This window comes from Pseudomonas sp. TWP3-1 (genome assembly GCF_049896625.1).
GTDB lineage: Bacteria > Pseudomonadota > Gammaproteobacteria > Pseudomonadales > Pseudomonadaceae > Aquipseudomonas.
Genome location: NZ_JAFCUQ010000014.1, coordinates 56,413 through 114,083, shown reverse-complemented (window position 1 = coordinate 114,083; position 57,671 = coordinate 56,413). Strand labels below are relative to the sequence as shown.

Here is a 57,671-nt window from a genome sequence, read left to right as displayed (position 1 = left end):
TGGCACCAGTGCCATGTTGGGGCTGGCGAAGAACCAGCTCAGCAGCACCGACTATTCGCAACTTGCCAAAGAAGTGCCGGGCATCGACAAGCTGTCGGGTGGTGGCGGTAATCTTGCGGCGTTGAGCGGGCTGCTCGGTTCTTCGGGCAAGTCCGCCGGGCTGGAAAACGCTCTGGGCAACGTCAAGGACACCAATGACCTGAACAGTGCCTTCAGCGCGCTGGGCATGGACAGCGGAATGATCGGCCAGTTTGCCCCGGTGATCCTGCAATACCTCGGTCAGCAGGGCGTTGGCGGTACGCTGTTGCAAAGCCTCGGCAGCATCTGGGGCACTGGCACTGGCAGTTGATTCAGAGGCGCTCGCCTAGTAATTCGGTAATGCGCTGATCTTTGAGGGTCCAGAGCTGGTTGACCCAGTTCTGGACCTGCTTGCGAAACTGCGGATCATTTTCGTAATCGCCCTGCCACAGCGCCGGGTCCAGCTCGCGGGTCTGGATGTCGATGATCACTCGGGGCACTGCGCCGCTGATCAAGTCCCAGAATCCCGGAATGTTTTGCTGTGGATAAACCACTGTTACGTCGAGAACAGCGTCCAACTGCTCACCCAGCGCTGCCAATACGAACGCCACGCCACCTGCCTTGGGCTTGAGCAAATATTTGAATGGCGACTGCTGCTGAGCGCTTTTCGCTGCGGTGTAGCGCGTACCTTCCAGATAATTCACCACCGTCACTGGCTGACGCTTGAACAGCTCGCAAGCGGCTTTGGTGATCTGCAGATCCTTGCCGGCCAGCTGCGGGTGTTTCGCCAGAAACGCCTTGCTGTAGCGCTTCATGAACGGGTAGTCCAGCGCCCACCAGGCCAGCCCGAGAAACGGCACCCAGATCAGTTCTTTCTTGAGGAAGAACTTGAAGAACGGCGTGCGCCGGTTGAGGGTCTGGATCAGCGCCGGAATGTCGACCCACGACTGATGGTTGCTGATTACCAGATACGAGGTGTCGCCACGCAGATCGTCGCCGCCGCGAATGTCCCATTGGGTCGGGATGCACAGGCGGAAAATCAGCTTGTCGATTTCTGCCCAGGTCTCGGCAATCCACATCACCGCGCCGGAGGCGTAATCACGCCAGCGGCCGGGGGCGAGCAGTTTGAGCAGGGCGAATACCAGCAACGGCCCGATCAGGATCAGGGTGTTGAGCAGCAGTAAAAAGGTGACAAAACAGCCGGTGAGCAGGCGGCGCATAAGCAACTCTTTGAAATCGGATGGCGCGCCATGATAAGCAGCTTCAGGCGACAGGCCAAATCGGCGCTGACGAATGTTTCACCTTTGCACAGCTATTCTTGGCGGAACGCCATTCACCTGTGGCGAGGGAGCTTGCTCCCGCTGGGCTGCGCAGCGGCCCCTGATCCATTTACAACAGTGCAACGCGAATTCAGGTTTTACGACGACTGCGTCGCCGAGCGGGAGCAAGCTCCCTCGCCACAAAGGTTAGCTGTGAACCAACTATCGTGTTTTTTCGCGGTCTAGAATTCGGCGCCGAGCCCACTCTCTCAGGAAGCCCCTTACGTGAAATCCCTCTTTGCACTGCTTGCCCTGGTGACCCTGCCGGTCATGGCCGCCGAGCCGACGCTATACGGTCGTTACGAATACATCGCGCTGCCGGAAATCGGCGGTGAAGTGCTCAAGGCGAAAATGGACACCGGCGCACTGACCGCCTCGCTGTCGGCCAAGGATATCGAGACCTTCACCCGCGATGGCGAAGACTGGGTGCGGTTCCGCCTGGCCACCAAGGATGCGAGCAACAAGGTCTACGAACACAAAGTCGCGCGGATCAGCAAGATCAAGAGCCGCTCCGACGAGGACGATGAAGAGCGCGACAGCGCCGATCCTGCCAAGCGTCCGGTGGTCGATCTGGAGCTGTGTCTGGGCAACGTCAAGCGTACGGTTGAGGTCAATCTGACCGACCGCAGCCACTTCAACTATCCATTGCTGATCGGTGCCAAGGCCTTGCGTGAGTTTGACGCAGCAGTCAATCCGGCCCGTCGTTATACCGCCGATAAGCCGGACTGCTAAGTGGTCTCATTGACGTAACGCCGGGCTTGGGGCACCGTTCGCGCACTTAACCACGGGCTCGGACGCCATGCCGCATATCCTGATTGTCGAAGACGAAGCGGCGATTGCCGACACGCTGATTTTTGCCTTGCAGGGCGAGGGCTTTACCACGACGTGGGTGAGCCTCGGCGCGGCGGCGCTGGAGCATCAGCGCCAGACCCCGGCCGACCTGATCATCCTCGACATCGGCCTGCCGGATATCAGCGGTTTCGAAACCTGCAAACAGCTGCGGCGCTTCAGCGAAGTGCCGGTGCTGTTTCTCAGCGCGCGGGATGCCGAGATCGACCGCGTGGTCGGTCTGGAGATCGGCGCTGACGACTATGTGGTCAAACCGTTCAGCCCTCGCGAAGTTGCGGCGCGGGTTCGCGCGATTCTCAAACGCATGGCGCCGCGAGCGCTGGCCGAAACGTCATCAGCGCTGTTTCGCATCGACGCCGAGCGGGTGCAAATCAGCTATCGCGGGCAGGTATTGACCCTGACCCGGCATGAATTCCGTCTGCTGCAATGCCTGCTCGAACAGCCAGAGCGGGTGTTCAGCCGCGAACAATTGCTCGATGCATTGGGCGTGGCGGCGGATGCCGGGTACGAGCGCAGCATCGACAGCCACATCAAAAGCCTGCGCGCCAAGCTGCGGTTGGTGCGCGCCGAAGCCGAGCCGATCCAGACCCATCGTGGCCTCGGTTACAGCTACAGTCCGGGGCACAGCTGATGTCGCTCGGGCTGCGGATTTTCCTCGTTTACGTGCTGTTCATCGGCCTGACTGGCTACTTTGTGCTCAACACGGTGATGGAAGAAATCCGCCCCGGCGTGCGACAGTCCACCGAAGAAACCCTGGTCGACACCGCCAACCTGATGGCGGAAATCCTGCGTGACGATTTCAAGGCCGGCACCCTCAGCGCGAACCGCTGGCCGCAGTTACTGCGCGCGTATGGCGAGCGCCAGCCACAGGCGACGATCTGGGGCTTGCCGAAAAATCAGGTCAATCACCGCATCTACGTCACCGACGCCAAGGGCCGCGTGGTGCTGGATTCCAGCGGCGTCGCAGTCGGTCAGGACTATTCGAAGTGGAACGACGTCTACCTGACTTTGCGTGGCGAGTACGGCGCACGTTCCAGTCGCAGCGATCCCGACGACCCGAATTCCTCGGTGATGCACGTCGGCGCGCCGATTCGTGACAACGGCCAGATCATCGGCGTGGTGACGGTGGCCAAACCCAACAGCTCGCTGCAGCCCTACGTTGATCGCACCGAACGGCGTTTGCTGGCGTATGGCGCCGGGCTGATCGGCCTCGGTTTGTTGTTCGGCGCGTTGCTTTCATGGTGGCTGAGCCGGGCGCTGCACCGGTTGACCGGTTACGCCCAAGCCGTCAGCGAGGGTCGCCGGGTCGAGGTGCCGCACTATCGCGGCGGGGAACTGGAGCAGCTCGCGACAGCGGTTGAGCAGATGCGCACGCAGCTCGAAGGCAAGGCTTACGTCGAGCGCTACGTGCACACGCTGACCCACGAGTTGAAAAGTCCGCTGGCGGCGATTCGCGGTGCGGCAGAGCTGTTGCACAGTGAAATGCCGCTCGCTCAGCGCCAGCGCTTTGTCGGCAACATCGACAGCGAAAGTGTGCGGATGCAGCAGTTGATCGAGCGACTGTTGAATCTGGCGCAAGTCGAGCAACGTCAAGGGCTGGAAGAGCGCGTCGCGGTGCCGTTGATGGTGCTGGTTGATGAGCTGTTGCAGGCGCAGATGGCGCGGATTGAAAGCAAGCAGTTGCGGGTGGAGCAGAATATTTCCACGGATCTGCTGCTGATCGGCGAGCCGTTCCTGCTGCGTCAGGCGCTGGGTAATCTGCTGGAGAACGCGCTGGATTTTACCCCGGCTCAAGGCTTGCTGCGCTTCTGTGCCGAGCGGGTTGGTGAGCAGATCGAGTTGCGGTTGTTCAACCAAGCGGCGGCGATTCCTGATTACGCCTTGCCGCGTCTGAGCGAACGCTTCTACTCGCTACCGCGTCCCGACAGTGGCCGTAAGAGCACAGGGCTTGGTCTGAACTTCGTCGAAGAAGTGGTCAAGTTGCACGGTGGTTCGATGCGCATCGGCAATGTCGAGGGTGGCGTTGAAGTGATATTGCGCTTGCCCTGAGACCGAGGCGCGGCCATCGCGGGCAAGCCACGCTCCCACAGGGAAATGTGCCGCTCCACACAATCTCCATGTTTCCCCCATAAAACTCCCACATACGCCGCACAGACTCGCCCCATCGAAACAGGGAGAGTCCCATGAACAAAAGTCTGACGATAAAACTCGGGGCCATTGCCCTGCTGATTCTGCTGTTGCTGGTGCCGTTGCTGATGATCGACGGTGTCATTGATGAACGCCAGCAACTGCGCGATGGGGTGCTTGAAGACATTGCCCGCAGTTCCAGCTACAGCCAGCAGGTGAGCGGGCCGGTGATGGTGGTGCCGTATCGCAAAGTGGTGCGGACCTGGAAAATCAAAGAAAAAACCGACAAGCGTTACCAGGAGATCAGCGAGGAGCGCGGGCGTCTGTACTTCTTGCCGGAGCGCTTCGAACTGGATGGCAAGGTGCAGACCGAACTGCGCGCACGTGGTATCTACGAGGCTCGGCTGTTCCATGCCGACACCCGCATCAACGGGCATTTCTCGCTGCCGGCGCAATTGGGCATCAAGGAAGATTTTGCCGATTACCAGTTCGACGCGCCGTTTCTCGCGGTCAGCATCAGCGACATTCGCGGGATCGAAAACGCCCTGAAACTCGAAGTGGATAGTCAGCGCCTGGACTTCGTGCCGGGTACTCAGGTGGCCTGGCTCGGCGAAGGTGTGCGGGTAATGTTGCCGGCGCTGGACACCAGCAAAGCTACGCAACTGCCGTTCGGTTTTGATTTGCGCCTGCAAGGGACCGGCACATTGCAGGTGCTGCCGGTGGGCAAGACCAGCAGCGTGAACCTTGAAGCCAATTGGCCGCACCCAAGTTTTGTCGGCAACTTTCTGCCGGCCAAGCGTGAGATTACCGATCGGGGTTTCAGCGCCAATTGGCAGACCTCGTTCTTCTCCACCAACCTGCAAGAAGCGATGAACCGCTGCGTGGCGGGAGACTGTGATGCATTCAATGGCCGTAGCTTTGGTGTGAGCTTCATCGATCCGGTGGATCAGTATCTGAAGAGCGACCGCGCGATCAAATATGCGTTGCTGTTCATCGTCCTGACGTTCGCCGGTTTCTTCCTCTTTGAGGTGCTGAAAAGCCTCGCGGTGCACCCGGTGCAATATGCGCTGGTGGGCGTGGCGCTGGCGTTCTTCTATCTGCTGCTGTTGTCGCTGTCGGAACACATCGGTTTCGGCCCGGCGTATTTGCTGTCGGCGAGTGGTTGTGTGTTGTTGATCGGGTTCTATGTCTGCCACGTGCTGCACAGCGTGCGCCGCGGTTTGAGTTTTTCGGCGGGGCTGGCGGCGTTGTATGGTCTGCTCTACGGCTTGTTGAGTGCCGAGGATTACGCGCTGTTGATGGGCTCGCTGCTGCTGTTCGGGTTGCTGGGTGTGTTCATGGTGCTGACGCGCAAACTTGACTGGTACGGGATCGGGCAGAAGCCGGCCGAGCAGTTGGAGTTTGATATTGGAGCGGTGCAATGAGCCGGGTAGGGCTGCGCGAGGATCGGCGAGAGGTTGAGGTGTTGGTGACGCTGATTTTTTCGGTGTTACCGGCGGAACCGAGGTGGTGCCATCGCCAGCAGGCTGGCTCCCACAGGGAGACGCGTTCCAATGTGGGAGCCGGCTTGCCAGCGATGAGGCCCGAACAGCCGACCTAGACCTTGGGCATTGTCGCAATCATCGAAGGCCGCTGGCTCACTTCAAAGAACCAGTTGGCCAGATTCGGGTTGGCCTCGCGCCAACCCAGATCCGGAAAGCGCAGATCCAGATAACCCAGCGCACAGGCCACACTGATTGCCGCGACGTCGAAATGGCTAGTCAGTTCGGCAATCGCATCGTGCTCAAGCAGGGCGAGGGCGCGGCGGATCTTCTCGCGCTGGGCTTCCAGCCATTCGTCCCAGTGCTTTTCCGGGGCGCGCAGGACTTGTTCGTAACGCACTATCACCGAAGCGTCCATGATCCCGTCGGCCATCGACGCCAGAGTCAGGCGCCGCCAGCGCGCCGAGCCTTCGCGCGGTATCAGCGGATTGCCGACATGCTGGTGGTCGAGGTAATCGAGGATGACCCGGCTGTCATGGATGACATTGCCGTCGGCCAGGCGCAGGGCCGGGATCTTGCCCAGCGGGTTGTCCTGATTCAGCGACGCGACCGGGCTGACCGGGCTGAGCACGCAGTCCTGCAGGGCGACGCGATCCTGCTGGCCGGTCTCGTGCAACATCACTACGACTTTGCGCACGAATGGCGAGAGGGTGTTGTGGTACAGGGTCATGCTGGGGGCGGACATGGGCATTCCTCGGCAGTCATCAAAGTGCTGGGGCTTAGGCTAGTCAGAAGCTGCATGGCTGGCGAGGGATTTGATGATGACTTTGAGATCGCCATCGCGGGCAAGCCACGCTCCCACAGGGATCGAGTCGGCCAGCATCTTTGTGCACAACCCGGTACCTGTGGGAGCGTGGCTTGCCCGCGATGAGGCCCATCCAGACAATACAAATCTCAGCGCCGCTGCAACAAACCGCGCAACGCGATGGCTGTCGGGACGCCGAGTCCAACCCAGCTCAACCCATCCCAGAGCCCGTCGCCCAACAGCGCCGCAAACAACCCCGCCGCACTCAGCAGTGCAATCACCAGCGGCGTGCTGAAAACTTTCCAGAAACTCGACTGACGCGGCTTCATGCACGAGCCTCCGCCGTTTCCAGCACAGGCTTGGCCGCTCTGCGCCGCACTACCCACAAATACACGCCGCTACCCAAAACGATGATGGTCAGCACATCCAGCGTGGCCCAGAGGATTTTCATCGGCATGCCGCCGTAATCACCGAAATGTAGCGGCTGCGACATGCCCATCGCGTCCATGTACCACGGCCGCTCCGCCACCGCGGTGACCTTGAGCGTGCTGGCGTCGATCAGCACCGGCGTCAGCAAGTGCGAGGTCAGGTGCGTGCCGCCCTTCATGAACACCGAGTAATGGTGTTCGCTGGAAAAGCGTGTGCCGGGGAAAGCGATAAAGTCCGGCTTCATGCCGGGTGCGACTTCGCCGGCGATCTCCAACACACGGGTGGCTGGCGCCAGATGCGTCAATGGCGGTACATCGCGGTAGGGCGCAATCAAGGTATTCAACGCATCGTTGCGCCATGCAGCGATCAACAAATCGGCGCAGGCGCTGATTACTCCCGTGACGCCGACCACCAGTGCCCAAGTCAGTGTTACTACACCAATCAGGTTATGCAGGTCGAGCCAGCGCAGGCGGGTGGATTTGTCCTGGCGCACGGTACCGAACTTCAAGCGGCGCATGAACGGCAAGTACAGCACCGTCCCCGACACAATCGCGATCACAAACAGCAAACCCATGAATGCCAGCAACAACTTGCCCGGCAGCCCGGCGAACATGTCCACGTGCAGACGCAGGATGAAAAGCATCAGCCCGCCATTGGCCGAAGGCATTTCCAGCGCTTCACCGGTACGCGCATCGAGCATGAAGGTGTGCGACGAGTTCGGTTCGGTGCCGGCGGTTTTCGCCATGATCGTCAGGACGGCGTTCGGCTCGTCGTCTTCGAAGCCGAAATACTGTACGACGTCGCCAGGGCGATATTTTTCCGCTGCCTCGACCAGTTGCGCCAGATTCAGATGCGGCGTATCGGCCGGCATCTCGCGCAACTCCGGCGCATCACCGAGCAAATGCTCGATCTCGTGATGGAAGATCAGCGGCAGACCGGTCAATGCCAGCAGCAGCAAAAACACGGTGCAGATCAGGCTGGTCCAGGTGTGGATGAACGACCAGCGACGGATTGTTTTACTTTTCATTTCATGACCTTCAAAAACACCAAAGCCGTCCACGGAGGACGGCCAGGTGACGATGCGTATTTCAGCTCAGTCGCTTACCACTTGTACGTGGCGCTGGCGACGACACTGCGCGTGTCGCCGTAGTAGCAGTAGAAGCTGTCGCAGGTGGAAATGTATTCCTTGTCCAGCAGGTTGGTGGCGTTGAGTGCCAGCGACGCGCCTTTGAGGCTGTTGTCCAGACGGCCGAGGTCGTAATGCACGGCGGCGTCGAACACGGTGTAAGCGTCAGCCTTGCCCAGCCAGGTGTTGGCCTTGTCGCCGTAGGTGTTGCCGGTGTAACGCGCGCCGGCGCCGATGCCGAAGCCGTCGAGCACGCCGTTATGCCAGGTGTAATCGGCCCACAGCGAGGCTTGTTGATTGGGCATCAGTTGCAGGCGATTGCCCTTGTCGGTGCCTTTCTGCACTTCGGACTTGGCCAGGGTGTAGGCGGCAATGATCTTCAGGTTGTCGGTGACGTCGGACACCGCTTCCAGTTCCAGACCTTTGACTTTGACTTCGCCGGTCTGGCTGGTGATCGACACGCCGTTGACGAAGTTACTGACCGAGACGTTTTTCTGGGTCAGGTCATACACCGCAGCGCTCAGCAATGTTTTGCTGCCAGGTGGCTGGTACTTGATGCCCAATTCCCACTGCTTGCCTTCGGTTGGCTTGAGCGAGCCTGTGGAAGTGGCGTCAGCGCCGGTGGTTGGCTGGAACGACTCGGCGTACGACAGGTACGGCACGAAACCTGAGTCGAACACGTAGCTGAGCGCCGCGTTGCCGCTGAAGGCCTTGTCGCGCTCGGTGTTAGTTGCATCGCCCTTGTTGATGAATTGAGTGCTGGTGTGCACCCAGTCTTCCCGCCCGCCGAGGGTCAGACGCCATTGGTCGAGAGCCATCTGGTCCTGCACATACAGGCCAGTCTGGAAGGTCTTCTGGTTGTAATCGTAGAACGCGGTCGAGCGCGCCGGCCGCACGATTGGCTGGCCGTAGATCGGGTTGACTACGTTGGTGGTCAGGCCGTCGCCAAAGATCGAGGTGTAGTTGGTGTTGCTGCGCTGGTGGTCCAGCCCCAGCAACAAGGTGTGACGGATATCGCCTGTGGCGAAGTCGGCCTGGAAGTGGTTGTCGACCGCGAACTGGCTGATGTCTTCGTCGACGCTGGTGCTGGTGCGACCGACGTTGCCTTGGTCATCCACCTGGGTGAATGGATAGGAGCCTGGCGTCAGCGACTGGAACGACAGATCCGACTTGGTGTAACGCAGGTTCTGCTTGAACTGCCACGTATCGTTCAAACGATGTTCGAACGCATAGCCCAGCGCGTAGTAAGTACGGTCGTAGTATTCCCAGTCCGGATCACCGAGGTTTTTGTGGTGAGAAACCTTGCCGAACGGCATGTCGATCTTGGTGCCCTGCACCGGCAGGAACTGGCTGGTTATGCCGGTATCGTCGCGGGTGAACTGGCTCAGCAGAGTGAATTTGGTGTCTTCGTTGATGTTCCAGGTCAGGCTCGGCGCGATGTTGTAGCGCTTGTTGTCGACGTGGTCGACCTGAGTGCCGCTGTCACGCACTACGCCGCTGATACCGTAGAGAAACTGCCCGGCATCGTCGATCTTGCCGGTGCTGGCGAAGTTGATCTGGCGGTGGTTGTCGCTGCCGTATTGCAGCTGGATTTCACTGCTCTGCACGTCACTTGGACGGCGGCTGACCATGTCCAGCAAGCCGCCCGGCGGGGTCTGGCCGTACACCGACGAGGCCGGGCCACGCAGCAGGGCGAGGCGGTCGAGGTTCCAGGTTTCCTGTTTCGGGTTGGCGTACACGCCTTTGGGCAGCGGCAGGCCGTCGAGGAACTGGGTCGGTTCGAAGCCACGCACGCGCAGCCAGTCGGCGCGAGTATCGCTGCCGTAGCTGCTGGCGGTGATGCCCGGCATGTAGCGCACTGCATCGTCGAGGCTGTGTACGCCACGGTCTTCCATTTGCTGGCGGGTGGCGACCGAGATCGAACGCGGTGCTTCGACCAGCGCGGTGTCGGTCTTGCTGCCGGCGGCGGTGCGCGTGGCGGTGTAGCCTTCGACCGGGCTCCATGCGGTTTCAATGTTTTCTACGCCAATCACCGAAGTTTCCGGCAGCGCCATCACGCCGTCCGGCACGGCGACCAGGGTGTAAGTCCCGGCACTGCTTTGTTCCAGTTGCAGACCCGTGCCACGCAGAGCAGCGCGCAGGGCGCCGACGGCATCGTATTGGCCGTTGACCGCCGCCGAAGTCTTGCCAGCGGCCAGCGCCGGGTTCAGCGACAGCGCGAGGCCGCCCTGACTGGCGATCTGGTTCAACGTGGTCGACAGCGGAGCCGCCGGCAGGTTGTAGGCGCGCACGCTCGACGCCTGTTCAGCGGCGATCAGTTGGCTGCTGACCAGCGGGGTGCTGAAGGCAATGGCGACCGCCAGCAAACTGGGGCGCAACAAGGTGTCTAGCGAACGGGACATACGGCGGCTCCTGAATGGAAATATTTCTCAATTGCCTGTGTGCCGGATGAGAATCAAAAAGTGATAGGGGCTGGATGAAAATTATTTCCATTACCTGAAATCTATAACTGTGGTGAGGGAGCTTGCTCCCGCTAGAGCGCGAAGCGGTCCCCCGCAGTTATTCAATAAAATTGCATTGGCTGGTTTGCGGCGACTTCGTCACCGAGCGGGAGCAAGCTCCCTCGCCACAGGGATTGATCAGCTTCAGGGCTTAGTGTCGGCTTTGGCCACGGTCACCCACCATGGTGTGTGCCGTTCAATCTGTACCGGCAGAGTCGGGAGCAGGGCGCTCAGCGCTTTGTCGGTGTCGTGCAGCGGGAAGCTGCCGGTGATGCGCAGATCAGCCACTTCCGGCGCAATCCCCAGATGCCCGCGCCGATAGCGGCCGAGTTCGTGCACAAGGTCTTCCAGTCGTGCGTTGTCGACCACGAGCATGCCGCGCGTCCACGCGTCGGCGCCGGGATTGAGTGCCATGACCGACTCCAGGCCGTTGTTGCGGATCAGCACTTGCTGGCCTTCGCGCAGGATTTGCTCGTGCGGATTGGCTTGCGGATGCGCCGCCACTGCTGATTTCAAAACGCTCAGGCGCGTGCCGGCGTCTTCGCGTTTGACCAGGAATCGCGTACCCAGCGCGCGCATGCTGCCTTCGGCGGTTTCGACGATGAATGGCCGGGCATCGCCATGAGCGGTTTCGATGAGGATTTCACCTTCCTGCAACACGATCAGCCGTTGCTTGTCATCGAATCGCACGTCCACGGCGCTGTGGGTATTGAGGTTGAGTACGGTGCCGTCGGGCAGGCGTAGGGTGCGCTGCTCGCCAGTGGCGGTGCGCTGGTCGGCGAGCCAGTAATCCAGCGGCAGATAACGATCTCCGGCAAACAACGCCAGACCGATCACCGCGACCACACTGGCGACACCGTTGCCAATGGCCCGCACCCGCCGCCGAATACCTTCGCGCGATTGCAGCAATGCACTGCGCGCCGGGCCGTTGGCCACGCTGAAGCGTTGATCGAGCATGCCCAACTGACGCCAGGCGCGGGCATGTTCTTCATGCGCCGCGTGCCACTTGGCAAACTCCTCGCGCTCTAGCGGACTGCTCGAATCGAGGGTCAGCTGCCAGGCAATCGCTGCGTCCAGCACATGCGCCGGAACCGGTCTGGAGCTGGCCGGGGTCATGTCGGCTCGCCGTACAGGGCGATGTAGCACTGACGAATGCCTTGCGCCAGATACTGGCGCACGCGCGGCACTGACACGCCGAGCTTATCGGCGATCTCGGCATGGCTCAGGCCGTCGAGACGGTTATAAAGGAAAGCCGCGCGGGCCTTGGTCGACAGTTTGCCGAGCATACGGTCGATGGCTTTGAGGTCCTCGAGGATCAATTGCTGTTGTTCCACCGACGGCTGCTCGCCTTCGGGGATCAGCATCAGTTCGGTGAGATAAGCCTGTTCCAGCGCGGCGCGGCGGAAGTAATCGAACAGCAGACCTTTGGCGATCGCCACCAGAAAGGCCCGTGGTTCGCGCGGGGTGAGCAGTTGATCGCGGCCGAGCAGGCGCACGAAGGTGTCTTGGCTCAGGTCTTCGGCACGTTGCGGGCACGCCACGTTGCGCCGCAACCAGCCCAGCAGCCAGCCGCGATGGTCGCGATAAAGCGCACCGACGAGCTCACTGTGGGGGCTTGGGACTGACGACACCAGACGCACCGATTGGGAAATGTTAACCAACGAGAATTGTTCGCGATTCTGGCAGAGGTGGGAATGGTTAGCAATTGGCCACTGGTCGGGTGGTGCCCGAAGGCGGACCCTCACCCCAGCCCTCTCCCTCCGGGAGAGGGGGCCGACCGAGGTGTCTTGCGCTATACATCGACCTGAAAGGCCGAGGCGATTATGGATTCGGTAAAGAACGTTCAGGTCGACGTATTTCTGAAGCATCCCCCAATCGGCTCCCTCTACCTCTGGGCGGTCCGACGTTTCGGGAGGGTTGGGGTGAGGGTTTCTTTTGACCTAGAACGATGGCGCCTCACGCCGACGCTTCCACTGACTCAACCGCTGCTGCAACGCCAGCGTACTGAAAATCTGCTGCTGCCGAGCCCGATTAAACAGAATCAAAGCCAGTTCAGCCGTCGCCAGCGCATCCGCACTCGCGTTATGCCGCTCGAACACCTCAAGTTTGAACCACCCAATCCACTCATCCAGCCCCGCCTCACGAATCTGCGCCTGCGGACAAACCAGCGGGGCAATATCCGCCACATCCAGAAAAACCTGCTGCAACTTGTGCCCCAGATGTTCCTTCATTGCGCGCCCAAGCATGTGCTGATCAAACGGTGCATGAAACGCCAGCACCGGGCTGTCGCCGATAAACTCCAGCAACTCGACCAGCGCCTCTGCCGGTTCGCTGCCGGCAGCAATTGCATTCGGTCCCAACCCGTGGATCAACACACTCGGGCTGAGTTTCAACTCATGACATTGCAGGGTGCGTTCGAACTGCTGGCTGAAATCAATCGCCCCGTCCTCGATCACCACGGCGCCAATCGACAGCACGCGATCCTTGTTCAAATTCAGCCCGGTGGTTTCCAGATCGAGCACCACCCAGCGCTGTTCGCGCAGACTGCAATCGCTCAAGCCGCTGATCACTGGCAATTGCGTCAGTCGTTTTTGCAGGTCTTGCGCCACCACCGGGCCGGCCGGGCGCAGCCAGGAAAACAGGCTCACAGTTGATACCGCAAAGTAAGGCTGCTCTGCAGGCGTTGGGCCTGACGCAAAGATTCGCGCAGGATGCGTCGGTCCAGATGATTGAGGCTGTCGGGATCGACGCGGTTCGAGTACGGCAGGTTTTCCCGAGTCTGCAATTGATGTTGCTGCATACGCGTCTGCTGGATGAAGTGGTAAGCCTCTTCATACGCCGCGCCGTCGAGTTTTTCGATGACCTGTTTATCCACCAGTTGGCGGAAGCGTTCGAGGGTGTTGTTGGCGTCGATGCCGTTCGCCAGTGCGAGCAAGCGTGCGCCGTCGACAAACGGCGTCAGACCCTGCGTCTTCAGATCCATGGTGGCTTTATCGCCGTTCTTGCGCGTCAGCACGAACTCGCGGAAACGCCCAACCGGCGGGCGATTACGCAGCGCATTGTCGGCCATCATGCGTTGGAACAAACGGTTATCGCCGACCTGATCAAGAATGCCCCGGCGTAATTGCGCACAACCTTGCTCGTCACCCCAGACCACGCGCAGATCGAAATAGATGCTCGAGGCCAGCAAATTCTCCGGAGTCGCCTCGCGGATAAACGCCGCGAAACGTCGCGCCCATTCTGCACGCGACAGGCACAGTTCCGGGTTGCCGGCCATGACGTTGCCCTTGCAAAGAGTGAAGCCGCACAACGCCAGGCTCTGATTGATCTGCTGCGCGATTGGCAGCAGCTTGCCGCGAATCTCCGCGGCATGCGCCGCGTCGCGTGCTTCAAACAAAATGCCGTTGTCCTGATCGGTGTGCAGCGTTTGCTCGCGCCGGCCTTCGCTGCCGAAAACCAACCAACTGAATGCCACGCCGGGGTCGCCTTTTTCCGCGAGGGTCAGTTCGATCACGCGGCACACGGTGTGGTCGTTGAGCAGGGTGATGATGTGGGTGATCTGCGTCGAAGACGCGCCGTGCGCGAGCATGCGCTCGACCAGTTGGCCGATCTCGCCGCGCAGGGCCACCAATTGTTCAACCCGTTGCGCACTGCGAATGGTCCGTGCCAGATGCACCAGGTCAATCCGTTGCAGCGAGAACAGATCCCGCTCGGAGACCACGCCGCACAGGCGTTGATCCTTGACCAGGCACACATGCGCGATGTGCCGTTCGGTCATGGCAATCGCCGCGTCAAACGCGCTGTGATCCGGTGTCAGGTAGAACGGCGCATGGGTCATGTGGCGTTCAATCGGCTGGTTGAAATCGCCAACGCCTTCAGCCACCACATGCCGCAAATCGCGCAGAGTGAATATCCCCAGCGGCGCTTTATTCTCATCCACTGCGACAATGCTGCCGACCTGCTGCTCGTGCATCAGCTTCACTGCTTCACGCAGTGGCGTATCCGGGCTGCACGTCACGGGATGACGCATGGCCAATTCGCCGAGACGGGTGTTCAGCGAGTATTGAGTGCCGAGGGTTTCCACGGCTTTCTGCTGCACTTGCTGATTAACCTGATCGAGCAGGCTGCTGACCCCGCGCAGGGCGAAGTCGCGGAAGCTGTTGGACAGCGCGAACAGTTTGATGAACGCCAGTTTGTTCAGTTGCAGGCAGAACGTGTCTTCACCGGCAAGATGCTCAGTCCGAGTCGCACGTTCGCCAAGCAACGCAGCGAGCGGAAAGCATTCGCCGGTGGTGATCTCGAAAGTGGTTTCGTTTCCGCCCTTGGCGGTATGCGGACGTTCACCGACCACCCGGCCCTGTTTGACGATATAGAAGTGCTCGACCGGGCCGTCGGCGGGTTTGATGATGCTCTCGCCCTGGCCGTAGAAACGCATCTGGCATTGCTCCACCAGATAGGCGAGGTGGGCATGTTCCATCTGATTGAACGGCGGGAAGCGCTGGAGGAATTGCAAAGTGCCCTGAATGTTCTGCAATACCGCGGTTTTCCCTGCCTGTGTGAAGGCGTCCGCTTTACTCATAACCATTACCGCAGTCTTTTTCGAATTATTGTTGTCCGATCGTTGCAGCCATGGTCGGCCCCATCGAGCGGGGTGCCCATTGGACGTAAGTCTAGGTAGGGGGTACCGCCGGGTAGTTTTCGGAGATGCCCTACGCGCGCAGTCGGAAATTCTCCAGTTCAGCCCCTTGGAAAATTATCCGACGAAGTGCACATTGAAGCTCTGCTTAGCGATGTCTGACCACTGTGCTAGGGGATTGAATTGGTTATTTAGAGAACGCCATGTCCGACCACGATATTTTGAGCGACGCCGAGCGTGCTGCGCTCAGCGCCGTCATGCTGGAGCCCGACCTCCCGCCGCAGCGCGTCCTGATTGTCGATGATGATAAGGACGCCCGCGAGTTGCTGGCGGAGATTCTGGCGCTGGACGGTATTCGCTGCATGACGGCAGCCAGTGGCGAGACCGCGCTCAAGATGTTGGCCGAGAAGCCTTCAATCGGTTTGGTGATCACTGATTTGCGCATGGGCAATATTGGTGGGCTGGAGTTGGTTCGTGAAGTGCGTGAGTCGGTGCGGGCTGCGCTGCCGATCATCATTGTCTCGGGTGATGCGGACGTGAAGGACGCGATTGCGGCGATGCATTTGAGTGTGGTGGATTTTATGTTGAAGCCGATTGATACGGTGAAGTTGCTTGGCCTGGTCAAACATGAACTAGGGATTGAGCCTTAAGCCAAAGCCCCTCACCCCAGCCCTCTCCCGGAGGGAGAGGGGGCCGACCTAAGTGTCTGCAGAGTGACATCGACCTGAAATGTCGCGGGTGAATATAGATCTCAAACGCAATAGAGATTGGCTCCCTTTCCCCCCTCGCCCCCTTGGGGGAGAGGGCTGGGGTGAGGGGGTAAGATCTCAGCCACACCACAAATGCCAAACGCACACAAAAAAAGCCCTGATCCGCAAGATCAGGGCTTTTTCGTGTCCGGCATCAGCGCAAGTTACAAGCCGTTGGCAGCCTTGAACTCACGACGCCGACGGTGCAACACCGGCTCGGTGTACCCGTTCGGCTGCTTCGTACCTTCGACAACCAACTCGACCGCCGCCTGGAAGGCGATGTTGCTGTCGAAGTTCGGGGCCAGCGGACGGTACAGCGGGTCGTTGGCGTTCTGCCGATCGACCACCGGCGCCATGCGCTTGAGGCTTTCCATCACTTGCGCTTCGGTCACGATGCCGTGGCGCAGCCAGTTGGCGATGTGCTGGCTGGAGATACGCAGCGTTGCACGGTCTTCCATCAGGCCGATGTCGTTGATATCCGGCACCTTTGAGCAACCCACGCCTTGGTCGATCCAGCGCACCACGTAACCGAGAATACCCTGAGAGTTGTTGTCCAGTTCGTGCTTGATCTGCTCTGGCGTCCAGTTCGGGTTGACCGCCAGCGGAATGGTCAGGATGTCATCGACCGAAGCGCGTGCACGTTTGGCCAGTTCGGCCTGACGCGCGAATACGTCAACCTTGTGGTAATGCAGCGCATGCAGCGCGGCGGCGGTCGGCGATGGAACCCAGGCGGTGTTGGCGCCGGCCAATGGATGCGCGATTTTCTGTTCAAGCATCGCAGCCATCAGATCGGGCATGGCCCACATGCCTTTACCGATTTGCGCACGACCTTGCAGGCCAGTGCTCAGGCCGATATCGACGTTCCAGTTCTCATAGGCGCCGATCCACTTCTCCGCCTTCATGTCCGCCTTGCGCACCATCGGGCCGGCTTCCATGGAGGTGTGGATTTCGTCGCCGGTGCGGTCGAGGAAACCGGTGTTGATGAACACCACGCGCTCGCTGGCGGCCTGGATGCACGCCTTGAGGTTGACCGTGGTGCGGCGCTCCTCGTCCATGATCCCGACTTTCAGGGTGTTGCGCTTGAGGCCGAGCACGTCTTCGATGCGACCGAACAACTCGTTGGTGAACGCCGCTTCTTCCGGACCGTGCATTTTCGGTTTGACGATATAGACCGAGCCGGTACGGGTGTTCTTGCGTGAGGTGTTGCCGTTGAGGTTGTGCATGGCCGCGAGGCAAGTGATCAGACCGTCGAGAATGCCTTCCGGCACTTCGTTGCCGTGCTTGTCGAGGATCGCGTCGATGGTCATCAGATGACCAACGTTACGCACAAACAACAACGAACGGCCGTGCAGGGTCACTTCACTGCCATCGACGGCGGTATAAGTGCGGTCCGGGTTCATGGTGCGGGTGAAGGTCTGGCCGCCCTTGGATACGGATTCCGCCAGATCGCCCTTCATCAGGCCGAGCCAGTTGCGGTAGATCACCACTTTGTCGTCGGCATCGACGGCAGCCACGGAGTCTTCGCAGTCCATGATGGTAGTCAGCGCCGCTTCCATCAGGATGTCTTTGACGCCGGCAGCGTCGGTCTGGCCGACCGGGGTGCTGGCGTCGATCTGGATTTCGAAATGCAGGCCGTTGTTTTTCAGCAGGATCGCAATCGGGGCATTTACGTCGCCCTGGAAACCGATCAACTGAGCGTCGTTGCGCAGGCCGCTGTTGCTGCCGCCCTTAAGGGTTACAACCAGTTTGCCGTCAGCGATTTTGTAAGCGGTGGAATCAACGTGCGAGCCGGCAGCCAATGGCGCGGCTTCGTCGAGGAAGGCACGGGCGAAAGCGATGACTTTGTCGCCGCGAACCTTGTTGTAGCCTTTGCCCTTTTCCGCGCCACCGTCTTCGCTGATCGCGTCGGTGCCGTAGAGCGCGTCGTACAACGAACCCCAGCGGGCATTCGAAGCATTCAGGGCGAAGCGTGCATTCATTACCGGTACGACCAGTTGCGGGCCGGCAGTGCGGGCGATTTCGTCATCGACGTTCTGCGTGGTTGCCTGGAAATCAGCCGCTTCTGGCAGCAGATAACCGATCTCTTGCAGGAAGGCTTTGTAGGCCACGGCGTCGTGGGGTTGACCGGCACGGGATTCGTGCCAGCCGTCGACACGGGCCTGGAAGTCATCGCGTTTGGCGAGTAGGGCTTTGTTCTTTGGCGCCAGGTCGTGAATGACCTTGTCGGCACCTTCCCAGAATTTGTCGGCGGTGAGGCCGGTACCGGGAATGGCTTCGTTGTTCACGAAGTCGAACAGGACTTTGGCGACCTGCAGGCCACCGACTTGAACGTGTTCAGTCATTGCTTGCCTCACTCTGCTCAGCTATTGCGCTTTTCAGCTCTTCAATTTTGACAATGAAGCCTCTGGCCATTTAAACCACAAACCCCTCGACCAGTACATGCCATTGCTGGCGGCTGGGCTAGGTCCAATCAACGGCTTGAGGGCCTTCTGACGGGGCTTTCAGGGTTGCGAATGTGCCTTGGGCAGACATCGATCCGGCGTTATGTAGTGCTTGCTGCGGCATACTACATGATGAGTTGCGGTTGTGAAAATCAGACTAATAACGTCGTTCTGCGACCCCATGACGCATTGCGGTCACGGCGCGGAACGGGATGTTCTCAAAAAACCAATGGATTGTTCCAGTTAAATATAAAAAGTTGTACACGATTTGCGATTTCACGCGTCTGCGGCCGCGCGCCGAACGCTTGCCTATACTCATCCTTCTATAACAAAAGTCATGACAAGAGGGCTGCGCCATGGATCATCTCGTACTCACGGTCTTCGCTCCGGACAAGCCGGGGCAGGTCGAGCGCATCGCCCAATGCATCGCCGAACATGGCGGCAACTGGCTGGAGAGTCGCATGTCGCGGATGGCCGGGCAGTTCGCCGGGATTCTGCGGGTGGGCGTACCGGCGGAGGCTTACGACGAATTAGTCGATGCCTTACAAGCGCTGTCGGCGCATGGCATCCGCGTGCTGATTGCCGAGAGCGGCATCGAACAATCCTGCACCTGGAAACCGATCGCCATGGAGTTGGTGGGGAATGATCGTCCGGGAATTGTGCGCGATATCACCCGGCTGCTGAGTGAGCAGGGGGTCAATCTCGAAAGACTGGTGACCGAAGTGCGTCCCGCGCCGATGAGCAGCGAGCCGCTGTTCCACGCCGAGGCAATTCTGGCGGTGCCGCTGACGCTGTCGCTGGACGTGCTGCAAGCGCGCCTGGAAACCTTGGCCGATGATTTGATGGTGGAATTGGTGCTGCGCACCGAGGTTTAGCAAGGATCAGGTTATCCAGTTTTAACGTGCACCTGCCTGTGGATAACCTGTAGAGACTACCCGCCAGGCCATGTGCGCCGTGGCTTGGCGATGACTGATCAAAAAACCGCCAGCATTCAACGACTTGCGCACAATCGCCGGGGATCACGCTGTGGATAACCTTGGGGTGAAACGCTGCAAGCCACGAGAACCGTGGCTTGCGAAGGTTTGTGCATTTTTTGATCAGCTGCGGCGGCGCAAACTTATCCACGCATCGACGCTGTACACCGCGAGACCGGCCCAGATAAAGATGAATGCGACCAGTGTGCTGGACGACAAATGCTCATCGAACAGCAGCACGGCTTGCAGCAACACTAGGGTCGGCGCCAGGTATTGCAGGAAGCCGATGGTGGTGTAGGGCAGGTGCCGCGTTGCGGCGTTGAAGCACACCAGCGGCACGAGAGTCACCGGGCCGGCGGCGACCAGCCACCACGCTTCGGAGGTGGTCCAGAATTCAGCCTGCGCACTGGTGGCACTCGGGTTGAACAGCAACCACGCCACGGCAATCGGCACCAACATCCAGGTTTCGACGACTAACCCGGGCAACGCCTTGACCGGCGCCTGCTTGCGGATCAAACCGTAGAAACCAAAAGTCAGCGCCAGCACCAGCGACACCCACGGCAGACTGCCGACTTGCCACACTTGCTGCGCCACTCCAACCGCCGCCAGGCCTACCGCGATCCACTGCATCCGGCGCAGGCGTTCGCCGAGGATCAACATCCCCAGCAACACGTTGACCAGCGGATTGATGTAGTAACCGAGGCTCGCTTCGAGCATGCGCCCGTTGTTCACCGACCAGACGTAAGTCAGCCAGTTGGCCGCAATCAAGGTGCCGCTCAGCGCAAGAACAGCCAGACGTTGCGGGTTCTCTCGCAGCTCCCGCCACCACCCCGGATGCTTCCACACCATCAGCAACAACGCGCCAAACAGCGCCGACCAGAGTACGCGGTGGATGATTATTTCTACCGCCGGCACTTCGGCGATGGCTTTGAAATAGAGCGGGAACAGGCCCCAGATGATGTAGGCACTCAGGCCCAGAATGTACCCGCGACGCGGGTTGGCGGCTTGCATGCAGAATCCTTGCTTAGGCAACTAACAAAGCAGCGATTGTAAGGAGGTTGTATAGATGTGTCGTGTCAGAAAACAAAAAGATCGCAGCCTTCGGCAGCTCCTACAGGTTCAATGTAGGAGCTGCCGAAGGCTCGGGCCGCGTTCGGACGATCTTTTGATCTTGAAAATTAAAACAGTTTCAGCGGTTCTTCGTTGAGTGCCGAGAGTTGCTCACGCAACGCCAGCACCTGATCGCCCCAATAGCGTTCGGTACCAAACCACGGAAAGCTGTGCGGGAACGCCGGGTCATCCCAACGGCGCGCCAGCCACGCGCTGTAATGCATCAGACGCAACGCACGCAGCGGTTCGATCAACGCAAGTTCACGCGGGTCGAAGTCGTGAAATTCGTTGTAGCCATCCATCAATTCCGACAACTGTCCGAGACATTCCTGACGGTCGCCGGCGAGCATCATCCAGATGTCCTGCACGGCCGGACCCATCCGGCAGTCGTCGAGGTCGACGATGTGGAACATCTCGTCGCGGCACATCATGTTGCCGGGGTGGCAATCGCCGTGCATGCGGATGTTCTGGTGCGGGGTGTTGGCGTAGACGTCTTCGACGCGTTTGAGCAGGTCGCGGGCGACCGACTCGTAAGCCGGCAGCAGGCTCTTGGGGATGAAATTGCCTTCGAGCAAGGTGTTCAGCGAGGCATGCCCGAAGTTCTGCACGGCGAGCGCTTCGCGGTGTTCGAACGGACGCGTCGCGCCGACCGCGTGAATGCGCCCGAGCAACTGGCCGAGGCGATACAGCTGATCAAGATTGCCCGGCTCCGGCGCGCGGCCACCACGACGCGGAAACAGGGTGAAGCGAAAACCGGCGTGTTCGTGCAGGGTCTCGCCGTTGTGAATCAGCGGCGCCACTACCGGGATATCGACGTCGGCCAATTCGAAGGTGAACTTGTGTTCTTCCAGAATGGCGTCGGTGGTCCAGCGTTGTGGACGGTAGAACTTGGCGATCAGCGGTTCGGAGTCTTCGATGCCGACCTGGTAGACGCGGTTTTCGTAGCTGTTGAGCGCCAGAATGCGCGCGTCACTCAGGAAGCCAATGCTTTCAACGGCATCGAGCACGAGATCTGGGGTGAGGGTTTCAAACGGATGGGCCATGCTGACTCCTGCGCGCAGCAGGCTGCCGCGTCCGGCCCGGCATGGTAGCGCAGATGGCAGCAGCAGAGGTGGTTGGTGTCTGTACCAACGCTATCGCTGGCAAGCCAGCTCCCACAAGGTATCGCGCAAAAACCTGTGGGAGCTGCGGTGCGACGATTCGACTTGCCAGCGATGAGGACCGGTCAGGCGCCGACGATCCCGCCATCTTCACGGGAAATCGCCATCACCGAAGAGCGCGGCTTACCATTCGGCAGATGCTCCGGAAAGGTCGATCCACCGTTCTCCCCCGGATGCTGAATCCCGACAAACAGCGTTTTGTAATCCGGTGAGAAACTGATCCCGGTGACTTCACAACCCACCGGCCCGACCATGAACCGGCGAATCTCACCGGTCGCAGGATCCGCGCAGAGCATCTGGTTGTTGCCCATCCCGGCAAAGTCCCCGGCATTGCTCGAATCGCCGTCAGTCAGAATCCACAGACGCCCAGCCTTGTCGAAGCCCAAACCGTCCGGGCTGTTGAACATGTTCTGCGGCGTGATGTTTTTCGATCCGCCCTTCGGCGTACCGGCATGCACGCCCGGGTTACCCGCGACCACAAACAGATCCCAGGCAAACGTCTTCGACGCGTGATCGTCGCGGTCAGTGCGCCAGCGCAGGATCTGCCCGTAGACGTTTTTCTCGCGCGGGTTCGGGCCGCCGACCGGTTGGCCGTCTTCACCGCGCTTGGCGTTGTTGGTCAGGGTGCAATAAACCTGGCCGTCCTTCGGGCTGACCACGATCCACTCCGGGCGGTCCATGCGCGTGGCGCCCACCACACTGGCGGCGAGGCGCGCATGGATCAGCACTTCGCCCTGATCGGCGAAACCGCTGCTGGCGTCGATGCCGTTCTTGCCGTGGGTCAGTTCGATCCACTGGCCCTGGCCTTTCGGGTGATCGGGGTTGCTGTCGCCATTGTCGAACTTGGCCACGTACAGCGTGCCATGATCGAGCAGGTCGCGGTTGGCCTTGGCGTTGCGGTGGTTGATGCGGTCGCGGCTGATGAATTTGTAGATGAACTCGCCACGCTCGTCGTCGCCCATGTACACCACGGCGCGACCGTCGTCGGTCTCGGCCAGTGCGGCGTTTTCATGTTTGAAGCGGCCCAGCGCGGTGCGTTTGACCGGGGTCGATTGCGGATCGAACGGATCAATCTCGACCACCCAGCCGTGACGATTGAGTTCGTTGGGATTCTTGGCCATGTCGAAACGCGGATCATGCGGGTGCCAGTTGATCTCGCGGCTGGCGACCGAGACGCCGTAGCGTTTCTGCGCCGCGTCAAATTGCTGCTGGGCGTTGCTGCTGCCGAAGCAATCGGTGAAGTTCTCTTCGCAGGTCAGATAAGTGCCCCACGGCGTCTTGCCGTTGGCGCAGTTCTGGAACGTGCCGAGGACTTTCTTGCCGTGTTTGTCGGCGCTGGTTTTCATCAGATCGTGGCCGGCGGCCGGGCCACTGATGCGCAGCGGCGAGTTACCGTGGATGCGCCGGTTGTAGCGCGAGCCCTGCACGAATTGCCACTGGCCATTCCTGCGCTGTACTTCGATCACCGACACGCCTTCACAGGCCAGCGCCTTGCGTACGTCTTCGGCCGATTGCGGCATGCCGCCGTGCGGGTAGAGGTAGCGATAGTTGGTGTATTCGTTGTTGATCGCCATCAACGCGCGGTTTTTTTCGCCGGGGAATTCGAACAGGCTCATGCCGTCGTTGTTGTCGCCGAACTGCACTTCCTGTGCGGTCGCGGTGCCGTTGCCGCTCGGGTCGAACGCCGGGCCGTTCTTTTGCAGCGGTTGGCCCCAGCTGATCAGCACCGAAGATTTGTAGCCCTTGGGCAACGTGATGGTGTCAGTGGTGGCGGCCGCGATGCTGTCGAAACCCAGCAGACGGCTGTTGCCGGCGCTGACGCTGGCGGCCAGTACGCTACGGCTCAACAGGTTGCCACCGAGGAACATTGCGGCACCGCACAACGCGCCGGCGCTGATGAAACCGCGACGGCTGAGGCCGACCATTTTTTCCAGGTCAGTCGATTGGTTTTCTTCTAATAGGCTCACATCAGGCTCCCTGCATGGTTTTGGGTGCCACCTTAATGCGCGACGATGACGCTTTCGTTGCAGTGCGGTCAGAGCGGGGTGCCGAGCAGCACGTTGGAGGGTGAGAACTGCACCTGCACCGGTTGTTCGAGGTTCAGCCTGCGGGAGCGTAAATCCTGTGGTTCGGCCAGCGCACACAAGGTCTGGCCGTTGGGCAGGGCGATGCGCACTTCGCTCGGGCCGTCCTCGGCGTCGAGGATCGCTTCGATGCGCCCGATCAGGTGGTTATGGCCCGCGACGGGTGAGTCGTTGACCGCGTGCAGATCCAGCCACCCGGCCTTGATCAGCGCGACTACTTCGGTGCCCGTTTGCAGCTCCAGATGCACGGTGCTGTCGTGAGTGATCTGCGCGTCTATGCACAGACCTTCGGCCAGTTCCAGACGGATCAGATCGTTGCGGCCCTGAGTTTCAATCGCCACGACTTTGCCGTGGAGTTGGTTGCGCGCGCTGGTTCTGAGCATCAACCGTCCGAGCAAATCGAGGTCGCTGGCGTCTTCGGCGGCTTCCAGCACTTGCGCCTGCAACGCTTGCAGTTTCTGGTACAGGCGCAGCACGCGTTCGCCCTCAGCCGACAACCTCGCGCCACCGCCACCCTTGCCGCCGACCACACGCTCCACCAGCGGTTTTTGCGCGAGATTGTTCAGCTCATCAATGGCATCCCACGCAGCTTTGTAACTCAGACCGGCGCTTTTGGCGGCGCGGGTGATCGAGCCCTGTTCGGCGATGTGTTGCAGCAGGGCGATGCGCTGCGGGCGGCGGACGATGTGCTGGGACAACAAGGTGGGCAGGGACATGGCGGGTGCTTTGAACTCGGTTGATGGGGGAGGAAGTTGGCCGCTTGCGGCGCTTGAGTCAAGTCAGGCCAATTCACCGGGTTTGGGCGTGCGCGCCAGGCAATAGACGTCGACCCGCGCGGCACCCGCATCGCGCAACAGGCGAGCCAACGCTTGCGCAGTGGCGCCGGTGGTCAGTACGTCGTCGACCAAGGCGAAATGTCGACCCTGCACATTGGCGTCGGGCGTCAGGGTGAAGGCATTGCGCAGATTGAATTTTCGCGCCTTGGCGTTGAGATCTTGTTGAGCGCTGGTGTCGTGAATGCGCCGCAGAATGGTTTCGTCGCAGGGCAGATCGAGCTGTTGCCCGAGCCAGCGCGCGAGCATCGCTGCTTGATTGAAGCCACGTTGCCGCAAGCGCTTGGTCGCGAGTGGCACCGGCAGCAACGCATCCGGTCGGGGCAGGTCCTCTTCGAAGCGATGTTGCAGGAATTGCCCGAGAACTTCGGCGAGCAGGCGGCCAAACGGCCATTTGGCGTTGTGCTTGAAGCGCGTGATCAGACTGTCCACGGGAAAGCCATACATCCACGGCACAGCGACTTGCTCGAATGCTGGCGGATCTTTCAGGCAGCCGCCACAGGTCAGGCCGGACCCGGGCAGCGGCAGGGCGCAAGTGATGCATTGATCGCCAAGCCAGGGCAGCTCGGTTTCGCAGGCCATGCACAGCGGTGTATCCGCATCCGCGGCTTCATCGCACAACAAGCAGTGTTGTTTGTTTTTTAACCAGATGTAAACCGGATTCTCGCAGTGTGGTTGACAGCGCATCGCTCTTCCTTAAATATGCCGAACATCCGTGTCGTGCCTGTGGTTATTCCTTATCCACAGGCACTTGCCAAGCATAACCAAGGAATCGCCCATGAGCGCCAGCACCTCTGCCACCCTGCGTCACGACTGGTCTTTGGCCGAAGTCAAAGCACTCTTCGTGCAGCCATTCAACGACTTGCTGTTCCAGGCGCAGACCGTGCACCGCGCGCATTTCGACGCCAATCGCGTGCAGGTCTCGACCCTGTTGTCGATCAAAACCGGCGCCTGCCCGGAAGATTGCAAATATTGTCCGCAGTCCGGTCACTACAACACCGGGCTGGAAAAAGAAAAACTGATGGAAGTGCAGAAAGTCCTCGAAGAGGCTGCCCGCGCCAAGGCCATCGGCTCGACGCGTTTCTGCATGGGCGCGGCGTGGAAGCATCCGTCGGCCAAAGACATGCCGTACGTGCTGAAAATGGTCGAAGGCGTGAAAGCTCTCGGTCTGGAAACCTGCATGACTCTCGGCCGCCTCGATCAGGATCAGACCGAAGCGCTGGCCAAGGCCGGCCTCGATTACTACAACCACAACCTCGACACTTCGCCTGAGTTCTACGGCAGCATCATCACCACTCGTACTTACAGCGAGCGCCTGCAAACTCTGGCCTACGTACGTGAGTCGGGGATGAAGATCTGTTCCGGCGGGATTCTCGGCATGGGCGAGTCGCTGGATGACCGCGCCAATCTGCTGATCCAGTTGGCCAACCTGCCGGAGCATCCGGAATCGGTGCCGATCAACATGCTGGTGAAAGTCGCCGGCACGCCGCTGGAAAATGCCGAAGATGTCGATCCGTTCGACTTCATTCGCATGCTCGCCGTGGCCCGCATTCTCATGCCGCAGTCGCACGTGCGCCTGTCCGCCGGCCGTGAAGCGATGAACGAACAGATGCAGGCCTTGGCGTTCTTCGCCGGTGCCAACTCGATTTTCTACGGCGACAAACTGCTGACCACCGCCAACCCGCAGGCAGACAAGGACATGCAACTGTTTGCACGCTTGGGCATCCAGCCGGAAGCGCGCGAAGAACACGCCGATGAAGTGCATCAGGCCGCCATCGAGCAGGCGCTGGTGGAGCAGAAGAGCAGCGAGCAGTTCTATAACGCTGCGGTCTGAGGCCGGCATGTCTTTCGATCTCGCCGCACGCCTGACTGCCCGTCGTGCGGATAATCTTTATCGCCAACGACCGCTGCTTGAAAGCCCGCAAGGGCCGGAAGTGGTGGTCGATGGCCAGCCTTTGTTGGCGTTCTGCAACAACGATTACCTCGGCCTGGCCAATCACCCGCAAGTGATCGAAGCCTGGCGTGCCGGGGCTTCGAAGTGGGGCGTCGGTGGTGGCGCGTCGCATCTGGTGATCGGCCACAGTGGCCCGCATCACGCGCTGGAAGAAGCCTTGGCTGATCTCACCGGACGGCCACGTGCGTTGCTGTTCACCACCGGATACATGGCCAACCTCGGCGCGGTCACGGCGCTGGTCGGGCAGGGCGATACGGTGCTGGAAGATCGCCTGAATCACGCCTCGTTACTGGATGCCGGTTTGCTATCGGGAGCGCGTTTCAATCGTTATCTGCACAACGACGCCGAGAGTCTCGCCAAGCGTCTGGAGAAAGCTACCGGCAACACGCTGGTGGTCACCGACGGCGTGTTCAGCATGGACGGCGACCTTGCCGATTTACCAGCGCTGGCCCGCGAAGCCAAGGCCAAGGGCGCGTGGCTGATGGTCGATGACGCGCATGGCTTCGGACCGCTGGGGGCGAATGGCGGCGGCATCGTCGAGCATTTCGGTTTGAGTCAGAACGATGTGCCGGTGCTGGTCGGCACCCTCGGCAAAGCCTTCGGCACTGCTGGTGCGTTTGTCGCTGGCAGTGAAGAACTGATCGAAAGCCTGATCCAGTTCGCCCGCCCGTACATTTACACCACCAGTCAGCCACCGGCACTGGCCTGTGCGACGCTGAAAAGTCTGGAGCTGCTGCGCACTGAGCATTGGCGCCGTGAGCATTTGCAGGTTTTGATCCGCCAGTTCCGTCAGGGTGCCGAGCAGATTGGTCTGGAGCTGATGGACAGCTTCACGCCGATTCAGCCGATCATGATCGGCGATGCCGGGCGCGCCATGCGGCTGTCGCAGATGTTGCGAGAGCGCGGGCTGATGGTCACGGCGATTCGTCCACCGACGGTTCCGGCTGGCAGCGCACGTCTGCGTGTGACCCTGACCGCTGCCCACAGCGAGGCGCAGGTGCAGCTATTGTTGGATGGACTGGCCGATTGTTTTGCCCTGCTCAAATCGGAGCCCGACCATGCGTGATCGCCTGATTCTGCTGCCCGGCTGGGGCCTCGGGGTTTCGCCGCTGGAACCGCTGGCTGCTGCGTTGCGCGGGCTCGACGAGCATCTGAATGTCGAGATCGAGCCGTTGCCGGAGCTGGCGTCCAGCGACGTGGCGCAATGGCTCGACGAACTCGAAGAGCGGATCCCGCAGGACGTCTGGCTGGGTGGCTGGTCGCTGGGCGGCATGCTCGCGTCCGAACTGGCGGCACGCCGGGGCGAGCGCTGCTGCGGTTTGCTGACGCTGGCGAGCAATCCTTCGTTTGTTGCCCATGAACAGTGGTCGAGTGCGATGCCGGGCGAGACGTTCGATGCGTTTCTCGCCGGTTGCCAGGCCGATCCGAAAATGACCCTCAAGCGTTTCTCGCTGCTGTGCGCGCAAGGTGCAGCGGACTCGCGCGGGTTGTCGCGGCTGCTGCTCGGTGGGGCGCCGAATACCGCGCCGAGCGCGTTGATGGCCGGGCTGGAATTGCTCGCGCAAATCGACACGCGTGAAGCGTTGCAGGCGTTTCGCGGGCCGCAGTTGCATTTATTCGGTGGGCTGGATGCTTTGGTGCCGGCCGAGGCGGCGGGTGAGTTGTTCGCGTTTATTGCTGATATCGAGGTCGGTCTGATTGAACAGGCCAGCCATGCGTTTCTTCTGGAAGACCCGCATGGAGTGGCGGGTGCGATTCAGGCTTTTCTACATGAGAGTGGTAATGACTGATTTGTCTCTTGCTGCGCTGCCCGGCGGCTTGCCTGACAAGCGTCAGGTGGCGGCATCGTTTTCCCGTGCGGCGGCCAGTTACGACAGCGTTGCCGAGTTGCAGCGGGATGTTGGTGCGCAATTGCTCAATCGCTTGCCCGTGGATTTTGTCCCGTCGCGGTGGCTGGATCTGGGTTGCGGCACCGGGTATTTCACTCGCGCTTTGGCCGAGCGTTTCTTCGGCGATCAAGGCCTGGCGCTGGACATCGCCGAAGGCATGCTCAATCACGCGCGGCCACTGGGTGGTGCGACACACTTCATAGCTGGCGATGCCGAGCGTTTGCCGTTGCAGGATGCGACCTGCGATCTGATCTTCTCCAGCCTCGCGGTGCAGTGGTGCGCTGATTTCGAGTCGGTGCTCAGCGAAGCCTTTCGCGTGCTGAAACCGGGGGGGATTTTCGCGTTTGCTAGTCTGTGTGCAGGAACGCTGTACGAATTGCGCGATAGCTGGCGTGAGGTCGATGGCATGGTGCATGTAAACCGTTTCCGCGAGTTTGCCCGTTATCAGCAATTGTGCGCGACCAGTGGCTTGCGCACAGTGAGTCTGGAGAATCAGCCGCATGTGCTGCATTACCCGGACGTGCGCAGCCTGACGCATGAATTGAAGGCGTTAGGTGCGCACAATCTCAATCCGGGGCGGCCGGGCGGGTTGACCGGGCGGGCGCGGATTCTCGGGCTGGTCGAGGCTTACGAGCAGTTCCGCCAGCCAGCGGGATTGCCGGCGACTTATCAAGTGGTCTACGCCGTGTTGGAGAAACCGTTATGAGCGCAGCCTATTTCATCACCGGGACTGACACCGACGTCGGCAAGACCACCGTCGCTGCCGGCCTGTTGCACGCTGCGCGCTCGGCCGGGTTGAGCACGGCGGCGGGTAAACCGGTGGCGTCGGGTTGCGTCGTCACTCCGAAAGGGCTGCGCAACTCGGATGCGTTGGCCTTGCTGGCCGAGTGCTCGGTGCCGCTGACTTATCAACAGGTCAATCCGGTAGCGTTCGAACCGGCCATCGCGCCGCATCTGGCGGCGCGCGAGGCCGGTGTGGCGCTGACCGTGCAATCGTTGCTGGCGCCGATGCGCGAGATTCTGGCGCTGAATGCTGACTTCACGCTGATCGAAGGCGCGGGTGGTTGGCGGGTGCCGTTGGCCGACCAGGACAATCTGTCGGATCTGGCGATTGCGCTGCGATTGCCGGTGATTTTGGTGGTTGGCGTGCGGCTGGGGTGTATCAGCCATGCGTTGCTGACGGCCGAGGCGATCGCCCGTGACGGGCTGCAATTGGCCGGGTGGGTGGCGAATATCATCGATCCGAAGACTTCGCGGTTGGAGGAGAATCTGGCGACGCTGGCTGAGCGGATCCCCGCGCCGTGTCTGGGGCGGGTGCCGAAACTCAAGGCTGTCAGCGCAGAATCGGTTGCTGAGCATTTACAACTGGATCTGCTCGACTGATTTTGCCTATGGCAAGGCACTGTGCCATTAGTGTTTTTGACGGGTGTTTTTCTGGCGGCTCTGGTTCAATGGCCGTCATTGATCCTTCCCAAGGACGAGAGCTCTTATGGAAATCTCAGGTAACACAGCTTTTTATGCCGGTCTGAGCAGCATTCAGAGTGGACAGAACCGCGTCGATCAGGCTGCCAGCCAGATCGCCAACAATACAATTGAGCGTTCGGTCACCAGCCAGTCATCGGAGGTGCAGATCGATCGCTTGCGTGGTGTGGATCGCGCGCAGCAATCGGACCTCGCCAGCAGCGTGGTCGATATGGCTCTAGGCAAGATTCAAGCGGAGCTGGGCGTGAAAGTCGCCAAGGCATCCGACGAAGTGCTGGGTACGTTGATCGATACCTACGCCTGATTTTTTGTATCCCCGCATTGCCAGACGCCGCGATTATTCGCGGCGTTTTTCGTTGTAAGTCGTTATCCCTCAACTAATCTTTTTCTAGTCCTGTATGACTCGGTCGAGTGCATGGCGCGTGGCTGTGTCCGTCATTCACCGAGCGCGATGACGAACGGCAAAAGATCGATGCTTGACAAGATTTCGGCGTAAACGTATGTTTCAAACAACTGTTTGACCGTCACAACAAATCAATGCGGTCGTTCATTCCCGGTTACATCAGCAGAGGTTTATCGCTATGCCTGACTACAAGGCCCCCTTGCGTGATATTCGCTTCGTACGTGACGAACTGCTCGGCTACGAAGCGCACTATCAGAGCCTTCCGGCTTGCGCGGACGCAACTCCGGACATGGTTGACGCCATCCTCGAAGAAGGCGCCAAGTTTTGTGAACAGGTACTGGCTCCGCTGAACCGCGTGGGCGACATCGAAGGCTGCACCTGGAGCGAGTCCGGCGTGAAAACCCCGACTGGCTTCAAAGAGGCGTACAAGCAATTCGTCGAGGGCGGCTGGCCGAGCCTGGCGCATGACGTCGAGCACGGTGGTCAGGGTCTGCCTGAGTCGCTGGGTCTGGCGGTCAGTGAGATGGTTGGTGAAGCCAACTGGTCGTGGGGCATGTATCCAGGCCTGTCGCACGGCGCGATGAACACCATCTCCGAGCACGGCACCCCTGAGCAGCAAGAGGCCTATCTGACCAAACTGGTCTCCGGCGAATGGACCGGCACCATGTGCCTGACCGAACCGCACTGCGGCACCGACCTGGGCATGCTGCGCACCAAGGCCGAACCTCAGGCCGACGGTTCCTACAAAGTCTCCGGCACCAAGATCTTCATCTCGGCCGGCGAACACGACATGGCCGACAACATCGTCCACATCGTACTGGCCCGCCTGCCGGACGCTCCTGCCGGCACCAAAGGTATCTCGCTGTTCATCGTGCCGAAGTTCATGCCGAACGAAGATGGCACCGTCGGCGCACGCAATGCCGTGACCTGTGGCTCGCTCGAACACAAAATGGGCATCCACGGCAACGCCACTTGCGTGATGAACTTCGACGGCGCGACCGGTTATCTGATCGGCCCGGCGAACAAAGGTCTGAACTGCATGTTCACCTTTATGAACACCGCTCGTCTGGGTACCGCGCTGCAAGGTCTGGCCCACGCCGAAATCGGCTTCCAGGGTGGCCTGAAATACGCTCGCGACCGTCTGCAAATGCGTTCGTTGACTGGCCCGAAAGCGCCGGAAAAGGCTGCTGACCCGATCATCGTTCACCCAGACGTACGCCGTATGCTGTTGACCATGAAGGCATTCGCCGAAGGCAACCGTGCGATGGTGTACTTCACCGCCAAGCAGGTCGACATCGTCAAATACGGCGTGGACGAAGAAGAGAAGAAGAAAGCCGACGCACTGTTGGCCTTCATGACGCCAATCGCCAAAGCCTTCATGACTGAAGTCGGTTTCGAATCGGCTAACCACGGCGTGCAAATCTACGGCGGCCACGGCTTCATCGCCGAGTGGGGCATGGAGCAGAACGTTCGCGACAGCCGCATTTCGATGCTGTACGAAGGCACCACCGGCATCCAGGCACTCGACCTGCTCGGCCGTAAAGTACTGATGACCCAAGGCGAAGCTCTGAAAAGCTTCACCAAGATCGTCCACAAGTTCTGCCAGACCAACGAAGGCAACGAAGCTGTTCAAGAGTTCGTCACGCCGCTGGCTGCACTGAACAAAGAGTGGGGCGAGCTGACCATGAAGGTCGGTATGGCCGCCATGAAAGATCGCGAAGAAGTCGGCGCGGCCTCTGTGGATTACCTGATGTACTCCGGTTATGCCTGCCTGGCTTACTTCTGGGCTGACATGGCACGTCTGGCAGCCGAGAAACTGGCAGCGGGCACCGGCGACGCAGCGTTCTACACTGCCAAGCTGCAAACCGCGCGCTTCTACTTCCAGCGCATCCTGCCGCGTACCCGTACGCACGTGGCTACCATGCTGTCGGGCGCCAACAACCTGATGGACATGAAAGAAGAAGACTTCGCACTGGGCTACTAAGCCCCAGCGCAGTCGCTGAGAAACCGCTGCTTCCGAAAGGAGCAGCGGTTTTTTTATGCGCCCTGGATAGCGATTGGCCTCCACGCCAAATATTCCCTGATGAAACGCTAAGAAAAGTCGAATTCCTGCCGTTAAAGAGGCTGCGATGTGACCTGCGTCACATCCGATGTGCTTAACTGCTCAAAATGCAGGCACAATGCCATCTTTTGCCGGGTCGGAGCTTTACCCCTTGCCGCGTTCTTCCGCCGTACGTTTCAGTCATTTCCTACCCTCCCTGCTGTTGTTGCTCGCGGGGCTGGCGGCTGCGTACGTGAAAGACCTCAGCGTGTTTTTCACATCGCTGTTCAACGTGTTGCCGACCTTGGTGCTGTTACTCGGCGGTGCGTACTGCGCCGTTTACCGACGCCAGCGCGAACTGTTTCTGATGGTCACGGTGTACATCGCCTACTTCCTGCTCGACACCCAGACCGACTATTACCGCGACAACGGCAAGGTTCGTGAAGACGCCGCTGTGGTGTTCCACCTCGTCTGTCTGCTGCTGCCGCTGTTGTTCGGTCTGTTCGCGGCGTGGCAGGAGCGTACGCATCTGTTTCAGGACATGGTCGCGCGCTTCGCCGTGCTGCTGGCGTTCGGCAGTGTCGCGCTGGGGATTGAGCAAAGTTACCCACAGGCGCTACTGATGTGGCTCTCGGAGATTCGCTGGCCGGCGCTGCACGGCGCGTGGATGAGCCTGATTCAGCTGTCGTATCCTGTGTTCATCTCGGCATTCCTGTTGCTCGCCTGGCAGTACTGGCGCAATCCGCGTCCACTGCACGCCGCTCAGTTGGTCGGGTTGCTCGGCGTGTTCTGGATGCTGCCGAAGACCTTCATCTTGCCGTTCACCCTGAACATCATGTGCAGCCAGGTGATGCTGATGATTGCCGCAGCCGTCGCCCACGAAGCCTATCAAATGGCCTTCCGCGATGAGCTGACCGGCCTGCCGGGCCGTCGCGCGCTGAACGAACGCATGCAGCGGCTGGGTCGCAACTACGTGCTGGCGATGAGCGACGTCGATCACTTCAAGAAATTCAACGACACCCATGGCCACGATGTCGGTGACCAGGTGCTGCGACTGGTCGCCAGCAAGCTGTCGAAAATCAGCGGAGGCGGTAGGGCTTATCGCTATGGCGGTGAGGAATTCGCCTTGGTGTTCGCAGGCAAAACCCTCGAGGAGTGCATGCCGCATCTTGAAGTCATCCGCGAGTCGATCGCCTCCTACAGCATTCAACTGCGAAATCAGGAAAACCGGCCGAACGATGACCAGCAGGGGCGCCAGCGCCGCGCCGGTTCCGGCGCCTCCAGTGTGTCGGTGACGGTCAGTATCGGCGTCGCCGAACGGCTGGAGCAGCGCAACCCCGAGCAAGTCCTGAAATCTGCCGACGAAGCGCTCTACAGCGCCAAGGGTGCAGGGCGAAACTGCGTGGTCGCGTACGGTCAGAATCGCCGTGGCGCGGTGCGCATGGACAGCGCTGCGGGTTGAGTGATGACGGCGCATTCAGCGTCTGGAGAGTGATTGTGGGGCGCGGTGGCCGGCAGTAGGTTGGAGAAATCTGCTGACGGAGAAGCACCATGCCCGAGTACAAAGCCCCGCTGCGCGACATGCGTTTTCTGATCGACCACGTCTTCGACTTCCACGCCAACTACGCCGCCCTCGGCGCTCACGACGCCAGCCCGGACATGATCAACGCGATCCTCGACGAGGGCGCGAAGTTCTGTGAGAACGTTCTGGCCCCGCTCAATCGCAGTGGCGACGAAGAGGGCTGCCATTTCGACAATGGCGTGGTGACAACGCCTACAGGCTTCAAGCAGGCTTTCGCACAATATGTCGAAGGTGGCTGGCACGGTCTGGCGGCGGATCCGATGTATGGCGGCCAGGGGCTGCCGAGTTCGCTGGGATTGGTCATCAGCGAAATGATCGGCTCCAGTAATACCTCATGGGGCATGTATCCGGGCCTGACCCACGGCGCGATGTCGGCGATCCACGCCCACGGCACCGAGGAACAGAAAAACACTTACCTGAACAAGCTCACGGCCGGCGACTGGACCGGCACCATGTGCCTGACCGAAGCCCATTGCGGCACCGATCTGGGCATCATCAAAACCCGCGCCGTGCCGCAGGCTGACGGCAGTTACGCGATCTCCGGCAGCAAGATTTTCATTTCCGCCGGCGAACACGATCTGAGCGACAACATCATCCACTTGGTGTTGGCCAAACTGCCGGACGCGCCGGCGGGGACCAAAGGGATCTCGCTATTCATCGTGCCGAAATTCTTGCCAGATTCTGCCGGCGAGGCGGGTGAACGCAATGGCGTTTCCTGTGGCTCGATCGAACACAAAATGGGCATCAAGGCCTCGGCCACTTGCGTGCTCAACTTCGACGGCGCCAAGGGCTTTTTGATCGGCGAGCCGAACAAGGGCCTCAACTGCATGTTCACCATGATGAACCACGCGCGGCTCGGCACTGGCATGCAGGGTTTGTGTCTGGGCGAGGCGAGCTTTCAGGGTGCGATCAAATACGCCAACGACCGCTTGCAGATGCGCGCCCTGACTGGCGCTAAAGCCCCGGAAAAACCAGCCGACCCGATCATCGTCCACCCCGACGTGCGGCGCATGCTCCTCACCATGAAAGCCTTCAACGAAGGCAATCGCGCGCTGACCTACTTCACCGCGCAGCTGCTGGATGTCGCGCACTTGAGCCGCGACGCCGAGGCGCGGCAGGACGCCGAAGACCTGTTGGCGTTCCTCACGCCGATCTGCAAAGCGTTCATGACCGACACTGGCCTGGAAGTGACCAACCACGGCATGCAGGTGTTTGGCGGTCACGGTTTCATCCGCGAGTGGGGCATGGAGCAGTTGGTGCGTGACTGCCGGATCGCGCCGATCTACGAAGGCACCAACGGCATTCAGGCGCTGGATCTGCTCGGGCGCAAGGTACTCGGCAGTCAAGGGAAGTTGCTGCGCGGCTTTACCAAGATCGTGCACAAGTTTTGCGCCGCCAATGCCGCGCATGCGCAGTTGGGTGAGTTTGTCGCGCAGCTTGAAGGCCTGAATCAGCAGTGGGGCGAGCTGACCATGCAGATCGGTATGGCGGCCATAAAGAATCCGGATGAAGTGGGCGCCGCGTCGGTGGATTACTTGATGTACAGCGGCTACATCATCCTCGGCTATCTGTGGCTGCGCATGGCATTGGTGGCGCAGACGCAACTGGATGCGGGCGAGGGCGAGACGGATTACCTGCAGGGCAAATTGGCGACCTGCGAGTTCTATTTCAAGCGCTTGCTGCCGCGTACCACGGCGCATCGGGCGGCGATCGAGGCGGGGAGTGATTGTTTGATGAAATTGCCTGCAGAACTGTTCGCGCTGTAACGCGTTTCTGCTACCCATATTTAGCCCGCACACGCGGGCTTTTTGTTGGTGACTAAAAATAACAAATCAGTCACCGGTTGACCCTATGTGTCGCAAAAGTTGTTGAGGTACACTCCGGCTCAACGAAAACACATTCCCACGAATCACCGTTTAGATCCTGCGAGGTTTGCCATGGCTGACTACAAAGCGCCGCTGCGCGATATGCGCTTCGTCCTCAATGAAGTATTCGAAGTCGCCAAACTCTGGGCCGAACTGCCGGCACTGGCCGACACGGTCGATGCCGAGACCGTCGAAGCGATTCTCGAAGAGGCCGGCAAGGTCACCAGCAAAAGCATCGCACCGCTGAGCCGCGCAGCCGACGAAGAAGGCTGCCACTGGGCGGACGGTGCCGTCACCACTCCGGCCGGTTTCCCACAGGCTTATCAGACTTACGCTGAAGGCGGCTGGGTTGGCGTCGGTGGCGATCCTGAGTTCGGCGGTATGGGCATGCCCAAAGCCGTGTCGGCCCAGGTCGAAGAAATGGTCAACTCCGCCAGCCTGTCGTTCGGTCTGTACCCGATGCTGACTGCCGGCGCCTGCCTGTCGATCAACGCTCACGCCAGCGAAGAGCTCAAAGCCGCCTACTTGCCGAACATGTACGCCGGAGTCTGGGCCGGTTCGATGTGCCTGACCGAACCGCATGCCGGCACCGACCTGGGGATCATCCGCACCAAGGCCGAACCGCAGGCCGATGGTTCCTACAAGGTCAGCGGCACCAAGATCTTCATTACCGGTGGTGAACACGACCTGACCGAAAACATCATTCACCTGGTACTGGCCAAATTGCCGGACGCGCCGGCAGGGCCGAAAGGAATTTCGCTGTTCCTGGTGCCGAAGTTCATGGTCAATGCCGATGGCAGCCTGGGCGCGCGCAACCCGGCCAACTGCGGTTCGATCGAACACAAGATGGGCATCCAGGCGTCCGCAACCTGCGTGATGAACTTCGACGAAGCCGTGGGTTATCTGGTCGGCGAGCCGAACAAAGGCCTCAATGCCATGTTCACCATGATGAACTACGAGCGTCTGGGCGTCGGCATTCAAGGCCTGGCTACGGGCGAGCGCTCCTACCAGAACGCCGTCGAGTACGCGCGCGACCGTCTGCAAAGCCGTTCGCCGACCGGCGCGCAGAACAAGGACAAAGTCGCAGACCCGATCATCGTCCACCCGGACGTGCGCCGCATGCTGCTGACCATGAAAGCCTCGAACGAAGGCGGCCGTGCGTTCTCCACTTACGTGGCGATGCAACTCGACACTGCCAAGTTCAGCGAAGACGCGACCACGCGCAAACGTGCTGAAGATCTGGTGGCATTGCTCACGCCAGTAGCCAAGGCGTTCCTGACTGATCTGGGTCTGGAAACCACCGTTCTCGGTCAACAGATTTTCGGCGGCCACGGCTACATTCGCGAATGGGGTCAGGAGCAGTTGGTGCGTGACGTGCGCATCACCCAGATCTACGAAGGCACCAACGGCATTCAGGCGCTGGACCTGGTCGGGCGCAAGATCGTCGGTAGCGGCGGGGCGTTCTACAAGCTGTTCGCCGATGAGATCCGCCACTTCACCGCGACGGCGAACGCCGATCTGGGCGAATTCACCAAGCCGCTGAACGATGCTGTCGATACTCTCGACGAACTGACTTCGTGGCTGCTGGATCGGGCGAAGAGCAACCCGAACGAAATCGGCGCTGCCTCGGTCGAATATCTGCAAGCGTTCGGCTACGTTTCCTACGCCTACATGTGGGCACTGATGGCCAAAGCGTCGTTGGGCAAAGAAGCCCAGGACGATTTCTACGCCAGCAAACTCGGCACCGCGCGGTTCTATTTCGCCCGTTTGCTGCCGCGCATTCACTCGTTGAGCGCGTCGGTCAAGGCTGGCAGCGAGTCGCTGTTCCTGTTGGACGCTGCGCAGTTCTGACAATGTAACGTCATGTAAGCAATCTCTTACATGACGTGCTGCTGTTCTCCCATATGCGCGGATTGGATCCACAGCTAATCTACATTTCATGGACGTCGCGCAGGAAGCGCAAAGCAACAACACGGACACGTAGGATTCTGCCAGGGTGGCGGAGTGAAAGGGATGTCAGGGAAACAGTCTGCAAAGCCCCGTTTCGGCGGGGTTTTCTTTTGCCTGCAGAAAAGTACTCAGCTCAGGGGATCCGGCGGCGGCGCGACTTTCAGCGGCTTATTCTCACGCTGCAACACCTCTTCCAGCAACGTCCGCAGCAACGCTAACGGAGCCTGCTGACGCTGCACATCACGACACACCAGCCCGACTTTTAACGGCACGCGTGGTTCGCGCAGCGGCTTCCACAGCAGATCCTGATCGTCATATTCCATCTGCGAGCGCCCAGGCAGCACCGTCGCCAGTCGCATGTGCGGCAGGCTGTCGAGAATCCCCAGCATATTGTTCAGCTCGGCCTGCACCTGCGGACGTCGCCCGAGATTGGCCAGTTGCGCCTGCCAGATCTGCCGGATCTGAAATTCTTCCCCAAGCAACAGCATCGGCAACTCGGCGGCCTGCTTCATCGAGACCTTCTTGAACTCGCGCAACGGATGATCCGCCGGGATGACAAGCGTCAGTTCATCTTCGTACAACAGCACGCCATGCAGCCCCGGCTGGCGCGGCGGCAGATAACTGATGCCGATATCCAGCGAGCCGTTGAGTAAGCGACGTTCAATCTCAATCCCTGTCAGCTCGTAGATCTGCACCACCAGATGCGGCTGCGCCTTGCGCACTCGTTCAAGCATTTGCGGCACCAGGCTGGTGTGCACCGTTTGCAGGACGCCAATTGCCAGAGTGCGCAATGCCTGACCCTTGAAGTTGCCCAGCGCTTCTCGCGCCCGTTGCAACCCGTCGAGTAGCGGCACGGCGTGGTTGTACAAAGTGTGCGCGGCGAGCGTTGGCAGCAAGCGTTTGCTGCTGCGTTCGAACAGCGTGACGTCGAGGTTTTGCTCGAGCTGACGGATCTGCTGCGACAGCGCCGGTTGCGAGATCGACAGTCGTTCAGCGGCGCGGCCAACATGACCTTCTTCGTAGACCGCGACGAAATAACGCAGTTGTTTGAAATCCATAAGTAATACTTATCGAAAATGCTGGGAAATCGAAATGGCTCAGCGCCTTGTGTGGGCCTAGTCTAACCGCAATCACAGGGCTTACAGGGCCGGAAAGCGCGATGACCAGCGTTCGCTTCGACAGTGTTTACATAGGCAGTTCAAAAAACCTCAATCGAGGTTTTTTTCAATGAATCTGTTCAATTTACGGCGCCCGGTGCCGAGCCTCGATGACTTGGCATTAGTGGCTTCGGACGACAGCGAGAATTCGCAGCGCCTGATGCCCAGTGTCGAGCGGCCGCCACAAGTATTCGTACGTGGTCAGGGCTCGTGGCTTTGGGACAGCAATGACCGCGCTTATCTCGACTTCTCGCAGGCCGGTGGTGCCAACAGCCTCGGCCACAGTCCTTCAGCATTGGTCAAAGCCATCGCCAGTCAGGCGCAGGCGCTGATTAATCCGGGATTCAATCTGCACAATCGCGGCATGCTCAGCCTCAGTGAGCGCCTGTGCGCCAGCACCTCCAGTGATCAGGCTTATCTGCTCAACAGCGGCAGCGAAGCCTGTGAAGCGGCGATCAAACTGGCACGCAAGTGGGGGCAACTGCATCGCGGCGGCGCCTCGCGCATCATCGTCGCCAGACAAGGATGCCATGGTCGTAGTCTCGCCACGATTTCGGCGTCGGACAGTTCCAACCTGCACAACCGCTTCGCCCCGCTGTTGCCGGGTTTCGATCTGGTGCCGTTCAACGACTTGCCAGCGCTGCACGCTGCCCTCGATGCGCAGACCGTGGCGATCATGCTCGAGCCGATCCAGAGCGACGCCGGGGTGATACCAGCGACCGATCGTTACCTCAAAGGTGTAGAGCGCTTGTGTCGAGAGCTGGGAATTCTGCTGATTCTCGATGAAGTGCAAACCGGAATTGGTCGTTGCGGCACCTTACTTGCGGAACAATCCTACGGCGTGCGCGCCGATATCGTCGTGCTTGGTAAAGGCCTCGGCGGCGGTGTGCCTTTGGCCGCACTGCTGGCGCGCGGCAAGGCTTGCTGTTTCGAACCCGGCGAACTGGGTGGCACCCATCATGGCAATGCGCTGATGACCGCTGCTGGTTTGGTGGTACTCGACAGCGTGCAGGATCGCGCCTTCCTCGAACAAGTGCGAGACAACGGCCAACATCTGCGCGAAGGTCTCGCCCGGCTTGCCCACCGTTATGAACATGGCGAGTTGCGCGGGCAAGGACTGTTCTGGGGACTAAGCCTGTCGGAAGACTCCGCAGAAGCCGTAGTCAAAGCCGCGCTGCACGAAGGCTTGATACTCAACGCCCCGCAAGCCAATTGCCTGCGCTTCACCCCGGCACTCACCGTGAGCAAAGCCAATATCGATGAAATGCTCTTGCGCCTGGCCCGGGCCTTCTCCCGAGTACGCACTGCACAGCTGCAATGCCGCAAAGGAATTGCCGTCTGACCCGAAGTTTCCTGCCCGATTTCAAGAACCGTCTCGCGGTAAAACGCACGCCCCACGCCTGATTATTTTGGTGTGGGGCGTTTTTTTGTGGCCGGGTTTTGCCAAAGCGTTTTAACGCTTGAGCGATTGCTGTGCCAATGCTCTTTTAAAAAGGAGTCGCAGGGAGTGCGGCTGCCAGCAAACCAATTTCGTTGAAAAACGGGTTTTGTAATCTGTACCACCAGGTGGTATGTTTTTGGAAGGGATACCGATGTCATTCAGGTTGTTCAAGACCAAGGGTTTCGCGATCAAGGCCGGCAGGGCATGGATTTCGGATGAGGAGCTGCTGGAGGCTTTTACTCAGATGCTCGATGGACAAGCAGACAACCTTGGTGGTGGTGTCTGGAAGAAACGCCTGAACTCCAATCGGCATCGTTCAATCGTTCTGGCAAAGGGCGGTCGCTACTGGATCTACCAAGTGCTGTTTGCCAAACAGGATCAAAGCAATATCAGACCTGCGGAGTTAGCGGATCTGCGCAAGTTGGCGAAGGCGTATGCACAACTTACCGAAGGACAAATTGAGGGATTGCTGGCTATGAAGGAGTTTGTGGAGATATCTCATGAGTAAAAAATACAAAGGTGAAGTGTTTGAATCCGTACACGACTCAGCCAAGGCTCTGCTCGCGGTGGGTGCAATCAGCAAGGCGACGATGCGAGAGTTCGATGATTCATGTCTTGCAACGGTTCCTGACGCGATCCCGGCTGATCAGATCAAGGCGTTGCGAGAGCGCAATCACGTCAGTCAACCAGTGTTTGCGCGCTATCTGAATACCAGTGCCTCGACAGTCAAACAGTGGGAATCCGGGGACAAGCACCCCAGCGGCATGGCACTGAAACTGCTGAGCATTGTGCAAAAACACGGCCTGCAAATTCTCGCCTGAGCTGGCCGTGAGCTATTAAACCTGTAATTGGCACTGAACCCTGACCAACGGCGCGGGTCGATTAGCGTGTATGGCTCAAAGTGAGCCAACCCCCAATCAGGAGCTGCCCCATGGACTTTATCCGCATCATCATCGCCATTCTGTTGCCACCACTGGGTGTGTTTCTGCAAGTCGGGTTCGGTGGCGCGTTCTGGCTGAATATTCTGCTGACGTTGTGCGGCTACATTCCGGGGATCGTGCACGCGGTGTACATCATCGCCAAACGCTGATTTCAGTCGGCCAGTCCCATTACTCGCCGATAGAACCGCCACTCATGTTCCAGCGCATGGGCCTGATTGGCGGCGCGGCGGAAGCCGTGGCGTTCGTCGGCGTAGTAATGCGCTTCGACCGGGATGCCGTTGTGTTCCAGAGCCGCGACCATGTCGCGGGTCTGTTGCGGCACGACCACGGCGTCCAACTCTCCCTGAAAGAACACTACTGGCACGCCGATGTTGCTCGCATGCAGCAAAGGCGTGCGAGCCGCGTAGCGTTCGGCATCCAGTTCAGGATCGCCGATCAGCCAGTCCAGATAATCGCCTTCGAATTTGTGCGTCGCACGGGCCAGTGCTACCGGGTCGCTGACGCCGTACAGGCTGGCACCTGCGCGGAACACTTGATGAAACGCCAGCGCGCACAGCGTGGTGTACCCGCCGGCACTGCCGCCGCGGATGAAGGCTCGCTCGCCATCGATCATTCCCTGCTCAGCCAGATACGCCACCACCGCGCAGGCGTCTTCGACATCCACTACGCCCCAGCTCAAATGCAAAGCCTGGCGGTATTCGCGGCCATAGCCGCTGCTGCCGCGATAGTTGAGATCGGCGACGGCGAAGCCGCGTTGCGTCCAGTACTGAATGCGCGGGTCGAGCATCGGATAGCAGGCCGAGGTAGGGCCACCGTGGATGAACACCACCAATGGCGGTTTGGCCTCGCCGCTCATGGCTGGATAAAAGAAACCGTGAGCCTCGCCCGAACCGCTGGGGTACCGCAGTGTTCGCGGGCGACTGATGCGTTCGGCGGGCAGTGGGGCGACGCCGCCAGCGAGCACTGTCACATCGTGCGTGGCGCGATCAATGGTAACGATCGCTGAAGGACTGATCGGCGAAGCCGCGATGCAGTAGATGAATTGATCGTCCATGGCCAAGTGGCGGAAGCGGCTGTAGTCGCCAGTGAAATCTTCGCCACGCAAAGCCAGCCGACCGAAACCGTCTTCGCTCCAGCTCGCCAGATAGCCATCGCCCAGCGGCAGCCAGGTGCAGCCGCCCATTTGCCACGGCGCCGGCGCGTGATCTGCTGCGGCGCTGGGCAATGCTTCGAAGCCATCTGCTGACTCGGCCCAAGGCTGCCAAAAACCAGCGCGGTCTGTCAGGCAATAGAGCTTTCCGTCTGCATCGAAGCGTGGTTGTTGAAGCGACTCTTCACCTGTATCACCGGCCACGCAGCGCGGCGCCGAGAAACCTTGCCCGGAGCGCTCGGCAACCATCAATCGAGTCGACGTCCACGGCTGATGCGGCCGGCTCCACTCGATCCACGCCAGACGCGAACCATCCGGGCTGATGATCGGCGCGGCATAAAAGTCCGCACCTCCGGCCAGCAGCTGCCGCCTACCATCGGCCAGCCCAATCGCCACCAGACGATGCTGATCTGCGTTTTCTTCCACAGCCAGCACCTGGCCGTCGGCAAAATTCAAATCGCCATAACGACAATCGCCCGAAGTCAGCGCTGCTGGCGAACCCTCCAGCGTCTGCAGATAGATTTGCTGATCCGCCTCATTGACGAAAGCCACTCCGTCGGGTGTCAGACAAAACGCCCCACCGCCATATTCGTACACCCGACTGCGCGCACTGAAACCCGTTGGCGTCAGACAAACAGCCGCGCCATCGCGCCAATGCCAGATCCGGCACGCAGCGTCCTCGGGCCGGTATTCATTCCAGAACAAACCGTGCGCGCCCAGCTGCAGTTCAGCAAAATCCACCCCGGCGGCAACCGCGGCAGTGGCGCTGAAAGGCTCAGCCTTTGGCGATGAGTCGTGAGTTTCGTTCATTACGAAAGGCCAGTTGTTCAATGGTCTGGGTAGCGTGCTCGGCTTCTTCGCGGGCCGCAAGGATCACGCCGTGATGTTCGGATTTACTGCACACCGGGTCAGCGTTGCTGGCGTCGCCGGTCAGCATGAAGGCCTGGCAGCGGCAGCCGCCGAAATCCTGTTCCTTTTCGTCGCATGAGCGGCATGGCTCGGGCATCCAGTCGTAACCGCGAAAGCGGTTGAAGCCGAACGAGTCGTACCAGATGTGCTGCATGCTGTGGTCGCGCACGTTGGGAAATTCTACCGGCAGCTGTCGGGCGCCATGACAGGGCAGGGCGGTGCCATCCGGCGTGACCGTCAGAAAGATGCTGCCCCAGCCGTTCATGCAGGCTTTCGGGCGTTCTTCGTAATAGTCCGGGGTGACGAATATCAGTTTGCACGGATGCCCTTCGGCTTCCAGTTTGGCGCGGTATTCGTTGGTGATGCGCTCGGCGCGCACCAGTTGTTCCTTGGTCGGCAACAGCCCGACACGATTGAGCTGCGCCCAGCCGTAGAACTGGCAAGTCGCGAGTTCGACGAAGTCGGCCTCCAGCGCAATGCACAGCTCGATAATGCGGTCGATCTTGTCGATGTTGTGCCGATGGGTGACGAAGTTCAGCACCATCGGATAGCCGTGGGCTTTCACCGCACGGGCCATCTCAAGCTTCTGCGCGAAAGCTTTTTTCGAGCCGGCGAGCAGGTTGTTCACTTGCTCGTCGCTGGCCTGAAAACTGATCTGGATGTGATCGAGTCCGGCCTTCTTGAAGTCACTGATTTTCTGCTCGGTCAGACCGATACCGGAAGTGATCAGGTTGGTGTAGAAACCCAGCTTGCGCGCTTCGAAAATCAGCTCGGCCAGGTCCTGGCGCACCAGCGGTTCGCCACCGGAAAAGCCCAACTGCGCCGCGCCCATCTCCCGCGCTTCAGTGAAAACCTTGACCCACTGTTCGGTGCTCAGCTCTTTGCCTTGTTCGGCGAAATCCAGCGGATTGGAACAGTAAGGGCATTGCAGCGGGCAGCGATACGTCAGCTCGGCGAGCAGCCACAGTGGCAGGCCGATTTCCGGTTTGGGCGGCACTTGCACCGATGACTCAGGCAAGTTCGATCCAGTGCTGCGCACGGGCAACCTCCATGAATTGCTCGATGTCATCACCGAGTTCAGGCACGCCGGGGAACTGCCGGTCGAGTTCGGCAATGATCGCCGCAACATCGCGCTCACCGTCGATCAGACCGCCGATCAGCGCGGCGCTGTCATTAAGTTTGATCATGCCTTCGGGGTAGAGCAGCACGTGGCCTTTTTGCGCCGGTTCGTACTGGAAACGGTAGCCGGGACGCCAGGTCGGGGTCTTGCTGCGATCGAAACTCATAAGGTGATCCCTTTATGCCAGACCCGTTGCTCGGTGACGCTGTGATACGGCGGGCGTTTCAGTTCGTAAGCCATGCTCATGGCATCGAGCATGCTCCAAAGGATGTCGAGTTTGAACTGGAGAATTTCCAGCATGCGCTCCTGACCTTCACGCGTCTTGTAATGCTCAAGCGTGATCGCCAGACCATGCTCGACATCGCGCCGCGCCTGACTGAGGCGGGTGCGGAAATATTCGTAACCGGCCGGGTCGATCCATGGGTAATGCTGCGGCCAACTGTCGAGGCGCGACTGGTGGATCTGTGGCGCGAACAGTTCGGTCAACGAGCTGCTGGCGGCTTCCTGCCAACTGGCACGGCGGGCAAAGTTGACGTAGGCGTCTACCGCGAAACGCACGCCGGGCAGCACCAGTTCCTGCGAGCGTAGCTGATCCGGATCCAGGCCGACCGCCTGGCCGAGACGCAGCCACGCTTCGATGCCGCCGTCTTCACCGGGGGCGCCATCGTGGTCGAGCAGGCGCTGAATCCACTCGCGGCGGATCTCGCGATCCGGGCAGTTGGCCAGAATCGCCGCGTCTTTCAGCGGGATGTTCACTTGATAATAGAAGCGGTTGGCAACCCAGCCCTGAATCTGTTCACGGCTGGCCCGGCCCTCATACATCGCCACGTGATACGGGTGATGGATGTGGTAGAAGGCGCCCTTGGCGCGCAGGGCCGCTTCGAATTCGGCGGGGGACAGCGGGGTGTCGGTCATTGCGGTTCTCCGGGGAACAACCGTTGGATTCTGTGGTGTCTGGTCGGACGCCATCGCTGGCAAGCCAGCTCCCACAAGGATTGTTGGTGTTCACAAAACCTGTGGTCAGCTACAACACAATACTCATGCCGTCATACGCCACTTCAACATTGCGCTTCACCAGCTCCGCACGCTCTGGCGAATCTTCGTCGAGGATCGGGTTGGTGTTGTTGATGTGGATAAGCACTTTGCGTTGCTCGGGAAGCTGTTCCAGCACTTCGAGCATGCCGCCGGGGCCGTTCTGCGCCAGATGGCCCATCTCACGACCGGTGCGCGTACCGACACCACGCCGTTGCATTTCATCGTCATCCCACATCGTGCCGTCCACCAGCAGACAGTCGCTGGCGGCCATGATTTCCAGCAGCGGCGCGTCGACCTTGCCTAACCCAGGGGCATAGAACAGTTTGCCGCCGGTTTTCAGGTCTTCGACGATCAGGCCGATGTTGTCGCCCGGATGCGGGTCGAAGCGGTGCGGCGAATACGGCGGCGCAGCGCTGCGCAACGGCAGCGGGGTGAAGCGCAGGTTCGGGCACGCGGCGACGCTGAAGCTCTGGTCGAGCTCGATGCGGTTCCAGTCCAGCCCGCCGTTCCAGTGCTTGAGCATGTTGAACAGCGGGAAACCGGTACTCAGGTCTTCGTGGACCATGTCCGTGCACCAGACCTGATGCGGGCAGCCTTCGCGCAGGCTGAGCAGGCCGGTGGTGTGGTCGATCTGGCTGTCCATCAGGATGATCGCGCTGATGCCGGTGTCGCGCAGTGCCCGGCCCGGTTGCATCGGGGCGAAGCTCTGTAGCTGCGCGCGGATGTCCGGCGAGGCGTTGCACAACACCCAGTTCACGCCGTCATCGGAAATCGCGATGGACGATTGGGTGCGGGCCTGGGCATTCAGGCTGCCGTCGCGAAAACCGGCGCAGTTGACGCAGTTGCAGTTCCACTGCGGAAAACCACCGCCGGCGGCCGAACCCAGAATCTGGACGAACATGTGCGCTCCATCATTTCAACGCTGAAAATAAAACGCCCCGGCGAGCCGAGGCGTTGCACTGCAATTCTGCAAAGCAGAAATCAGCGGCTGGCGAAGTACATGGTGACTTCGAAGCCGATACGCAGGTCGGTGTAAGCAGGTTTGGTCCAAGCCATCAGGTGACTCCTTCTTCAAGGTGGGTGGGATAGCGCTATCCATAGGTATAGTCCACGGCAGCGCAGGGATGTTCAAAATGGTTAGGTGGCTATGTTACTCAAAATTTCAGTGGCTTTGCCCATGAATCTTTGAGAAAGCTCGTTGCAGGCGCGGTAATGATCATTTTGGCGCTTGCCATGGTGTGCCTGGCGAAGAGCTGGTGGCGAGGCAGAGCCAGGCGCCATCGGCGCGGATCAGGCGTTGTACAGCGCTGAGCAATGCAGGAGGTTCCAGTTGCTTTATCGCTGCGACCAGCGAAGGCAGGTAATCCGACGAGTGGCCGGCAAGTTTGGCCTGCCAGTGCAATTCGGCGGCGTCTTTGTTGGACAGGGCGCAGTCGTCGAATTGGGTGGCCAGCGCCTGGCGGTGTTGGTTGAAGCTGAGGTCGTCGAGGTTGTCGATCAGCGATGGCAGCTCGTTGATGAATTTCTCAATGTGTCCGAGCAACTCCGCAGGTGTGGTGCTCGGCGACTGCACACCGAATATCAGTCCCGTCTGGCCGTAAATCTGCCGCAATCCGCTGAACACCGCGTAGCCCAATTGCAACTCAACGCGCAGGCGCTGATAGAACGGCGTCTGAAACAGATGCGCAAGCAGGCGCCATGCGGCTTCGTCCGTGATCTCGCGGCTGGCGGTTGGGCAGAACAGCAGTAGCGCGTGTTCGCTGGAGGAGACCGTCTCAATGTGGCGCCACAGGTGCGGCCCGTTGATCGCGGGCAGCGGTGGCAACAGGTTGTCTGGTACGCCGGGAATGCGACTCAGCGCCAGCCCCATCGCTGACTGGGTTTGCGGGCTGAGGCCGAGGGCGAGGCCGTCCCAGCGCGAAGTTGTCCACAGGTGTGTGGCGTCGTCGGAGCATTCGCTGGCTGGTAAGCATTGATCCGGCAATGCCTTGAGCAGTTGTCGGATCGGCATCAGCGGGATTTCTGGCTCGGCGTGCACAGAATCGGCATCAGCCTGCGTCAGACTTTTCAGCGCATGCTCGAGGACGCTGGGCATCGGCTCCTGCAAACCGGTCAACTTCAGCAGCCACTGTATGCCAGTGAGGCTGAGAGACAATTCGACCCCGGCCTGACGTGCATCCTCACTGACCTCACGCAGATTGCGTTGCAGAGTCGCTTGCAGCTCAGTCGTAGCCGCCGACTCGAGCTGCCAGCGCAGATACACCGCGCCTTCAACGCCGTTATCCGGCAACGCCTGGCTGAACTGCATTGGCGAACGTTCACGACGGTTGCGCGATCGATCCTGAGCAAAGGTGCGCAGGCCTCGGTGGGCGCTGGTTTGCCCACGAATCAGCCCGGCGTTAGCCAGCGGTTCGTCGGATCGCAAGAACGGGTTGGCGGCGGGCAGATGCCAATGGGCGCTGAAGTTATCCACAGTGCCGAATTCGCGGAGGATGTGTTTCAGGGCAGCAAAGCCTGCTTCGGTCAGAGCGCTGTCGCATTGTTCGAACCGCACCAGTTGCAGCGCGCCGCTGACTTGCTGCTGACAGGCGAGCAGAGCTGCATGTTCTTTACGCAGCGGCGTCCAGTCTTGCTGAGCGGAGAAGAAGCTCAGCCAATCGAGTAGATGTTCACGCAGGGCCTCGGCTGCCTCGGGTGCCGAAGTGAACTCCAGATGCACCAACGCCTGCCCGTCAAACTGATACAACGGCGTGGCTTTCAAACCGTCAGCCAGCGTCCGTTGCCGCAAGTGCGCCATCAGGCCGCCAGGTTTTGCGCTGTTCAACCAGTGGCAAAGAAACCCCAGCGCCTCGGCAGACGATTCCGGCAACGCTTCGAAGGCAAACAGCCAGTCAACCCGACGCGTGGCCACCTGTTGATAACTTTTCGCCGAGCCGTTCATCAATGGCAGCGCAGGCTGTTGCGGCAACTTATCCCCAACCGGCAGCGCAGCCGCAAACTGCTCCGCCAAGTCGCGCAGTTCTTCCAGACTCTGCGGCCCCGCCAGACTCAACGTCATTTGCCCGGTGCGATAAAACTGCTGATGAAAGTCCTTCAGCGCCTGCTGAAATTCCGCGTCCTGCACCGCCAGGCTGTCTCGATTCCCCGCATGAAAACCGCGCAACGGATGCGCCGCGCTCAAACCGTCATACAACGCAAACTGTTGCTGCGCCGCCACATCCTGCGACCAGGCGACGAACTCCGCGTGCAGCACCTCACGTTCGCGCAACTGATCGTCCAGATTCATACGCGGATGCGCGAGCATGTCTGACAGACGCTGCAATCCGCCGCTGAAGGACGCTGGCGGCAGTTCGAAAAAGAAATCAGTGGTGCGCTCGCGAGTGCTGGCATTCACCTGCCCGCCGTGACCTTGCACGTAGGCCATCAGCGCCTCATCTGCAGGAAACCGCTCAGTGCCGAGAAACAGCAAATGCTCAAGAAAATGCGCCAGCCCCGGCCACGCCAAAGGCACGTCATGGCTACCGGCAGCCACCCGCAATGCAGCCGCGCTACGCTTCAGACTCGGTATATGACGCAAGGTCACGCGCAAGCCGTTGGCCAGGGTTTCATAATGGGGGCGAGGGGTGATCGGCGCAGGCATGGGCACTTCCAGAACAGTGAAGTGCCAATGCTAGCGGATTAGCGCTGGTTGAGCGCGGCGTAAAGTTCGGGGCGACGGTCGTGCAGGTAGCGATTGGCCGCGCGCGAGTCGAGCATCAACTGGCGATCCAGCTCACCGACGATCAACGCTTCGTCGAGTCCGGCCTGAGCGATACGGCTGCCATCCGGTGCGGCGATGCTGCTTTGGCCGCAGTAATGAATGTCGCCCTCGTGCCCGCAGTAGTTGGCGTAGGCCACATAACATTGGTTCTCGAAGGCGCGGGAGCGCACGGTGACATCGGCGACGAAATCGAACGGAATCATGTTCGCCGTCGGCACCAGAATCAGCTCGGCGCCGGCCAGTGCCAGACGCCGGGTGTTCTCCGGGAACTCCATGTCGTAGCAAATCAGGAAGCCGATTTTCCAGCCGTTGAGTTCAACGATGGGGAAGTCGTCCTCGCCGGCGCTGAACATCGAGCGGTCAAGATCGCCGAACAGGTGCGTCTTGCGGTAATTGCACAGCCGCTCGCCGTGCGCGTCGATCAACTGCACGGCGTTGTAGATCTGTCCGTCGGCGGTCCTTTCCGGATAACCGTAAGCGATCGCCAGACCGGCAGCCTTGGCGATCCGTCCGATTTGCTGCGCCCATTCACCGTTGTAGACCTCGGCCAAAGTGCTGACCGCTTCTGTGCCGATGTTGTAGCCGGTCAGGAACATCTCCGGCAGCACCAACAGGTCGGCGCCCTTGGCCTCCATCGCCAATTGATGCAAGCGTTGCAGGTTGGCGGCGGGTTCCAGTGGCAGCGGTGGACATTGGTAAAGGGCTACACGCATCGGGGATTCCTCTTACTCGGGCAGGGCGATAGGGCCGATGTCTTTGAACACATCACCCGGGCCCGGGTTCTCTTTATGTGTCGAACCACCGAAATGCTTCATGATCCCCCACACCGCATTGAGCGAAGTCTGCACCGCGCCTTCGACCCATGCTGGCGTCCACGAAACATCGTCGCCGGCAATGAAAATCCCGCGTTGCTCGGCCGGCATGTCGTCCTGCATGAAGTGCGCGTACATGCGCTGGTTGTAGCGATAGTGGCCGGGCAGGGCGCCTTTGAAGGCACCGAGGAAGTGCGGATCGGCTTCCCACGACACGGTGATCGGGTCGCCGATGATGCGCGCGGCGATGTCGACTTTCGGGTAGATCTTCTTCAGCGCGTTCAACGCCAGCTCGACACGTTTTTCCACCGGATGCGGAAGCATTTTCAGCGCATCGCTCATCCACGAGTAAGACAGGCAGATCACGCCCGGTTTGTCGTCGCCATTGTCGAACAGGTAAGTGCCGCGGGTCAGGCGATCAGTGAGGGTCATGCTCATCAGGTCGCGGCCGGTTTCCGGATCCTTGTCCTTCCAGAACGGCCGGTCGACCATCACGAAGGTCTTCGACGACTGCATATAACGGGTGCGGTCGAGGGCCATCCACATCTTTTGCGAGAACAGAGTTTCGTCGCATTCGATTTGCGTGGTCAGCAGCCAGCTCTGGCAAGTCGTCAGCACGGCGGCGTATTCACGGGTATCACCGTTATTGTCGGTAACGGCGAAACGTCCGTCGGGCGCGTGGGCGATTTTCTTCACCCCGGAGCGCGGCGCGCCACGGTGCAGCGACTTGAGGCTGGTGCCTTCTGGCCAATGTACGCAGCGCTCTGGCACATGACGCCAGATGCCTTGCGGGACTTGTTCGACGCCGCCGACCACCAAGTGCTGGTGATCGTCGCAGTTGGTCATCACCACGCGGAAGATTTCCAGCATCGAGTTGGGGAAGTCCGAATCCCAGCCGCCGGTACCGAAACCGACCTGGCCAAACACTTCGCGATGATGGAACGACAGCTTGGCGAAGGCTTCGGAGGTCGCAACGAAGTCGTAGAAAGTGCGGTCGTCCCACAGCGGAACGAGGGTGTTCCACAGCTCTTTCAGGCGTGGCACGTCGCGCTCGCGGATCGCTTGCTGGATGTCGGCAAATTGCGATCCGGCTTCCAGTGCGTCGGCCCAGGCGTCAGCCACTTCCTGAAACAATGCAGGAAGATCCGCCAGTTTCTGTGCGTAATGGGTTTTGCCTTCCAGATCAATCACGGTGCTGCCCGACGCCGGCGTCAACGGGTTGGGGAAGGGCTTCGTCTCAAGACCGAGTTTGTCGACGTAGTGATAGAACGCTGTGGACGACACCGGGAAACGCATGCCGCCGAGCTCAGCGACAATGCCGTCGGTGCCGTTAAAGGCTTGCGAGCGCAGACGCCCACCAAGCTTCGATGCTTCATAAACCACAGGCTTCAAGCCAAGTTTCATCAGCTCATAAGCCGCCACCAGACCGGCAATGCCCGCGCCGACAATCGCCACTTCGGCGCCATGGTTGTGCTCAGGAATGCTGCCGAGACCGGCCGGGTGTTCAATCCAGTCGTCAAACCCGAAAGGGAAATCCGGGCCGAAAATGGTCACCGGTTTTTTACCGTCTGCAGGATGGCGATTATTCTTGTTCATGGCTGACCTTGCTGGCGACCCGACGCGGAATGCGCGTCTGAGTATAGGAAAAGATGCCAGCCATTCTAGGGAGCGTAGAACACGTTAATAAGACGCAATGTGTCGTCTATTTGTCGGTTGATGCTGCAATTAGACGATTGATCTGGTCAGACTGGCTGTCCGCGATCAATTTTGCTGCTGAGAATGATCGAGGTCGTAGTCTTCTCTACCCCATCAACGGTGCCGATCTGATCCAGCAGTTGATCCAGCTGCTCCGGCGAATCGGTGCGCAACCACGCCACATAATCAAACTCGCCACTCACCGCACACAGCTGCTGCACCTGCGCCATCGCACTGAGCCGGCGCAGCACTTCCTTGCCGGAGCGCGGCTGCACCTTGATCCCGACATACGCCTGCAACCCGCCATCGACCACCCGCTGGCCAAGACGCACGCCATAACCAGTGATGACCTTGGCTTTTTCCAGACGTGCCAGCCGCGAGGTGACTGTTGTGCGGGCGATCCCCAACTGCCGGGCCAGCATCGCCACGCTTTCACGGGCATTGATCTGCAGGGCAGCAATCAACTGACGGTCGATTTCATCAAGCACGGGGGGGCGGATGTCAGGCAAGGAGCTTCTCCATGGGGGCGGTTCAATGGAGCGGCATGTTACAGGCTCAATCGCAATGCCAGAACGGGTCTTGGAGCCAATCCTTCGGAAACCCCATGGCTCGCTGATCTACCTCGGGAAACTCGCGTGTCAATTCATGCAATCGGAAACCCCAACGGGTGTGCGGGCTTACTTGGCGCGTCAAATGATTGAGTATGCAAAGCACGGGGAAAATCCTCGGATGATGGCCATCCTGAACCAGTGCTGCTGGCCATGCGAATGAGGGCTTCCTGGGTAGCTCCGGCCGGATCCCCAGTTCGCGATTCCACAATCTTGCGTGGTGAGCGCATATGTTTCGGATGGTGGTCAGTGTATGCATCCATGACAGCAGCAGTGGCGCAGGCAATCCTAGACGTCGAGCGATAGCTTTTTTATCAGCATCTCGGGAAAGCCCTTTGAAGAGATGTGATAAATCCCCCAAGGTAAGTTCTTCGAGCATGGCCCATCCGGGCATCAGAGAGGGTTTGTCGTAGTTGACTGGATAGTGACGCGCATAGCTTTCTCTGGCGCGCTGACGCTTTAGTTGGCTCTTGCGCTGCTCGCCGGTTTGTAATCGGTCGATTCGTTGACAATCCTTTTCATAATCGCGCTTGGCCGCAAGCTGTTTGGCATTGATGGTTTCCAACAGCCGAGCGTGATCATAGGTGTGCTGAAAGAGTTGAGCATTTACATACCAGTGCCCCCCATGGAGAGGCCCCATATGATTGCTGATCAAGGAGCGAACGGCCACTTCGACACGTTCGATTGCATCCATGACAAGCAATCGTAATCGACGGTCAAAATCGTAGAGTCTCGTTAGATCTCTGAAACCGGCACCTTGGCGAAAAGGGTGATCGTGATCCTCCGTCTGCTGGAAAGTGCGCATATAGGGAGTGAGACGAAAGTAGCTCACGACCTGTAGAAAGCAGTGGGCTCTAGATTCGTCCTGTATCCGCAATCCTCGTTGCTTGAGCAATACGATTTGCGCAGGGATGTCGATGACCGGCTTCTGAAAAACTCTCATGCCCTAAAATCTCCGGGCAAAAAAAACCCGCTCAATTTGTGCTTAGCTGCTGACGCAACCATAGGCATGGCGGGTATGTTGCGGGCAAGACTAGGTACAACCGCCCTGTTTTGCAAGTTTTTTGCTAAGCGGTGGATAGGCGGAAATACCTGATTTCTCATGGAGGGTTTGCGGTCTGGTTTATTCGAGTGGCTGGAAAGCGGAAACCAGGATCCGGCGCGTTCGAAGGCGTTCTACGCGCAGCCGCCATAACAAGATTGCAACCGCTGCGGGTCTCCGGGCTCACTGGTTTCCAAGGCTGACCGCTGATATGCAGCGACCTATGGAGAATATCCCGCTAAAGAAAACGCCAACAAGACGCTAAAGCCTTCCAACACACAGCTTCAGAACCTTCCTACAGTCATCGCGGCAATCTTCCGAGCATTGCGCTCGCCAACACCGGAACGGACAAACAATCAGGCAAAAAAAACCGCGCATTTGCGCGGCTTTTTCATTGTTTGGTGGGCCCACACGGATTTGAACCGTGGACCAAAGGATTATGAGTCCTCTGCTCTAACCAACTGAGCTATAGGCCCTCAGTAGGCCGCGGATTATAGCGATGGTTTCTCGGCTGTGCTATCCGAATAATCCGATACTGTAATACGCAGAAACGTGGCGGCGAATTCTTCGGGGGGCAGGGGCAGGCTGACGATGTAGCCCTGGATCTGTTCGCAGCCTTCGGCAGCGAGGAATTGTTGCTGTGCCTGAGTCTCTACGCCTTCGGCAATTACGGTGAATTGCATGCTCCGGCCCAAGGCGATGATGGCGCGCACAATTGCCGCGTCGTGTGGGTCGTCCGGTAATCCGCGGACGAAAGACTGGTCGATCTTGAGGATGTCCAGCGGCAGGCGTTTGAGGTAACTGAGTGAAGAATAGCCAGTGCCAAAGTCGTCGATCGCCAGTTGCACGCCGAGGTGTTTGAGCTGATGCAGCACCGCCAGCGCTTCCTCGGCCTGGCTCATGATGAAGTTTTCGGTAATTTCCAGTTGCAGTAAATCCGGCCGCAGGCGGTTGTCCTTGAGCAGTTGTTCGATGCGCCCGAGCAGATTCGGCTGGCGCAGTTGCGCACCGGCGAGGTTTACCGAGAGCGGGCCGAGGGGTTCGTAGACCTGGCCCCACTCGAACATTTGCCGACACGCAGTTTCGAGCACCCAATCGCCGATCTGCAGGATCATGCCGTTCTCTTCGGCGAGCGGGATAAAGTGCTCCGGCGGTACATCGCCGAAGGTCGGGTGACGCCAGCGAATCAACGCTTCGGCACCGACCAGGCTGTGGTCATCGAGACTGATTTTCGGTTGGTAATAGAGAAACAGTTCGTCGCGTTCAATGGCCCGGCGCAGCTCGTGTTCCAGTGCCACACGTTCGCTGGCCTGGGCGGTGAGGTCGCGGGTGTAGCTCTCGACCCGGTTGCGGCCTTTGGCTTTGGAGCGGTACATCGCCGCGTCGGCATTTTTCACCAGCGTGGCGACGTCACAGCCGTCGCGCGGATACAGGCTGGTGCCGATACTCGCGCTGATAAAGAACTCGTGCTCGCCCGCCTGGAACGGCGCGCCGAAGCAGTTCAGCAGTTTGGTGGCGATGTTGTCAGCGTCGCTGGCCTGCTGCAAACCGGGCAGCAGGATGATGAACTCGTCGCCGCCCAATCGTGCGACGGTATCGATGTCGCGCAGCTGCTCTTTGAGGCGCACGGCGATGCCTTTGAGCAGCAGGTCGCCGACCGGGTGGCCGAGGCTGTCATTGATGTGTTTGAAACGGTCGAGATCGAGGAACAACACGGCGCCCTGACCACCATTTTCCTGCTGGCTGTTCAGCGCCATCTGCAAACGGCTTTCGAACAGCGTGCGGTTCGGCAGGCCAGTCAGTGGGTCGTGATGGGCCTGATAGTCGAGTTTGGCCTGCGCGTGTTTGAGGCTGGAAATATCGGCGAATACCGCGACGAAGTGGGTGATGAATTTGTCGCGGTTGCGCACCGCGCTGATGGTCAGCCAGCTCGGGTACAGCTCGCCGTTCTTGCGCCGGTTGGAAATCTCGCCTTGCCAGTGACCTTCGTCGGTCAATTGATGCCACATCGCAGCGTAGAAGGCGCTGTCGTGCAGCCCGGAGGCAAGCAAGCGCGGGGTGTGGCCGAGTGCTTCGCTTTCGCTGTAGCCGGTGATTTCAGTGAACGCGCGATTGACCGCGCTGATGTGTTGTTGCGTGTCGGTGATCAACACGCCCTCGGCAGTGCTTTCAAAAACGGTTGCGGCCTGTTGCAGTTTTTCCTGCATCAAGTGCCGTTCGGTGATGTCGCGGGCGATGGTCAGCATGCAGTCTTCATCGCCGATCGGCAGCGGCCGCGCAGACACCTCGCACAGGCGAATCTGCCCGTCGCTGCGGCGAATGTGGCAGGTGAAGTCGCGCACGAAACCGTCGCGGTGCAGCAGGTCGAGCATCTGTTTGCGCTCATTGAGGTTGACCCAGATCCCTAGATCCAGCGCCGAGCGATCCACCGACATGGCGCTGTTGAAGCCGGTAATGCGGCTAAACCCTTCATTGACCTCCAGCAGCAGCCCATCGCGCTGGCGCGACAGCAGCAAACCGTCGGGCGAGGCGTGGAACGCCTTGGCGAACTTCTCCTCGGAGGTTTGCAACTGCTGCTGGGTTTCCTTGAGCGGCGTGATGTCGCGCACCACCACTACCAGCGCCGGCGTAGTGTCGAGGTCGAACGGCTCGGCGGAGATCAGCCCGGTGAACAACTGGCCATTGTTGCGGCGAAAGGGCATCTCCAGGTTGCGGATGCTGCCGGCCTGCAAGCGCTGCAACAGCCCCGGACCGACGCCGGGAATGCCCCAGATATTCAGATTGGTGGCGGTCTCGCCGATTACATCCTCGGCTTTGAGGCCGATCTGTTCTTCGAAGGCCTTGTTGACCTCCAGCAGACAACCGTCGGACAGCCGCGCGATCACCAGAATGTCCGGGCATTGCTGGAACACCGAGGCGAACTTCTGTTCGGACAAGCGCAGGGCTTCCTCGGTGCGCTTGGTTTCGCTGATGTCGATCATCAAGCCGCGCATCACCGGTTCGTGACCATGCTCGATCAGGCTGACGATGTCGCGCACCCACAGGCAGCGGCCATCAGCGGTGATCACACGGTAATCGAGACTGTGATCGCGCCCGGCCAGCACTTCGTGATCGCAGAAACTCTGGGCGCGGGTCAGATCCGCCGGGTGAATGATGTTGCGCCAGAAGCCCGGGATCAGCCAATGCGACAGTGGATATCCGAGCAACTCCTCAGCGTGAGGTGACACATAGCTGTAGGTGAAATCGCTGATGCGCGCTTCCCAGGCAATGGCCGACAGACTCTCCACCAGCCCGCGATAGTGGTATTCGCTGCTGCGCAGTTCCTGTTCGAGGTCGATGCGCCGGGCGATTTCCGAACTCAGGCGCCGGTTGATGCGGATTACCACCGCCAGGATGATCATCAGCAGCAACAGGCCCGGCAAGCCGTATACCAACAGATCAGACCAGAATGTCCGATGATCGAGGACGTTGCCCACCCAGTGTTCCTGAATGCTGCTGATTTCCTCCGGCGACATGTCGGCCAGAATTTTGTCGAGAATCCCCACCAACATCTTGTTCTCGCGTGGCACGCCCATCGCCAGTTGATAGCGATATGGGGTTTCGCCGCTGACATACAGCCCATCGAGCTTGAGCTGGCGCAGGCTCCAGACGCTGGAGGCCAGATCGCCGACCACTGCATCGACTTCGTCGGTGGCCAGCGCCTGCAATGCCGAGCTGACATTGGGCATGGCCACCAGATTCAGGTCGGGATGGTGGGTGCGCAGCAGTTCATGTGGCGCGTAGTTCTCGACCACGGCGATCTTCAGGCCGTACAGGTCTTCGATCTTGCGCGGTTGTGGGCCGCCGACATGGGCGAGGATGACAATCGGGAAATCCAGATAAGGGCGGGTAAAGGACAAGTAGTTCTGGCGTTCAGGGGTGGACATGATTCCCGGAAGCAGGTCGATCTGGCCCTTCTTGACCTGTTCCAGCACCACCGTCCAGCTTACCGGTTCTATTGGCGTGAGCTTGATCGCCAGGCGCTGGCGAATCACGTCGATATAGTCCGCCGCCAAACCCTGATAGCGGTTCTGGTCGTCGCGAAACTCGAAGGGCGGCCACGATGCGTCGACACCCAGGCGCAAGTCCGGGTGGGCCGTCAGCCAGCTACGTTCTTCGTCGGTCAGAGTCAGCGCGCCAGCCGTTGCGGTCCA

General features: G+C 59.9%; 49 protein-coding genes and 1 tRNA gene (2 of these 50 only partly in view). 21 read left to right on the top strand and 29 right to left on the bottom strand.

Translation table 11 applies throughout. The features are described 5' to 3' along the window. On the top strand, positions 1-349 hold the 3' portion of the coding sequence (locus ACP7BN_RS19370) for a DUF2780 domain-containing protein (protein ID WP_426205683.1). Its footprint begins 209 nt before the window's first position; the window shows 349 of its 558 coding nt (coding positions 210-558); its start codon lies off the left edge, out of view; it ends in the stop codon at positions 347-349. 1 nt (position 350) lies between these two features. Here the strand turns inward: ACP7BN_RS19370 and ACP7BN_RS19365 are convergent, their stop codons facing one another. Beyond that, positions 351-1,238: an acyltransferase gene (locus ACP7BN_RS19365; protein WP_426205682.1), complete on the bottom strand. Its 888-nt coding sequence runs from the start codon at positions 1,236-1,238 to the stop codon at positions 351-353. Positions 1,239-1,562: 324 nt separating this feature from the next. Between ACP7BN_RS19365 and ACP7BN_RS19360 the strand changes: the two genes are divergently transcribed. The 4 genes from ACP7BN_RS19360 to creD all read left to right on the top strand — a co-directional run bounded on the left by ACP7BN_RS19360 (position 1,563) and on the right by creD (position 5,737). Further along, positions 1,563-2,069 (top strand): ATP-dependent zinc protease, encoded by a 507-nt coding sequence (locus ACP7BN_RS19360; protein WP_426205681.1) that lies wholly within the window; start codon positions 1,563-1,565, stop codon positions 2,067-2,069. A 67-nt stretch (positions 2,070-2,136) separates the two neighbouring features. Further along, complete coding sequence (gene creB / locus ACP7BN_RS19355; RefSeq protein ID WP_426205680.1) at positions 2,137-2,817, top strand: two-component system response regulator CreB; 681 nt, start codon at positions 2,137-2,139, stop codon at positions 2,815-2,817. Further along, positions 2,817-4,235 (top strand): two-component system sensor histidine kinase CreC, encoded by a 1,419-nt coding sequence (creC, locus tag ACP7BN_RS19350; RefSeq protein WP_426205679.1) that lies wholly within the window; start codon positions 2,817-2,819, stop codon positions 4,233-4,235. Before creB ends, creC begins: the two co-directional genes overlap by 1 nt. A gap of 134 nt (positions 4,236-4,369) precedes the next feature. Beyond that, the gene (gene creD, locus ACP7BN_RS19345; RefSeq protein WP_426205678.1) at positions 4,370-5,737 is read left to right on the top strand and encodes a cell envelope integrity protein CreD; all 1,368 of its coding nucleotides are present in this window, start codon (positions 4,370-4,372) and stop codon (positions 5,735-5,737) included. A 172-nt stretch (positions 5,738-5,909) separates the two neighbouring features. Here creD and ACP7BN_RS19340 read toward each other — a convergent pair whose 3' ends face one another. From ACP7BN_RS19340 to ACP7BN_RS19305, 8 genes are all read right to left on the bottom strand, one after another. Next, positions 5,910-6,539 carry a glutathione S-transferase family protein gene (locus ACP7BN_RS19340; protein ID WP_426205677.1) on the bottom strand — a complete coding sequence of 210 codons (630 nt, stop codon included), beginning with the start codon at positions 6,537-6,539 and terminating at the stop codon, positions 5,910-5,912. Between the two features lie 209 nt (positions 6,540-6,748). After that, a complete protein-coding gene (locus ACP7BN_RS19335; RefSeq protein ID WP_426205676.1) occupies positions 6,749-6,928 on the bottom strand; it encodes a hypothetical protein in 180 nt (59 codons plus the stop codon). Further along, positions 6,925-8,055, bottom strand: a complete 1,131-nt coding sequence (locus tag ACP7BN_RS19330; RefSeq protein WP_426205675.1) for a PepSY-associated TM helix domain-containing protein — start codon at positions 8,053-8,055, stop codon at positions 6,925-6,927. Before ACP7BN_RS19330 ends, ACP7BN_RS19335 begins: the two co-directional genes overlap by 4 nt. Before the next feature lie 74 nt (positions 8,056-8,129). Next, a complete protein-coding gene (locus ACP7BN_RS19325; protein WP_426205674.1) occupies positions 8,130-10,556 on the bottom strand; it encodes a TonB-dependent siderophore receptor in 2,427 nt (808 codons plus the stop codon). 243 nt (positions 10,557-10,799) lie between these two features. Continuing rightward, a complete protein-coding gene (locus ACP7BN_RS19320) occupies positions 10,800-11,771 on the bottom strand; it encodes a FecR family protein (protein WP_426205673.1) in 972 nt (323 codons plus the stop codon). Next, complete coding sequence (locus tag ACP7BN_RS19315) at positions 11,768-12,286, bottom strand: RNA polymerase sigma factor (protein ID WP_420647522.1); 519 nt, start codon at positions 12,284-12,286, stop codon at positions 11,768-11,770. The genes ACP7BN_RS19320 and ACP7BN_RS19315 overlap by 4 nt, the downstream gene beginning before the upstream one ends. Positions 12,287-12,595: 309 nt before the next feature. Next, complete coding sequence (locus tag ACP7BN_RS19310; RefSeq protein WP_426205672.1) at positions 12,596-13,303, bottom strand: 3'-5' exonuclease; 708 nt, start codon at positions 13,301-13,303, stop codon at positions 12,596-12,598. Next, positions 13,300-15,240 (bottom strand): putative nucleotidyltransferase substrate binding domain-containing protein, encoded by a 1,941-nt coding sequence (locus ACP7BN_RS19305; RefSeq protein ID WP_426205671.1) that lies wholly within the window; start codon positions 15,238-15,240, stop codon positions 13,300-13,302. Before ACP7BN_RS19305 ends, ACP7BN_RS19310 begins: the two co-directional genes overlap by 4 nt. Positions 15,241-15,494: 254 nt before the next feature. Between ACP7BN_RS19305 and ACP7BN_RS19300 the strand changes: the two genes are divergently transcribed. Continuing rightward, entirely contained in the window at positions 15,495-15,941 is a 447-nt protein-coding gene (locus ACP7BN_RS19300; protein ID WP_426205670.1) for a response regulator, read from the top strand. Positions 15,942-16,204: 263 nt separating this feature from the next. On the opposite strand, the gene ACP7BN_RS19295 is transcribed toward ACP7BN_RS19300, so the two are convergent. Then, a complete protein-coding gene (locus ACP7BN_RS19295) occupies positions 16,205-18,382 on the bottom strand; it encodes a malate synthase G (RefSeq protein ID WP_426205669.1) in 2,178 nt (725 codons plus the stop codon). 455 nt (positions 18,383-18,837) lie between these two features. Here ACP7BN_RS19295 and ACP7BN_RS19290 point away from each other — a divergent pair, with 455 nt between their 5' ends. Then, on the top strand, positions 18,838-19,356 hold the full coding sequence (locus tag ACP7BN_RS19290) for a glycine cleavage system protein R (RefSeq protein ID WP_420647247.1): 519 nt from the start codon (positions 18,838-18,840) through the stop codon (positions 19,354-19,356). A 222-nt stretch (positions 19,357-19,578) separates the two neighbouring features. Here ACP7BN_RS19290 and rarD read toward each other — a convergent pair whose 3' ends face one another. The 5 genes from rarD to ACP7BN_RS19265 all read right to left on the bottom strand — a co-directional run bounded on the left by rarD (position 19,579) and on the right by ACP7BN_RS19265 (position 25,329). Continuing rightward, complete coding sequence (rarD, locus tag ACP7BN_RS19285) at positions 19,579-20,466, bottom strand: EamA family transporter RarD (RefSeq protein ID WP_420647246.1); 888 nt, start codon at positions 20,464-20,466, stop codon at positions 19,579-19,581. A gap of 167 nt (positions 20,467-20,633) precedes the next feature. Next, positions 20,634-21,608, bottom strand: coding sequence for a serine/threonine protein kinase (locus ACP7BN_RS19280; RefSeq protein ID WP_420647245.1), 975 nt, complete (start codon positions 21,606-21,608; stop codon positions 20,634-20,636). Positions 21,609-21,790: 182 nt separating this feature from the next. Further along, complete coding sequence (locus ACP7BN_RS19275) at positions 21,791-23,692, bottom strand: PhoX family protein (protein WP_420647244.1); 1,902 nt, start codon at positions 23,690-23,692, stop codon at positions 21,791-21,793. Positions 23,693-23,760: 68 nt separating this feature from the next. Further along, the gene (locus ACP7BN_RS19270) at positions 23,761-24,525 is read right to left on the bottom strand and encodes a TOBE domain-containing protein (protein ID WP_426205668.1); all 765 of its coding nucleotides are present in this window, start codon (positions 24,523-24,525) and stop codon (positions 23,761-23,763) included. A gap of 63 nt (positions 24,526-24,588) precedes the next feature. Next, on the bottom strand, positions 24,589-25,329 hold the full coding sequence (locus ACP7BN_RS19265) for a ComF family protein (RefSeq protein WP_426205667.1): 741 nt from the start codon (positions 25,327-25,329) through the stop codon (positions 24,589-24,591). 91 nt (positions 25,330-25,420) lie between these two features. Between ACP7BN_RS19265 and bioB the strand changes: the two genes are divergently transcribed. The 10 genes from bioB (at position 25,421) to ACP7BN_RS19215 (ending at position 37,709) form a co-directional block, all read left to right on the top strand. After that, complete coding sequence (gene bioB, locus ACP7BN_RS19260) at positions 25,421-26,476, top strand: biotin synthase BioB (RefSeq protein ID WP_420647241.1); 1,056 nt, start codon at positions 25,421-25,423, stop codon at positions 26,474-26,476. Between the two features lie 7 nt (positions 26,477-26,483). Then, positions 26,484-27,662 (top strand): 8-amino-7-oxononanoate synthase, encoded by a 1,179-nt coding sequence (gene bioF / locus ACP7BN_RS19255; RefSeq protein WP_426205666.1) that lies wholly within the window; start codon positions 26,484-26,486, stop codon positions 27,660-27,662. Next, positions 27,655-28,386 (top strand): alpha/beta fold hydrolase, encoded by a 732-nt coding sequence (locus tag ACP7BN_RS19250; RefSeq protein ID WP_426205665.1) that lies wholly within the window; start codon positions 27,655-27,657, stop codon positions 28,384-28,386. The genes bioF and ACP7BN_RS19250 overlap by 8 nt, the downstream gene beginning before the upstream one ends. Further along, on the top strand, positions 28,379-29,191 hold the full coding sequence (gene bioC / locus ACP7BN_RS19245; protein WP_426205664.1) for a malonyl-ACP O-methyltransferase BioC: 813 nt from the start codon (positions 28,379-28,381) through the stop codon (positions 29,189-29,191). The genes ACP7BN_RS19250 and bioC overlap by 8 nt, the downstream gene beginning before the upstream one ends. Continuing rightward, the gene (gene bioD, locus ACP7BN_RS19240; protein ID WP_420647237.1) at positions 29,188-29,868 is read left to right on the top strand and encodes a dethiobiotin synthase; all 681 of its coding nucleotides are present in this window, start codon (positions 29,188-29,190) and stop codon (positions 29,866-29,868) included. The genes bioC and bioD overlap by 4 nt, the downstream gene beginning before the upstream one ends. 106 nt (positions 29,869-29,974) lie before the next feature. Further along, entirely contained in the window at positions 29,975-30,271 is a 297-nt protein-coding gene (locus tag ACP7BN_RS19235; RefSeq protein ID WP_426205663.1) for a pyrroloquinoline quinone biosynthesis protein PqqE, read from the top strand. A gap of 277 nt (positions 30,272-30,548) precedes the next feature. Then, positions 30,549-32,354 carry a phenylacyl-CoA dehydrogenase gene (locus tag ACP7BN_RS19230; protein ID WP_420647235.1) on the top strand — a complete coding sequence of 602 codons (1,806 nt, stop codon included), beginning with the start codon at positions 30,549-30,551 and terminating at the stop codon, positions 32,352-32,354. 229 nt (positions 32,355-32,583) lie between these two features. Beyond that, complete coding sequence (locus ACP7BN_RS19225; RefSeq protein ID WP_420647234.1) at positions 32,584-33,873, top strand: GGDEF domain-containing protein; 1,290 nt, start codon at positions 32,584-32,586, stop codon at positions 33,871-33,873. A gap of 89 nt (positions 33,874-33,962) precedes the next feature. Continuing rightward, entirely contained in the window at positions 33,963-35,759 is a 1,797-nt protein-coding gene (locus ACP7BN_RS19220) for an acyl-CoA dehydrogenase C-terminal domain-containing protein (RefSeq protein WP_426205662.1), read from the top strand. Between the two features lie 171 nt (positions 35,760-35,930). Beyond that, the gene (locus ACP7BN_RS19215; protein WP_426205661.1) at positions 35,931-37,709 is read left to right on the top strand and encodes an acyl-CoA dehydrogenase C-terminal domain-containing protein; all 1,779 of its coding nucleotides are present in this window, start codon (positions 35,931-35,933) and stop codon (positions 37,707-37,709) included. 227 nt (positions 37,710-37,936) lie between these two features. On the opposite strand, the gene ACP7BN_RS19210 is transcribed toward ACP7BN_RS19215, so the two are convergent. Next, entirely contained in the window at positions 37,937-38,866 is a 930-nt protein-coding gene (locus ACP7BN_RS19210) for a LysR family transcriptional regulator (RefSeq protein WP_426205660.1), read from the bottom strand. A gap of 169 nt (positions 38,867-39,035) precedes the next feature. On the opposite strand from ACP7BN_RS19210, the gene ACP7BN_RS19205 reads away from it, so the two are divergent. The 4 genes from ACP7BN_RS19205 to ACP7BN_RS19190 all read left to right on the top strand — a co-directional run bounded on the left by ACP7BN_RS19205 (position 39,036) and on the right by ACP7BN_RS19190 (position 41,496). Beyond that, positions 39,036-40,307, top strand: a complete 1,272-nt coding sequence (locus ACP7BN_RS19205; protein WP_426205659.1) for an aspartate aminotransferase family protein — start codon at positions 39,036-39,038, stop codon at positions 40,305-40,307. A gap of 250 nt (positions 40,308-40,557) precedes the next feature. Continuing rightward, complete coding sequence (locus ACP7BN_RS19200; RefSeq protein WP_426205658.1) at positions 40,558-40,914, top strand: type II toxin-antitoxin system RelE/ParE family toxin; 357 nt, start codon at positions 40,558-40,560, stop codon at positions 40,912-40,914. Beyond that, the gene (locus ACP7BN_RS19195) at positions 40,907-41,227 is read left to right on the top strand and encodes a helix-turn-helix domain-containing protein (RefSeq protein ID WP_420647229.1); all 321 of its coding nucleotides are present in this window, start codon (positions 40,907-40,909) and stop codon (positions 41,225-41,227) included. Before ACP7BN_RS19200 ends, ACP7BN_RS19195 begins: the two co-directional genes overlap by 8 nt. A 110-nt stretch (positions 41,228-41,337) precedes the next feature. After that, the gene (locus ACP7BN_RS19190; protein ID WP_003228885.1) at positions 41,338-41,496 is read left to right on the top strand and encodes a YqaE/Pmp3 family membrane protein; all 159 of its coding nucleotides are present in this window, start codon (positions 41,338-41,340) and stop codon (positions 41,494-41,496) included. A 2-nt stretch (positions 41,497-41,498) separates the two neighbouring features. Here the strand turns inward: ACP7BN_RS19190 and ACP7BN_RS19185 are convergent, their stop codons facing one another. The 13 genes from ACP7BN_RS19185 to ACP7BN_RS19125 form a co-directional block, all read right to left on the bottom strand. After that, positions 41,499-43,307: a S9 family peptidase gene (locus ACP7BN_RS19185; protein WP_426205657.1), complete on the bottom strand. Its 1,809-nt coding sequence runs from the start codon at positions 43,305-43,307 to the stop codon at positions 41,499-41,501. Next, the gene (gene pqqE, locus ACP7BN_RS19180) at positions 43,273-44,445 is read right to left on the bottom strand and encodes a pyrroloquinoline quinone biosynthesis protein PqqE (protein WP_426205656.1); all 1,173 of its coding nucleotides are present in this window, start codon (positions 44,443-44,445) and stop codon (positions 43,273-43,275) included. Before pqqE ends, ACP7BN_RS19185 begins: the two co-directional genes overlap by 35 nt. Then, the gene (gene pqqD, locus ACP7BN_RS19175) at positions 44,417-44,692 is read right to left on the bottom strand and encodes a pyrroloquinoline quinone biosynthesis peptide chaperone PqqD (protein ID WP_426205655.1); all 276 of its coding nucleotides are present in this window, start codon (positions 44,690-44,692) and stop codon (positions 44,417-44,419) included. The genes pqqE and pqqD overlap by 29 nt, the downstream gene beginning before the upstream one ends. After that, entirely contained in the window at positions 44,689-45,441 is a 753-nt protein-coding gene (gene pqqC, locus ACP7BN_RS19170; RefSeq protein WP_426205654.1) for a pyrroloquinoline-quinone synthase PqqC, read from the bottom strand. Before pqqC ends, pqqD begins: the two co-directional genes overlap by 4 nt. A 109-nt stretch (positions 45,442-45,550) precedes the next feature. Then, entirely contained in the window at positions 45,551-46,462 is a 912-nt protein-coding gene (gene pqqB, locus ACP7BN_RS19165; RefSeq protein ID WP_420647225.1) for a pyrroloquinoline quinone biosynthesis protein PqqB, read from the bottom strand. Positions 46,463-46,542: 80 nt separating this feature from the next. After that, the gene (gene pqqA / locus ACP7BN_RS19160) at positions 46,543-46,617 is read right to left on the bottom strand and encodes a pyrroloquinoline quinone precursor peptide PqqA (RefSeq protein WP_003444522.1); all 75 of its coding nucleotides are present in this window, start codon (positions 46,615-46,617) and stop codon (positions 46,543-46,545) included. 160 nt (positions 46,618-46,777) lie between these two features. Further along, entirely contained in the window at positions 46,778-49,201 is a 2,424-nt protein-coding gene (gene pqqF, locus ACP7BN_RS19155) for a pyrroloquinoline quinone biosynthesis protein PqqF (protein ID WP_426205653.1), read from the bottom strand. Between the two features lie 38 nt (positions 49,202-49,239). After that, complete coding sequence (locus ACP7BN_RS19150; protein WP_426205652.1) at positions 49,240-50,034, bottom strand: carbon-nitrogen hydrolase family protein; 795 nt, start codon at positions 50,032-50,034, stop codon at positions 49,240-49,242. 12 nt (positions 50,035-50,046) lie between these two features. Next, the gene (locus ACP7BN_RS19145; RefSeq protein ID WP_426205651.1) at positions 50,047-51,729 is read right to left on the bottom strand and encodes a flavin monoamine oxidase family protein; all 1,683 of its coding nucleotides are present in this window, start codon (positions 51,727-51,729) and stop codon (positions 50,047-50,049) included. A gap of 146 nt (positions 51,730-51,875) precedes the next feature. Further along, positions 51,876-52,337 carry an Lrp/AsnC family transcriptional regulator gene (locus ACP7BN_RS19140; protein WP_426205650.1) on the bottom strand — a complete coding sequence of 154 codons (462 nt, stop codon included), beginning with the start codon at positions 52,335-52,337 and terminating at the stop codon, positions 51,876-51,878. 46 nt (positions 52,338-52,383) lie between these two features. After that, complete coding sequence (locus ACP7BN_RS19135; protein WP_426205649.1) at positions 52,384-53,379, bottom strand: Abi family protein; 996 nt, start codon at positions 53,377-53,379, stop codon at positions 52,384-52,386. Between the two features lie 498 nt (positions 53,380-53,877). After that, positions 53,878-53,954, bottom strand: a tRNA-Ile gene (locus tag ACP7BN_RS19130). Positions 53,955-53,969: 15 nt separating this feature from the next. Further along, positions 53,970-57,671 carry the 3' portion of a bifunctional diguanylate cyclase/phosphodiesterase gene (locus ACP7BN_RS19125; protein WP_426205648.1) on the bottom strand. 45 nt of this gene lie beyond the right edge of the window, so 3,702 of the gene's 3,747 nt are visible here — the last part of the coding sequence; its start codon lies off the right edge, out of view; it ends in the stop codon at positions 53,970-53,972.

Excerpts from the sequence above, each read along its gene's own strand:
- bioD (WP_420647237.1), top strand. The coding sequence starts at position 29,188 with ATGAGCGCAGCCTATTTCATCACCGGGACTGACACCGACGTCGGCAAG.
- ACP7BN_RS19210 (WP_426205660.1), bottom strand. The coding sequence starts at position 38,866 with ATGGATTTCAAACAACTGCGTTATTTCGTCGCGGTCTACGAAGAAGGT.
- ACP7BN_RS19200 (WP_426205658.1), top strand. The coding sequence starts at position 40,558 with ATGTCATTCAGGTTGTTCAAGACCAAGGGTTTCGCGATCAAGGCCGGC.
- ACP7BN_RS19235 (WP_426205663.1), top strand. The coding sequence starts at position 29,975 with ATGGAAATCTCAGGTAACACAGCTTTTTATGCCGGTCTGAGCAGCATT.
- ACP7BN_RS19220 (WP_426205662.1), top strand. The coding sequence starts at position 33,963 with ATGCCCGAGTACAAAGCCCCGCTGCGCGACATGCGTTTTCTGATCGAC.
- ACP7BN_RS19280 (WP_420647245.1), bottom strand. The coding sequence starts at position 21,608 with ATGGCCCATCCGTTTGAAACCCTCACCCCAGATCTCGTGCTCGATGCC.
- bioC (WP_426205664.1), top strand. The coding sequence starts at position 28,379 with ATGACTGATTTGTCTCTTGCTGCGCTGCCCGGCGGCTTGCCTGACAAG.
- bioF (WP_426205666.1), top strand. The coding sequence starts at position 26,484 with ATGTCTTTCGATCTCGCCGCACGCCTGACTGCCCGTCGTGCGGATAAT.
- ACP7BN_RS19300 (WP_426205670.1), top strand. The coding sequence starts at position 15,495 with ATGTCCGACCACGATATTTTGAGCGACGCCGAGCGTGCTGCGCTCAGC.
- ACP7BN_RS19215 (WP_426205661.1), top strand. The coding sequence starts at position 35,931 with ATGGCTGACTACAAAGCGCCGCTGCGCGATATGCGCTTCGTCCTCAAT.
- pqqD (WP_426205655.1), bottom strand. The coding sequence starts at position 44,692 with ATGAGTTTCGATCGCAGCAAGACCCCGACCTGGCGTCCCGGCTACCGT.
- ACP7BN_RS19145 (WP_426205651.1), bottom strand. The coding sequence starts at position 51,729 with ATGAACAAGAATAATCGCCATCCTGCAGACGGTAAAAAACCGGTGACC.
- ACP7BN_RS19290 (WP_420647247.1), top strand. The coding sequence starts at position 18,838 with ATGGATCATCTCGTACTCACGGTCTTCGCTCCGGACAAGCCGGGGCAG.
- bioB (WP_420647241.1), top strand. The coding sequence starts at position 25,421 with ATGAGCGCCAGCACCTCTGCCACCCTGCGTCACGACTGGTCTTTGGCC.
- creB (WP_426205680.1), top strand. The coding sequence starts at position 2,137 with ATGCCGCATATCCTGATTGTCGAAGACGAAGCGGCGATTGCCGACACG.
- ACP7BN_RS19270 (WP_426205668.1), bottom strand. The coding sequence starts at position 24,525 with ATGTCCCTGCCCACCTTGTTGTCCCAGCACATCGTCCGCCGCCCGCAG.
- ACP7BN_RS19330 (WP_426205675.1), bottom strand. The coding sequence starts at position 8,055 with ATGAAAAGTAAAACAATCCGTCGCTGGTCGTTCATCCACACCTGGACC.
- creD (WP_426205678.1), top strand. The coding sequence starts at position 4,370 with ATGAACAAAAGTCTGACGATAAAACTCGGGGCCATTGCCCTGCTGATT.
- ACP7BN_RS19150 (WP_426205652.1), bottom strand. The coding sequence starts at position 50,034 with ATGCGTGTAGCCCTTTACCAATGTCCACCGCTGCCACTGGAACCCGCC.
- ACP7BN_RS19320 (WP_426205673.1), bottom strand. The coding sequence starts at position 11,771 with ATGACCCCGGCCAGCTCCAGACCGGTTCCGGCGCATGTGCTGGACGCA.
- ACP7BN_RS19195 (WP_420647229.1), top strand. The coding sequence starts at position 40,907 with ATGAGTAAAAAATACAAAGGTGAAGTGTTTGAATCCGTACACGACTCA.
- pqqB (WP_420647225.1), bottom strand. The coding sequence starts at position 46,462 with ATGTTCGTCCAGATTCTGGGTTCGGCCGCCGGCGGTGGTTTTCCGCAG.
- ACP7BN_RS19190 (WP_003228885.1), top strand. The coding sequence starts at position 41,338 with ATGGACTTTATCCGCATCATCATCGCCATTCTGTTGCCACCACTGGGT.
- ACP7BN_RS19135 (WP_426205649.1), bottom strand. The coding sequence starts at position 53,379 with ATGAGAGTTTTTCAGAAGCCGGTCATCGACATCCCTGCGCAAATCGTA.
- ACP7BN_RS19205 (WP_426205659.1), top strand. The coding sequence starts at position 39,036 with ATGAATCTGTTCAATTTACGGCGCCCGGTGCCGAGCCTCGATGACTTG.
- ACP7BN_RS19325 (WP_426205674.1), bottom strand. The coding sequence starts at position 10,556 with ATGTCCCGTTCGCTAGACACCTTGTTGCGCCCCAGTTTGCTGGCGGTC.
- rarD (WP_420647246.1), bottom strand. The coding sequence starts at position 20,466 with ATGCAAGCCGCCAACCCGCGTCGCGGGTACATTCTGGGCCTGAGTGCC.
- creC (WP_426205679.1), top strand. The coding sequence starts at position 2,817 with ATGTCGCTCGGGCTGCGGATTTTCCTCGTTTACGTGCTGTTCATCGGC.
- ACP7BN_RS19335 (WP_426205676.1), bottom strand. The coding sequence starts at position 6,928 with ATGAAGCCGCGTCAGTCGAGTTTCTGGAAAGTTTTCAGCACGCCGCTG.
- ACP7BN_RS19230 (WP_420647235.1), top strand. The coding sequence starts at position 30,549 with ATGCCTGACTACAAGGCCCCCTTGCGTGATATTCGCTTCGTACGTGAC.
- ACP7BN_RS19295 (WP_426205669.1), bottom strand. The coding sequence starts at position 18,382 with ATGACTGAACACGTTCAAGTCGGTGGCCTGCAGGTCGCCAAAGTCCTG.
- ACP7BN_RS19265 (WP_426205667.1), bottom strand. The coding sequence starts at position 25,329 with ATGCGCTGTCAACCACACTGCGAGAATCCGGTTTACATCTGGTTAAAA.
- pqqC (WP_426205654.1), bottom strand. The coding sequence starts at position 45,441 with ATGACCGACACCCCGCTGTCCCCCGCCGAATTCGAAGCGGCCCTGCGC.
- ACP7BN_RS19340 (WP_426205677.1), bottom strand. The coding sequence starts at position 6,539 with ATGTCCGCCCCCAGCATGACCCTGTACCACAACACCCTCTCGCCATTC.
- ACP7BN_RS19250 (WP_426205665.1), top strand. The coding sequence starts at position 27,655 with ATGCGTGATCGCCTGATTCTGCTGCCCGGCTGGGGCCTCGGGGTTTCG.
- ACP7BN_RS19185 (WP_426205657.1), bottom strand. The coding sequence starts at position 43,307 with ATGAACGAAACTCACGACTCATCGCCAAAGGCTGAGCCTTTCAGCGCC.
- ACP7BN_RS19305 (WP_426205671.1), bottom strand. The coding sequence starts at position 15,240 with ATGGTTATGAGTAAAGCGGACGCCTTCACACAGGCAGGGAAAACCGCG.
- ACP7BN_RS19365 (WP_426205682.1), bottom strand. The coding sequence starts at position 1,238 with ATGCGCCGCCTGCTCACCGGCTGTTTTGTCACCTTTTTACTGCTGCTC.
- pqqF (WP_426205653.1), bottom strand. The coding sequence starts at position 49,201 with ATGCCTGCGCCGATCACCCCTCGCCCCCATTATGAAACCCTGGCCAAC.